This is a genomic window from Oryzomicrobium sp. (assembly GCF_036820405.1).
Taxonomy (GTDB): Bacteria; Pseudomonadota; Gammaproteobacteria; order Burkholderiales; family Rhodocyclaceae; genus Oryzomicrobium.
Genome location: NZ_DAISLS010000010.1, coordinates 1 through 55,590 on the forward strand (window position 1 = coordinate 1; position 55,590 = coordinate 55,590).

General features: G+C 66.9%; 58 protein-coding genes (1 of these 58 only partly in view). 36 read left to right on the plus strand and 22 right to left on the minus strand.

Going from position 1 to position 55,590, the window contains the following annotated elements:
* The first annotated feature begins 253 nt into the window (after window positions 1-253).
* The 4 genes from kdpF to kdpB all read left to right on the plus strand — a co-directional run bounded on the left by kdpF (window position 254) and on the right by kdpB (window position 5,056).
* Window positions 254-433 (plus strand): K(+)-transporting ATPase subunit F, encoded by a 180-nt coding sequence (gene kdpF, locus V7Z98_RS10635; RefSeq protein ID WP_293265964.1) that lies wholly within the window; start codon window positions 254-256, stop codon window positions 431-433.
* Between the two features lie 129 nt (window positions 434-562).
* Entirely contained in the window at window positions 563-2,266 is a 1,704-nt protein-coding gene (kdpA, locus tag V7Z98_RS10640; RefSeq protein ID WP_334157954.1) for a potassium-transporting ATPase subunit KdpA, read from the plus strand.
* 11 nt (window positions 2,267-2,277) lie between these two features.
* Window positions 2,278-2,955, plus strand: a complete 678-nt coding sequence (gene kdpC, locus V7Z98_RS10645; protein ID WP_334157955.1) for a potassium-transporting ATPase subunit KdpC — start codon at window positions 2,278-2,280, stop codon at window positions 2,953-2,955.
* A gap of 13 nt (window positions 2,956-2,968) precedes the next feature.
* Entirely contained in the window at window positions 2,969-5,056 is a 2,088-nt protein-coding gene (gene kdpB, locus V7Z98_RS10650; protein ID WP_334157957.1) for a potassium-transporting ATPase subunit KdpB, read from the plus strand.
* Between the two features lie 107 nt (window positions 5,057-5,163).
* Here the strand turns inward: kdpB and V7Z98_RS10655 are convergent, their stop codons facing one another.
* Together V7Z98_RS10655 and V7Z98_RS10660 are read right to left on the minus strand one after the other, a co-directional pair.
* A complete protein-coding gene (locus V7Z98_RS10655; protein ID WP_293265970.1) occupies window positions 5,164-6,636 on the minus strand; it encodes a TRAP transporter large permease in 1,473 nt (490 codons plus the stop codon).
* Window positions 6,633-7,223, minus strand: coding sequence for a TRAP transporter small permease subunit (locus V7Z98_RS10660; protein ID WP_293265956.1), 591 nt, complete (start codon window positions 7,221-7,223; stop codon window positions 6,633-6,635). Before V7Z98_RS10660 ends, V7Z98_RS10655 begins: the two co-directional genes overlap by 4 nt.
* Before the next feature lie 295 nt (window positions 7,224-7,518).
* On the opposite strand from V7Z98_RS10660, the gene V7Z98_RS10665 reads away from it, so the two are divergent.
* The 4 genes from V7Z98_RS10665 to ribD all read left to right on the plus strand — a co-directional run bounded on the left by V7Z98_RS10665 (window position 7,519) and on the right by ribD (window position 11,312).
* Window positions 7,519-8,184: a histidine phosphatase family protein gene (locus tag V7Z98_RS10665; protein WP_334157958.1), complete on the plus strand. Its 666-nt coding sequence runs from the start codon at window positions 7,519-7,521 to the stop codon at window positions 8,182-8,184.
* Window positions 8,185-8,250: 66 nt separating this feature from the next.
* Window positions 8,251-9,501, plus strand: a complete 1,251-nt coding sequence (gene glyA, locus V7Z98_RS10670) for a serine hydroxymethyltransferase (RefSeq protein WP_293265952.1) — start codon at window positions 8,251-8,253, stop codon at window positions 9,499-9,501.
* Window positions 9,502-9,547: 46 nt separating this feature from the next.
* Window positions 9,548-10,063, plus strand: a complete 516-nt coding sequence (nrdR, locus tag V7Z98_RS10675) for a transcriptional regulator NrdR (protein WP_293265950.1) — start codon at window positions 9,548-9,550, stop codon at window positions 10,061-10,063.
* Between the two features lie 130 nt (window positions 10,064-10,193).
* Window positions 10,194-11,312, plus strand: a complete 1,119-nt coding sequence (gene ribD, locus V7Z98_RS10680) for a bifunctional diaminohydroxyphosphoribosylaminopyrimidine deaminase/5-amino-6-(5-phosphoribosylamino)uracil reductase RibD (protein WP_334157960.1) — start codon at window positions 10,194-10,196, stop codon at window positions 11,310-11,312.
* Between the two features lie 266 nt (window positions 11,313-11,578).
* Here the strand turns inward: ribD and V7Z98_RS10685 are convergent, their stop codons facing one another.
* The 5 genes from V7Z98_RS10685 to gpmA all read right to left on the minus strand — a co-directional run bounded on the left by V7Z98_RS10685 (window position 11,579) and on the right by gpmA (window position 16,467).
* Window positions 11,579-12,334 carry a HesA/MoeB/ThiF family protein gene (locus V7Z98_RS10685; protein ID WP_293265945.1) on the minus strand — a complete coding sequence of 252 codons (756 nt, stop codon included), beginning with the start codon at window positions 12,332-12,334 and terminating at the stop codon, window positions 11,579-11,581.
* Between the two features lie 7 nt (window positions 12,335-12,341).
* Complete coding sequence (locus tag V7Z98_RS10690; protein WP_293265943.1) at window positions 12,342-12,752, minus strand: hypothetical protein; 411 nt, start codon at window positions 12,750-12,752, stop codon at window positions 12,342-12,344.
* A 73-nt stretch (window positions 12,753-12,825) separates the two neighbouring features.
* Entirely contained in the window at window positions 12,826-14,268 is a 1,443-nt protein-coding gene (locus tag V7Z98_RS10695; RefSeq protein WP_442951837.1) for a S41 family peptidase, read from the minus strand.
* Window positions 14,269-14,286: 18 nt separating this feature from the next.
* Window positions 14,287-15,696 carry a murein hydrolase activator EnvC family protein gene (locus V7Z98_RS10700; RefSeq protein WP_334157961.1) on the minus strand — a complete coding sequence of 470 codons (1,410 nt, stop codon included), beginning with the start codon at window positions 15,694-15,696 and terminating at the stop codon, window positions 14,287-14,289.
* Between the two features lie 9 nt (window positions 15,697-15,705).
* Window positions 15,706-16,467 (minus strand): 2,3-diphosphoglycerate-dependent phosphoglycerate mutase, encoded by a 762-nt coding sequence (gene gpmA, locus V7Z98_RS10705; protein WP_334157962.1) that lies wholly within the window; start codon window positions 16,465-16,467, stop codon window positions 15,706-15,708.
* Between the two features lie 186 nt (window positions 16,468-16,653).
* Between gpmA and V7Z98_RS10710 the strand changes: the two genes are divergently transcribed.
* The 6 genes from V7Z98_RS10710 (at window position 16,654) to V7Z98_RS10735 (ending at window position 19,921) form a co-directional block, all read left to right on the plus strand.
* A complete protein-coding gene (locus tag V7Z98_RS10710) occupies window positions 16,654-16,992 on the plus strand; it encodes an ArsR/SmtB family transcription factor (protein ID WP_442951833.1) in 339 nt (112 codons plus the stop codon).
* Window positions 16,993-17,063: 71 nt separating this feature from the next.
* Window positions 17,064-17,480, plus strand: coding sequence for a rhodanese-like domain-containing protein (locus V7Z98_RS10715; RefSeq protein WP_293265935.1), 417 nt, complete (start codon window positions 17,064-17,066; stop codon window positions 17,478-17,480).
* A 63-nt stretch (window positions 17,481-17,543) separates the two neighbouring features.
* Window positions 17,544-17,810 carry a glutaredoxin 3 gene (gene grxC, locus V7Z98_RS10720; protein WP_442951834.1) on the plus strand — a complete coding sequence of 89 codons (267 nt, stop codon included), beginning with the start codon at window positions 17,544-17,546 and terminating at the stop codon, window positions 17,808-17,810.
* Window positions 17,811-17,855: 45 nt separating this feature from the next.
* Window positions 17,856-18,311, plus strand: a complete 456-nt coding sequence (secB, locus tag V7Z98_RS10725) for a protein-export chaperone SecB (protein ID WP_293265933.1) — start codon at window positions 17,856-17,858, stop codon at window positions 18,309-18,311.
* Window positions 18,312-18,333: 22 nt separating this feature from the next.
* Complete coding sequence (locus V7Z98_RS10730) at window positions 18,334-18,846, plus strand: SH3 domain-containing protein (protein WP_293265931.1); 513 nt, start codon at window positions 18,334-18,336, stop codon at window positions 18,844-18,846.
* 64 nt (window positions 18,847-18,910) lie between these two features.
* Complete coding sequence (locus V7Z98_RS10735) at window positions 18,911-19,921, plus strand: NAD(P)H-dependent glycerol-3-phosphate dehydrogenase (RefSeq protein ID WP_293265929.1); 1,011 nt, start codon at window positions 18,911-18,913, stop codon at window positions 19,919-19,921.
* A 432-nt stretch (window positions 19,922-20,353) separates the two neighbouring features.
* Here the strand turns inward: V7Z98_RS10735 and V7Z98_RS10740 are convergent, their stop codons facing one another.
* Complete coding sequence (locus tag V7Z98_RS10740) at window positions 20,354-20,863, minus strand: tRNA (cytidine(34)-2'-O)-methyltransferase (protein WP_334157965.1); 510 nt, start codon at window positions 20,861-20,863, stop codon at window positions 20,354-20,356.
* Between the two features lie 78 nt (window positions 20,864-20,941).
* Here V7Z98_RS10740 and V7Z98_RS10745 point away from each other — a divergent pair, with 78 nt between their 5' ends.
* The 17 genes from V7Z98_RS10745 to V7Z98_RS10825 all read left to right on the plus strand — a co-directional run bounded on the left by V7Z98_RS10745 (window position 20,942) and on the right by V7Z98_RS10825 (window position 39,496).
* Window positions 20,942-22,669 (plus strand): GspE/PulE family protein, encoded by a 1,728-nt coding sequence (locus V7Z98_RS10745; RefSeq protein WP_293265925.1) that lies wholly within the window; start codon window positions 20,942-20,944, stop codon window positions 22,667-22,669.
* A gap of 14 nt (window positions 22,670-22,683) precedes the next feature.
* Window positions 22,684-23,907: a type II secretion system F family protein gene (locus V7Z98_RS10750; protein ID WP_334157966.1), complete on the plus strand. Its 1,224-nt coding sequence runs from the start codon at window positions 22,684-22,686 to the stop codon at window positions 23,905-23,907.
* Window positions 23,904-24,416: a prepilin-type N-terminal cleavage/methylation domain-containing protein gene (locus tag V7Z98_RS10755; protein ID WP_334157968.1), complete on the plus strand. Its 513-nt coding sequence runs from the start codon at window positions 23,904-23,906 to the stop codon at window positions 24,414-24,416. The genes V7Z98_RS10750 and V7Z98_RS10755 overlap by 4 nt, the downstream gene beginning before the upstream one ends.
* Window positions 24,417-24,570: 154 nt before the next feature.
* On the plus strand, window positions 24,571-25,110 hold the full coding sequence (locus V7Z98_RS10760; protein ID WP_334157969.1) for a prepilin-type N-terminal cleavage/methylation domain-containing protein: 540 nt from the start codon (window positions 24,571-24,573) through the stop codon (window positions 25,108-25,110).
* Window positions 25,111-25,137: 27 nt separating this feature from the next.
* On the plus strand, window positions 25,138-25,593 hold the full coding sequence (locus V7Z98_RS10765; protein ID WP_334157970.1) for a pilin: 456 nt from the start codon (window positions 25,138-25,140) through the stop codon (window positions 25,591-25,593).
* Window positions 25,594-25,606: 13 nt separating this feature from the next.
* Window positions 25,607-26,158 (plus strand): prepilin-type N-terminal cleavage/methylation domain-containing protein, encoded by a 552-nt coding sequence (locus V7Z98_RS10770; RefSeq protein ID WP_334158125.1) that lies wholly within the window; start codon window positions 25,607-25,609, stop codon window positions 26,156-26,158.
* On the plus strand, window positions 26,148-26,777 hold the full coding sequence (locus tag V7Z98_RS10775) for a prepilin-type N-terminal cleavage/methylation domain-containing protein (protein ID WP_334157971.1): 630 nt from the start codon (window positions 26,148-26,150) through the stop codon (window positions 26,775-26,777). The genes V7Z98_RS10770 and V7Z98_RS10775 overlap by 11 nt, the downstream gene beginning before the upstream one ends.
* Before the next feature lie 10 nt (window positions 26,778-26,787).
* Complete coding sequence (locus V7Z98_RS10780; RefSeq protein WP_334157972.1) at window positions 26,788-27,705, plus strand: prepilin-type N-terminal cleavage/methylation domain-containing protein; 918 nt, start codon at window positions 26,788-26,790, stop codon at window positions 27,703-27,705.
* Complete coding sequence (locus V7Z98_RS10785) at window positions 27,695-28,156, plus strand: pilus assembly PilX family protein (protein WP_334157973.1); 462 nt, start codon at window positions 27,695-27,697, stop codon at window positions 28,154-28,156. Before V7Z98_RS10780 ends, V7Z98_RS10785 begins: the two co-directional genes overlap by 11 nt.
* 178 nt (window positions 28,157-28,334) lie before the next feature.
* Window positions 28,335-32,597, plus strand: a complete 4,263-nt coding sequence (locus tag V7Z98_RS10790; protein ID WP_334157974.1) for a DUF6701 domain-containing protein — start codon at window positions 28,335-28,337, stop codon at window positions 32,595-32,597.
* A 48-nt stretch (window positions 32,598-32,645) separates the two neighbouring features.
* Window positions 32,646-33,602 (plus strand): type IV pilus biogenesis protein PilM, encoded by a 957-nt coding sequence (gene pilM / locus V7Z98_RS10795; protein ID WP_334157975.1) that lies wholly within the window; start codon window positions 32,646-32,648, stop codon window positions 33,600-33,602.
* A 39-nt stretch (window positions 33,603-33,641) separates the two neighbouring features.
* A complete protein-coding gene (locus V7Z98_RS10800) occupies window positions 33,642-34,400 on the plus strand; it encodes a hypothetical protein (protein ID WP_334157976.1) in 759 nt (252 codons plus the stop codon).
* Entirely contained in the window at window positions 34,397-35,107 is a 711-nt protein-coding gene (locus V7Z98_RS10805; RefSeq protein WP_293265902.1) for a hypothetical protein, read from the plus strand. Before V7Z98_RS10800 ends, V7Z98_RS10805 begins: the two co-directional genes overlap by 4 nt.
* Before the next feature lie 62 nt (window positions 35,108-35,169).
* Window positions 35,170-35,544: a hypothetical protein gene (locus V7Z98_RS10810; RefSeq protein WP_334157979.1), complete on the plus strand. Its 375-nt coding sequence runs from the start codon at window positions 35,170-35,172 to the stop codon at window positions 35,542-35,544.
* A 2-nt stretch (window positions 35,545-35,546) separates the two neighbouring features.
* Window positions 35,547-37,343: a pilus (MSHA type) biogenesis protein MshL gene (locus V7Z98_RS10815; protein WP_293265898.1), complete on the plus strand. Its 1,797-nt coding sequence runs from the start codon at window positions 35,547-35,549 to the stop codon at window positions 37,341-37,343.
* A complete protein-coding gene (locus V7Z98_RS10820; protein ID WP_293265896.1) occupies window positions 37,336-38,241 on the plus strand; it encodes an ExeA family protein in 906 nt (301 codons plus the stop codon). Before V7Z98_RS10815 ends, V7Z98_RS10820 begins: the two co-directional genes overlap by 8 nt.
* Before the next feature lie 685 nt (window positions 38,242-38,926).
* Entirely contained in the window at window positions 38,927-39,496 is a 570-nt protein-coding gene (locus V7Z98_RS10825) for a tetratricopeptide repeat protein (RefSeq protein ID WP_334157980.1), read from the plus strand.
* A gap of 173 nt (window positions 39,497-39,669) precedes the next feature.
* On the opposite strand, the gene V7Z98_RS10830 is transcribed toward V7Z98_RS10825, so the two are convergent.
* Window positions 39,670-40,431: a ComF family protein gene (locus V7Z98_RS10830; protein WP_334157981.1), complete on the minus strand. Its 762-nt coding sequence runs from the start codon at window positions 40,429-40,431 to the stop codon at window positions 39,670-39,672.
* A 277-nt stretch (window positions 40,432-40,708) separates the two neighbouring features.
* Between V7Z98_RS10830 and bioB the strand changes: the two genes are divergently transcribed.
* Together bioB and V7Z98_RS10840 are read left to right on the plus strand one after the other, a co-directional pair.
* Complete coding sequence (gene bioB, locus V7Z98_RS10835) at window positions 40,709-41,707, plus strand: biotin synthase BioB (protein WP_334157982.1); 999 nt, start codon at window positions 40,709-40,711, stop codon at window positions 41,705-41,707.
* A 4-nt stretch (window positions 41,708-41,711) separates the two neighbouring features.
* Window positions 41,712-42,680 carry a methyltransferase domain-containing protein gene (locus V7Z98_RS10840; protein WP_334157984.1) on the plus strand — a complete coding sequence of 323 codons (969 nt, stop codon included), beginning with the start codon at window positions 41,712-41,714 and terminating at the stop codon, window positions 42,678-42,680.
* A gap of 82 nt (window positions 42,681-42,762) precedes the next feature.
* On the opposite strand, the gene V7Z98_RS10845 is transcribed toward V7Z98_RS10840, so the two are convergent.
* Window positions 42,763-43,509: a sulfite oxidase heme-binding subunit YedZ gene (locus V7Z98_RS10845; protein WP_334157985.1), complete on the minus strand. Its 747-nt coding sequence runs from the start codon at window positions 43,507-43,509 to the stop codon at window positions 42,763-42,765.
* Between the two features lie 2 nt (window positions 43,510-43,511).
* On the minus strand, window positions 43,512-44,498 hold the full coding sequence (gene msrP / locus V7Z98_RS10850; protein ID WP_334157987.1) for a protein-methionine-sulfoxide reductase catalytic subunit MsrP: 987 nt from the start codon (window positions 44,496-44,498) through the stop codon (window positions 43,512-43,514).
* Between the two features lie 166 nt (window positions 44,499-44,664).
* On the opposite strand from msrP, the gene V7Z98_RS10855 reads away from it, so the two are divergent.
* Window positions 44,665-45,546, plus strand: a complete 882-nt coding sequence (locus V7Z98_RS10855; RefSeq protein ID WP_334157988.1) for a ferritin-like domain-containing protein — start codon at window positions 44,665-44,667, stop codon at window positions 45,544-45,546.
* A 67-nt stretch (window positions 45,547-45,613) separates the two neighbouring features.
* On the opposite strand, the gene V7Z98_RS10860 is transcribed toward V7Z98_RS10855, so the two are convergent.
* On the minus strand, window positions 45,614-46,045 hold the full coding sequence (locus tag V7Z98_RS10860; protein WP_293265881.1) for a CBS domain-containing protein: 432 nt from the start codon (window positions 46,043-46,045) through the stop codon (window positions 45,614-45,616).
* A gap of 229 nt (window positions 46,046-46,274) precedes the next feature.
* The gene (locus V7Z98_RS10865) at window positions 46,275-46,916 is read right to left on the minus strand and encodes a c-type cytochrome (RefSeq protein WP_293265879.1); all 642 of its coding nucleotides are present in this window, start codon (window positions 46,914-46,916) and stop codon (window positions 46,275-46,277) included.
* Window positions 46,917-47,087: 171 nt separating this feature from the next.
* On the opposite strand from V7Z98_RS10865, the gene yihA reads away from it, so the two are divergent.
* Window positions 47,088-47,816, plus strand: a complete 729-nt coding sequence (gene yihA, locus V7Z98_RS10870; protein WP_293265877.1) for a ribosome biogenesis GTP-binding protein YihA/YsxC — start codon at window positions 47,088-47,090, stop codon at window positions 47,814-47,816.
* A gap of 244 nt (window positions 47,817-48,060) precedes the next feature.
* Entirely contained in the window at window positions 48,061-49,080 is a 1,020-nt protein-coding gene (hemB, locus tag V7Z98_RS10875; RefSeq protein ID WP_334157989.1) for a porphobilinogen synthase, read from the plus strand.
* Window positions 49,081-49,248: 168 nt separating this feature from the next.
* On the opposite strand, the gene slmA is transcribed toward hemB, so the two are convergent.
* The 9 genes from slmA to aspS all read right to left on the minus strand — a co-directional run.
* Window positions 49,249-49,860, minus strand: coding sequence for a nucleoid occlusion factor SlmA (slmA, locus tag V7Z98_RS10880; RefSeq protein ID WP_334157990.1), 612 nt, complete (start codon window positions 49,858-49,860; stop codon window positions 49,249-49,251).
* 73 nt (window positions 49,861-49,933) lie between these two features.
* Entirely contained in the window at window positions 49,934-50,605 is a 672-nt protein-coding gene (locus V7Z98_RS10885) for a pyrimidine 5'-nucleotidase (protein ID WP_334157991.1), read from the minus strand.
* A 128-nt stretch (window positions 50,606-50,733) separates the two neighbouring features.
* Window positions 50,734-51,978, minus strand: a complete 1,245-nt coding sequence (locus tag V7Z98_RS10890) for a serine hydrolase domain-containing protein (protein ID WP_334157992.1) — start codon at window positions 51,976-51,978, stop codon at window positions 50,734-50,736.
* A gap of 287 nt (window positions 51,979-52,265) precedes the next feature.
* Window positions 52,266-53,159, minus strand: a complete 894-nt coding sequence (gene argB, locus V7Z98_RS10895) for an acetylglutamate kinase (RefSeq protein ID WP_293265867.1) — start codon at window positions 53,157-53,159, stop codon at window positions 52,266-52,268.
* A gap of 147 nt (window positions 53,160-53,306) precedes the next feature.
* Window positions 53,307-53,756, minus strand: a complete 450-nt coding sequence (locus V7Z98_RS10900; RefSeq protein WP_334157993.1) for an Hsp20/alpha crystallin family protein — start codon at window positions 53,754-53,756, stop codon at window positions 53,307-53,309.
* A 155-nt stretch (window positions 53,757-53,911) separates the two neighbouring features.
* Entirely contained in the window at window positions 53,912-54,367 is a 456-nt protein-coding gene (gene nudB / locus V7Z98_RS10905) for a dihydroneopterin triphosphate diphosphatase (protein ID WP_334157994.1), read from the minus strand.
* A 33-nt stretch (window positions 54,368-54,400) separates the two neighbouring features.
* Window positions 54,401-54,904: a barstar family protein gene (locus V7Z98_RS10910; protein ID WP_293265861.1), complete on the minus strand. Its 504-nt coding sequence runs from the start codon at window positions 54,902-54,904 to the stop codon at window positions 54,401-54,403.
* A gap of 9 nt (window positions 54,905-54,913) precedes the next feature.
* Window positions 54,914-55,363: a ribonuclease domain-containing protein gene (locus V7Z98_RS10915; RefSeq protein WP_334157995.1), complete on the minus strand. Its 450-nt coding sequence runs from the start codon at window positions 55,361-55,363 to the stop codon at window positions 54,914-54,916.
* Window positions 55,364-55,450: 87 nt separating this feature from the next.
* Window positions 55,451-55,590, minus strand: partial view of an aspartate--tRNA ligase gene (gene aspS / locus V7Z98_RS10920; protein WP_334157996.1) — the final stretch only. The gene runs 1,651 nt beyond the window's last position; the window shows 140 of its 1,791 coding nt (coding positions 1,652-1,791); the start codon falls outside the window, past its right edge; it ends in the stop codon at window positions 55,451-55,453.

Below are 55,590 nucleotides of genomic sequence, written 5' to 3' on the forward strand. Positions count from 1 at the left end.
CCTCCCGTTTCATCTTCCACCTTAACAAGGTGTCAGCGAAACCGGCTGCAGCCCATGTTCCGACCAGAACGCGTTTGCATGCGCCATGCAGTCACTCGATAGCGGCAATTGCGAGGGCCTCAGCAGAGGTAATACTTTTGAGGTTCGAATAGGTTTTATATTGCCTATACACCGCTCCACTGCAATTTGATGCTGATTTGATTCCCTTCTCCATACGATAACAGCCTCGCATAAACATGAGTTTGTGGGCTGCTTGAGCCTTGCCAAATGCGAGATTGCCACCTTGGCGGATGAGATGCCGGGGCCGGCGATTGTGCCCAGCTCGTCTAAAGGAAAAAGAATGGAAACAGCTATGTTCTGGCTGTCGGGAATCGCGTCTGCAGCGTTGTTTGCTTATCTCTTCTATGCCCTGATCAAGCCCGAGCGGTTTTGATCTTCGTCCCACAAAGAATATCCGGTGACCACCATGAGCGACCTGGTTTTCGTTTTGCTCACACTTGCCTTCTTCATGTCGACCGCGGGATTCGTTGTCGGTCTGACCAAGATTTGAGAGCGCCATCCTATGTTCAGCAACCTGATTCAATTCATCGTAATCCTGGCCGTCATGACGGCCTTGGTCGCGGTCGTGGGGAAATGGCTGGCCCACGTGTTCACGTCGCCGCACCATGCGCTGCCGGAGCGTTGGACGTACCGCCTGCTGGGGATCAGCCCGGACGAGGCCATGTCCTGGTCGCGCTACGGACTGGCACTGCTGTTGAGCAATGCGGCAATGATGCTGCTTGGCTACCTGATCCTGCGCGTCCAGGGCTTTTTGCCGTTCGATGCCTTGGGGCGTGACTCCCAGACCCCGGACCTAGCCTTCAACACGGCCGCATCCTTCATCACCAACACCAACTGGCAGGCCTATTCCGGCGAAAGCAGCTTGTCCAACTTCTCCCAGATGGCGGCGATCACTTTCCTGATGACCGTCGGCGCGGCGACTGGACTGGTGGCGGCCGGTGCATTCATGCGTGGCCTGGGCCGCAAGAGTGGCGGCGACATCGGCAATTTCTGGGTGGACATCACCCGGGTCATCTACCGTGTCCTGCTGCCCCTGTGCTTTTTCATGGCGCTCGTCTATGTCTGGCAGGGCATGCCTCAGACGCTCGGGGCCGATGCCTGGGTCACCACGCTTGAAGGCGCCCACCAGCAACTGATCCTCGGGCCGGTCGCAAGCTTCGAGACCATCAAGCACATCGGCACCAATGGCGGCGGCTTCTTCGGCATGAATGCGGCCCACCCGTTCGAGAACCCGACCCCGCTGACCAACACTCTGCACATGCTGAGCATGCTGCTGATCCCCTCGGCGCTGACGTACACCTTCGGGCTGATGATCGCCCGACGGCGGCAAGGCTGGGCCTTCTTCGCGGCCTTCCTGGTGATGTTCGTCGGCTTCCTGGCGCTGGTCTACAACGCCGAGCAGAGTGGCAACCCGTTCTTTGCCCAGGCCGGCGTGGATCAACGCGTCTCGGCGGATCATCCCGGCGGCAACATGGAGGGCAAGGAGATGCGCTTCGGCATCGCCCAGACCAGCATGTTCGCAACGGTGACCACGGCGGCGACCACGGGCTCGGTGGATTCGATGCACGATTCGTTCACGCCCCTTGGCGGCCTGGTGCCGATCGCCCAGATGATGCTCAACAACGTCTTCGGTGGAGAAGGGGTCGGCCTGATCAACCTGATCACCTACGCCATCCTCACGGTCTTCCTAGTGGGCATGATGATCGGGCGCACCCCCGAATTTCTCGGCAAGAAGATCGAAGCCCGGGAAATGAAGTACGTCATGCTCGCCGTGCTGGCCCATCCGTTCAGCATCCTGGGGTTCACCGCCCTGGCCGCGGTCGTCCCGGCCACGATGGAAAGCCTGGCTAACATGGGGCCACACGGCTTTAGCGAAGTGCTGTACGCCTACACCTCCGGCACCGCCAACAACGGTTCGGCCTTTGCCGGTTTCAACGCCAACACCCCGTTCCTCAACACGACCATCGGCTTTGCCATGCTGATCGGCCGTTTCCTGACACTGCTCCCCATGCTGGCGGTTGCGGGCTGCCTGGCGGCCAAGAAGAGCGTGCCGGAAAGCGCGGCGACGCTGTCGACCTCCAACCTCACCTTCGTTTGCCTGCTGGTTTTTGTGAACCTGGTGGTTGGCGGCCTGACCTTCCTCCCGGCGCTGGCGCTCGGCCCCATTGTCGAGCACCTGCACATGCTCGGCGGCACTCTGTTCTAGGAGCTGGTTTCATGAACGATATTTCTCACTCCACGCCCTCTCTGGCCCATGGCAAGGGGCTCCTCCGCCCTGCCATCGTGTCGGCCATCCTCTTCATGGCCGTCACCGGCCTTGGCTATCCGTTGGTCACCACCGGCGTGGCGGGCGTCCTGTTTCCGGCCCAGGCCAACGGCAGCCTGATCGAACGGGACGGCATCGCCGTCGGTTCGGCGCTGATCGGGCAGCACTTCGAACGGCCCGAGTACTTCCACCCGCGGCCGAGCGCCACCACCGGCGCCGATCCCGAAGACCCGAGCAAGACGGTCGATCAGCCGTATAACGCCGCGAACAGTGGCGCCAGCAACCAGGGCGTAACCAGCAAAAAGCTGCTGGATCAGGTCAATGAACGGGTTGCCGCCTACCGGAAGGAAAACCTCCTCTCCGCGGCCGATCCGGTACCGGTCGATGCGGTCACGGCCTCCGCGTCCGGCCTCGATCCGGACATCTCGCTCGCCAACGCCCGCCTCCAGGCCGGGCGCGTGGCCCAGGCCCGGGGCATCGCCAGGAAGGATGTGCTGGACCTGGTCGACCGGCTGGCCACGCCCCGCCAGCTCGGCCTCTTTGGCGAACCGCGCGTCAACGTCCTGAACCTGAACCTTGCCCTGGATGCCGCCCAGGTCGCCGCCGGGACAACTGGCGCAGCGCGGTAATCGGAGTCTATTCATGTCGAACACTCAAACCCTTACCCATTCCGGCCGGCTGCCCGCCGCCACGGCCAAGCCGATGCAGTGGCGCGCCATTCTGGCCGAGTCGTTCAAGAAACTCAGTCCGCGCATCCAGTGGAAGAACCCGGTGATGTTCGTGGTCTACCTGGGCAGCATCGTCACGACCATCCTCTGGTTCCAGGCCCTGGGCGGCGCAGGGGATGCGCCGGCGGGCTTCATCTGCGCCGTCGCCTGCTGGCTATGGTTCACCGTGCTGTTCGCCAACGCGGCCGAGGCCATGGCCGAAGGGCGGGGCAAGGCCCAGGCCGACGCCCTGCGGGCCGCCCGCCAGCAGGTGGTGGCGCGGATGCTCAAGGAGCCCAGCCTCTCCAGCCAGTCCTGGTCGGTGGGCAGCGATAAGCTGCGCATCGGGGACATCGTCCTCGTCAAGGCCGGCGAGGTCATTCCGGCCGATGGCGAGGTCCTCGACGGCGTGGCCTCGGTGGACGAATCCGCCATCACCGGCGAATCCGCCCCGGTGATCCGCGAATCGGGGGGCGATTTCTCGTCGGTGACGGGCGGCACCCGGGTGCTGTCCGACTGGATCATCGTCCGGGTGAGCGCCAATCCGGGTGAGGCCTTCCTGGATCGCATGATCGCCATGGTGGAAGGCGCCAAGCGCGGCAAGACCCCCAACGAGGTGGCCCTGTCGATCCTGCTGATCGCGCTGACCATCGTCTTCCTGCTGGTCTGCGTCACCCTGATGCCCTTCTCTTACATGAGCGTCCTGCTCAACGGTGGGGCGGGGTCGATGGTCAGCATCACGGTGCTGATCGCCCTGCTGGTCTGCCTGATTCCCACCACCATCGGCGCCTTGCTGTCGGCCATCGGCATTGCCGGCATGAGCCGCATGATCCGCGCCAACGTCCTGGCGACGTCGGGCCGGGCCATCGAGGCGGCTGGCGACGTGGACGTGCTGCTGCTGGACAAGACCGGCACCATCACCCTGGGCAACCGGGAGGCCACCGCATTCATCCCCGCCCCCGGCGTTGGCGCCCACGACCTGGCCCAGGCGGCGCAGTTGGCCTCGCTGGCGGACGAAACCCCGGAAGGCCGTTCCATCGTGGTGCTGGCCAAGAACATGTTCGGCATCCGCGCCCTTCCCCTGGCGGGAGCCGTGGCGGTTCCTTTCAGCGCCCGCACCCGGATGAGCGGTCTGGACATCGCCGGGCAGGTGATCCGCAAGGGCGCCGCCTCGGCGATCCGCGCCCACGTCGAGGGCCTGGGCGGTGTCTTTCCTCCGGAGGTGGAAACCCGCGTCAACGACGTGTCGCGCCGCGGGGCGACCCCCCTGGTGGTCTGCGACAACGACCGGGTGCTCGGCGTCGTCGAGCTCAAGGACATCGTCAAGGGCGGCATCAAGGAGCGCTTTGCCGAGCTGCGCAAGATGGGGGTCAAGACCGTCATGATCACTGGCGACAACCACCTGACCGCCGCAGCGATCGCTGCCGAGGCCGGGGTGGATGATTTCCTCGCCGAAGCAACGCCCGAGGACAAGCTGCGCCTGATCCGCGACTACCAGGCCAGCGGCCACTTGGTGGCCATGACCGGCGACGGCACCAACGACGCCCCGGCCCTGGCCCAGGCGGACGTGGCGGTGGCCATGAACAGCGGCACCCAGGCAGCCAAGGAAGCGGCCAACATGGTGGACCTGGACAGCAACCCGACCAAGCTGATGCAGGTGGTGGAGGTCGGCAAGCAGATGATCATGACCCGCGGCGCGTTGACCACCTTCAGCGTGGCCAACGATCTGGCCAAGTATTTCGCCATCATCCCCGCCGCCTTCGTGGCCACCTATCCCGCCCTGGGGGCGCTCAACGTGATGGGGCTCTACAGCCCGACCACGGCGATCCTGTCGGCGGTGATCTTCAACGCCCTGATCATCGTGTTCCTCATCCCCTTGGCCTTGAAGGGGGTGAAGTACCGGGCCGAGCGGGCTCAGGCTTTGCTGTCGCGCAACCTGCTGATCTACGGCCTCGGCGGCGTGATCGCGCCGTTCATCGGGATCAAGCTGATCGACATGGTGCTCGCCACGATGTTCGTCTGAGCGTTGGAACGCCCCGCATGACGTTAGCCCGGCGCCTTGGGGTGCCGGGCCAACGCCTAAGAAAAAGCCCGCGCAGTGCGCGGGCCCCAGGCAGGTTGTTGGCGTGGTTACTTGCTTTCGCCGCCCTGCAGTTGTTTGAGCAGGGCGTTGTCGTCCTGCTGGGTCGATTGCTCGTTGTGCTCCACGTCGTCCAGGTTCAGCTGAAGCTCGGTCGGGGCTTCCTGGCTCTGGTTGCTGTGGTAGACGTCATGACCCTCGCCGTAGCTGGCGATGTTGGGGAAGGTGATGATCAGGCCGACCATGATCACCTGGATCAGCACGAACGGTACGGCTCCCCAGTAGATGTCGGAAGTCTTCACCGACTTCGGCGCCACCGAACGCAGGTAGAACAGGGCGAAGCCGAAGGGCGGGTGCATGAACGAAGTCTGCATGTTCACCCCGAGCAGCACGCCAAACCAGATCAGGTCGATGCCCAGCTTTTCGGCCACCGGGCCGAGCAGCGGGACGACGATGAAGGCCAGTTCGAAGAAGTCGAGGAAGAAGGCCAGCAGGAAGACCAGCACGTTCACCACGATCAGGAAGCCGATCTGGCCGCCCGGCAGGTCGGTGAGCAGGTGCTCGACCCAGACGTGGCCGTCCACCCCGTAGAAGGTTAGGGAGAACACCCGGGCACCGACCAGGATGAACACCACGAAGGTGGTCAGGCGGGCCGTGGCTTCCATGGCCTGCTTGAGCAGCCCCAAGGACAGACGCTTGCGCAGCAGGGCCATGATCAGCGCGCCGGCCGCGCCCATGGCGCCACCTTCGGTGGGGGTGGCGATACCGAGGAAGATGGTGCCCAGGACCAGGAAGATCAGCAGCAGGGGCGGCACCATCACCAGCATGGCGTGCACGAACAAGGTCATGCCCCGCTTGGTGCGGGCTTCCGCCGGCAGGGCGGGGGCCGCGCCCGGTTTGACCAGGGTCACGATCAGCACATAGCCGACGTAAAGGCCGGTGAGTACCAGGCCCGGCAGCAGGGCGGCCTCGTACATGTCGCCCACCGAGCGGCCGAGGGCGTCGGCCATTACGATCAGCACCAGGGACGGCGGAATGATCTGGGCCAGGGTGCCCGAGGCGGCGATGACGCCGGAGGCCAGGCGCGTGTCGTAGCCGTAGCGCATCATGATCGGCAGTGAGATCAGGCCCATGGAGATCACCGACGCCGCCACCACGCCGGTGGTGGCCGCCAGCAGGGCGCCGACGAAGATCACCGCATAGGCCAGGCCGCCGCGGATCGGCCCGAACAGCTGGCCGATGGTGTCGAGCAGATCCTCTGCCATCCCCGAGCGCTCCAGGATGAGGCCCATGAAGGTGAAGAACGGGATGGCGAGCAACGTGTCGTTGTTCATGATGCCGAAGATGCGCTCCGGCATGGCCTGGAACAGGGCCGGGTGAAGCAGGCCAAGCTCGATGCCGATCCAGCCGAAGATGATGCCGTTGGCGGCCAGGGCGAAGGCCACCGGGTAGCCGAACAGCATGAACAGCACCAAGCAGCCGAACATGATCGGCGCCATGTTTTGAGCGATGAAGTCCATCAGGCGTCCCCCCCTTGCGTGGCTTTGATGTGGGCGGCCAACTGCTCCTCGGCGCTGGGGCCTTCATCCTTGGCGTAGGGATCGTCGGCCTTGCCCTGGAGGAAGGCGATACGCTTGATCAGCTCCGACACCCCTTGCAGGATCAGCAGGGCGAAGCCCAGGGGAACGAACAGTTTCACCGGCCAGCGGATCAGGCCGCCGGGGTTGGACGACATTTCGCCGGTGGTGAAGGCGAGAGTGAAGAACGGCCAGGACAGCCATAGGGTCATGACCGCCATGGGCATGAGAAACACGAGGGTGCCGAGAATGTCGATCCACGCCTGGGCGCGATGGGAAAAGCGGCCGGCGACCACGTCGATGCGCACGTGGGCGTTGTGCTTGAGCGCGTAGCCGGCGCAGAGCAGGAAAACGGCGGCGAACATGTACCACTGGACTTCCAACAGCCAGTTCGAGCTGTAGTTGAAGGCCTTGCGCACGACGGCGTTGCCGGCACTGATGATGACCGAGAGCAGAATCAGCCAGATCATGCTCCGGCCGACACGCTCGTTGAGCGCGTCGATCAGACGCGACAACTTGAGCAGTAAGTTCACAGACTCCTCCTGGATGGTGTGTGGATTTTAGTTATCCGGGCATCTTGGGCCCGGTGGAAAAGCCCGGCTTGTGGCCGGATTCAATACACATGGCATGCCGAAACGGCGGCCAGTGCGTGCTCTCGAAAAAGCCGGGCAATTATTGCATAAATTCCCCAGGGCATAATCGCCGTTCATTATGCGTAACTCCTTGTTCCGCCATGCCTTGTGGTAAGTTAGCGAGTCTTTATATGGCGTCTCGAAAAATCGACTTGTCCATGTTTGGCGACGCCCCTCCGTTTTCTGGAATCTCACCATGACCACCCCGCTTTCCACGGAGTTCTGCATCGTTCGCCACGGCGAAACCACCTGGAACGCCGAACGGCGCCTCCAGGGGCACCGGAACATCCCCTTGAACGACCTGGGCGAACGCCAGGCCGTGGCGGCGGGGCGCTATCTGGCCGGCCAGCACGCGGAGCGCCCCTTCACTCGCCTGGTGTCGAGCGACCTGGAGCGGGCCGCCCGCACCGCCGACCTGATTGCCGCTGCCTTGCCCGGGCTGGCGCCCACGCGGCAGACTGCCCTGCGCGAACGCTGCTACGGCGGCTTCGAGGGACTGACCTACGAAGAAGCCCAGGCGGCCTATCCGGAGGCCTACGAGGCGTTCGCCCGGCGCATCCCGGAGGTGCCGATGCCCGCCGGCGGCGAGAGCCTCAACGCCTTTCACGCCCGGGTGGTGGCCTGCCTGGAGACGCTGGCGGCGGCCCACCCGGGCGAACGGCTGATCCTGGTCAGCCACGGCGGGGTTCTCGACATCCTCAACCGCTTCGCCCGGGGGCTGGCCCTGTCCGCCCCCCGGGACTTCCTCATTCCCAACGCCGGCATCAACTGGCTGGTCCGGCGCGATGGGCAATGGACCATCGGCCCCTGGGCCCAGACCGCCCACCTGGCCGAGGTCAGCCTGGACGAGTTACCGGGCTGACGGGCCTTGCGGGGCGGGCCGGCATGGTACAATTCGCCCCTTTTTCAATGGTTTGAGGGCTATTCGATGTTCTCCTCGCACGACACCCTGGCGAAAGTGGATCCCGAACTCTGGCAAGCGATCGAAGCTGAAAATCGCCGCCAGCAGGACCACATCGAGCTGATCGCTTCTGAAAACTACGTGTCCCACGCGGTCATGGAAGCCCAGGGCTCCCAGCTCACCAATAAGTACGCCGAAGGCTATCCGGGCAAGCGCTACTACGGCGGCTGTGAGTACGTGGATGTGGCCGAGCAGCTCGCCATCGACCGCCTGAAGAAGCTGTTCGGCGCCGAAGCCGCCAACGTCCAGCCCAATTCCGGTTCCCAGGCCAACCAGGCCGTGCTGATGGCCTTCGCCAAGCCCGGCGATACCATCATGGGCATGAGCCTGGCCGAAGGCGGCCACCTCACCCACGGCATGGCCCTCAACATGTCCGGCAAGTGGTTCAACGTCGTCTCCTACGGTCTCAACGAGAAGGAAGAGATCGACTACGACAAGATGGAAGCCCTGGCCCGCGAGCACAAGCCCAAGATCATCGTCGCCGGCGCCTCTGCCTACGCCCTACGCATCGACTTCGAGCGCTTCGCCAAGATCGCCAAGGAAGTCGGCGCCATCTTCTGGGTGGACATGGCCCACTACGCCGGCCTGATCGCCGCTGGCTACTACCCGAACCCGGTGCCCCACGCCGACGTGGTGACTTCCACCACCCACAAGACCCTGCGCGGCCCCCGCGGTGGTGTGATCCTGATGAAGGCCGAGCACGAAAAGGCCCTCAACTCCGCCATCTTCCCCGGCCTGCAAGGCGGCCCGCTGATGCACGTCATCGCCGCCAAGGCCGTGGCCTTCAAGGAAGCGGCCTCGCCCGAGTTCAAGAAGTACCAGGAGCAGGTGATCAACAACGCCCGCGTCATGGCCAAGGTGCTGGGCGAAGAGCGTGGCCTGCGCATCGTCTCCGGCCGTACCGAGTCCCACGTCTTCCTGATCGACCTGCGCGCCAAGAAGATCACGGGTAAGGAAGCCGAAGCCGCTTTGGGCCGCGCCCACATCACGGTCAACAAGAACGGCATCCCCAACGACCCCGAGAAGCCCTTCGTCACCTCCGGCATCCGCATCGGTTCCCCGGCTATGACCACCCGCGGCTTCACCGAGATCGAGGCCGAGCAGATCGCCCACCTGGTGGCCGACGTGCTCGACGCGCCGAACGACGAGGCGGTGCTGGAGCGGGTGCGCGGCGACGTGGCCAAGCTCTGCGCCAAGTTTCCGGTCTACGGCGCCTGATAGGGCCCTGGGCGGGGAGCGGTGCTTCCCGCCCGGCTGAATCCCGATGAAGTGTCCCTTCTGCGGAGCGCCAGAAACGGCGGTGGTCGATACCCGTCTCAACGAGGACGGGGATCAGGTGCGCCGCCGCCGCCGCTGCCTGACCTGCGACAAGCGTTTCACCACCTTCGAGCGGGCCGACATCCGCATGCCCCAGGTGGTCAAGCGCAACGGCACCCGGGTCGACTACGACCGGGACAAGCTGGTGGCGAGCATGGCCCTGGCCCTGCGCAAGCGGCCGGTGACGGCTCAGTCGGTGGACGAGGCCATCGCCCGCATCGAAACCCGCCTGCTCGCCTTCGGCGACCGGGAGGTGACCGCCGAGCAACTAGGCGAGATGGTCATGCACGAGCTGAAGAAGCTCGACAAGGTGGCCTACATCCGCTTCGCCTCGGTGTACCGCAACTTCGAGGACGTGGGCGAGTTCTCCCGGGTTATCCGCGAGGTCTCCAAGGCCGATCCCAACAACGGCCAGACCGGCGCCAAGGAAGGCGCTGGCAAGCGTACGCGCGAACAAGGCTGAGCATTGCGGCGGCTTCTGTGCCGCCGCCAGGGGGCGAGCGTTTGGCGTGCCCCGTGATATGGGTTAGCCGCAAGGTCCAACGCCGCCCGCCCCGCTGTTCCCCTCTCTTTTTTCCGCATCCGCACCGCCCATGACGATGCCGACCCCCGCCTCCGTCTTTTCCGCCGCCGACCACGACTACATGGCCCGGGCCCTGCGCCTGGCCGAACGGGGGCTGTGGACCACCGCCCCCAATCCCCGGGTCGGTTGCGTGCTGGTGCGCGACGGCGCCATCGTCGGCGAAGGCTGGCACGAGCGGGCCGGCGAGCCCCATGCCGAGGTCCACGCCCTGCGCGCCGCCGGCGCGGCGGCCCGGGGCGCCACCGCCTACGTGACCCTGGAACCCTGCTCCCATCACGGTCGCACCCCGCCCTGTGCCGACGCCCTGGTGGCGGCTGGCGTGGCCCGGGTGGTGGCGGCCATGGCCGATCCCAATCCCCTGGTGGCCGGGCGCGGCCTGGCGCGGCTGGAAGCCGCCGGCATCGCCACCGCCTGCGGGCTGCTCGAAAGCGCAGCCCGGGAACTCAACGTCGGCTTCGTCGCCCGTATGGAGCGTGGCCGGCCCTGGGTGCGGGTCAAGCTGGCCTCCAGCCTGGACGGGCGTACTGCCCTGGCCAACGGCGTCAGCCAGTGGATCACCGGCCCCGACGCCCGGCGCGACGGCCACCGCTGGCGCGCCCGGGCCTGCGCGGTGCTGACTGGCATCGGCACAGTCAAGGACGACGACCCGCGCCTCTCGGTGCGGGACGTGGATACCTCCCGTCAGCCCTGGAAGGTGGTGGTGGACAGCCGTCTGGAGCTATCGCCTGCGGCGGCCCTGTTCGATGGCGCTGCGGTGCTGGTGGCCTGCGCCGTGGACCTGGCGGCCCATGCCGAGGCCGTGGCCGCGCTGCGGGCGGTGGGCGGCGAGGTGGTCAGCCTGCCCAACGCCAGGGGCAAGGTGGACCTGGCGGCCCTGATGGACGAACTGGGGCGGCGCGGCGTCAATGAATTGCACGTGGAGTCCGGCTTCAAGCTGGCCGGCTCCTTCGTGCGCGAGGGGCTGGCCGACGAACTGCTGCTCTACCAGGCCCCGACCCTGCTGGGGGACACCGCCAACGGCCTGCTGACCTTGCCCGAACTCGCCGACCTGACCGAGCAGCGCCGCCTGGCGGTGGTGGACCGACGCCAGCTGGGGGTCGATACCCGTATCGTCGCCCGCTTCGCCTGAGGGGCGAGGTTCCCGGGGCTTGGTTTGGCTGCCCCGTCGGAGCGATGCATCACTCGGGCATTGCCTAAGGGGAATGGGCAAAATGATGTTGCCCCGAACGCCGCGCCCAGAGCCAATCTCCGGGTATGTGTTCCGGAGATCGAGCATTGACGCCCTATCTCAGGCGGTCATTCTGAAGATCGGCTACTGGCGTGCCTTTGCGGGCAACGAGCCGAAAATCTACCGTGCTATCCGTCGGCCTAAGTAGGCCACGGGCACCACCGTTGTCAGCGGTCCCGCTGCCCGCATACCGGGCAATCCGGATCTCGGGGCACCCGCACCGTGCGCCATTGGCTGGTCAGGCCGTCGAACAGTTGCAGTTTGCCCACCAGGGGCTCGCCGCAGCCGGCCAGCAGCTTCAAGGCCTCGGCGGCTTGCAGGGTGCCGATGATGCCGGTCAGGGGGGCGAACACTCCCATCACCGCGCAACGCACTTCCTCCACATCCTCGCCTTCGGGGAACAGGCAGTGGTAGCAGGGGCTCGCCTCCTGGCGCGGGTCGAACACGCTCAACTGGCCGTCGAAGCGCACCGCCGCGCCGGATACCAGGGGCACGCCGGCGGCGACACAGGCCCGGTTCACGTCGTGGCGGGTGGCGAAGTTGTCGCAGCAGTCGAGCACCACGTCGGCCTGGGCCACTTCCGCGTCCAGGGCGTCGCCTTGCAAGCGCTGGACGATGGGGCGCAACCGCACGTCCGGGTTGAGGGCGGCCAGGGTCTGACGGCCGGATTCGGCCTTGGCCTGGCCGACCCGGTCCTCCCGGTGCAGGATCTGGCGTTGCAGGTTGGTCAGGTCCACCGTGTCGCCGTCGGCCAGGGTCAGGGTGCCCACCCCGGCGGCGGCCAGGTAGAGGGCGGCCGGGCTGCCCAGGCCGCCGGCACCGATGATCAGCACCCGCCCCTGGCGGATGCGTTCCTGGCCTTCGACCCCGATTTCGTTGAGAAGGATGTGGCGGCTGTAGCGGACGAGTTCGGCGTCGGTCATTGCGGGGTTATTTGTATTCCCGCCACTCCGGCGGGGTGTCGTCGTGGTCGCCGTGGGGGTGCTGCTCCCAGGCGTGCACGTAGGCTTCGTGGGCGCGCTTGAGGCGCTTTTCCGGCACCCCCAGGTTGTGCAGTTGGGTGTCCTCGACGTAATAGACGAGGGCGCGCACCAGCTTGCTGTAGAGGGTGTTGTCGAGATGGAAGCCCCGGTCGGTCAGATCCGCTTCGAGGCCCTTCAGGGTGTGGTCGGTGAGCTGGTAGCGCACCGCCACGCTGCGCTGCGGCAGCAGCGGGGTGGCGCTCAGGTTGGGCTGGCGGGCCAGGTGGTCCGCTGCCTCGGGCACCTGGCCCGGTGGGAATTTGGCGAAAAGGATTTCCCGTTTCTTGGTGAGATCCGGATGTGCATGTTCGCTGACCATCGTTCCCTCCTCGCCGTCGTTCCCGGCCCGGCCGGTGTGGCCGGGCTTCCGGGGCGCCGCCCGTTGCTGTTGCTTACTGGGTGCTGCTCACCGCCTTGGGCTGCATGATCGCCAGGCCCTTCAGCAGGTTGACCGCCTGGTTGAGCTGCCAGTCGTTCTTGCCGCCGAATTCGGAAGGCGCCAGGCTCGGCGCTTCCTTGCCGTTGTTGCCATTGTCCTTGGCGGCATCCTTGCCGTCCTTGGCCTTGGCAGCGTCCTTGGCCGCTTCCTTGTCCTTGTCGTTGGTCAGGTGGCGTTCCAGGTCGGCCTCGCGGATACGGTCGTGGGCTTCGCCGTTGGGGGTTTCCTCGACGACGATGTCCGGCACGATGCCCTTGGCCTGGATCGAGCGGCCCGACGGGGTGTAGTAGCGCGCCGTGGTGAGCTTGATGGCGGCGCCCTGGGGCAGAGGCAGCACGGTCTGCACCGAGCCCTTGCCGAAGGACTGGGTGCCCATCACCACCGCCCGCTTGTGGTCTTGCAGGGCGCCGGCGACGATTTCCGAGGCCGAGGCCGAGCCGCCGTTGACCAGCACCACCATGGGCACGGTCTTGGCGCTGGCGGGCAGGCCCTTCAGGGCGTCGTCCTTGGTGCCCCGGTTGTAGTCCTCGGGGGAGGCGAAGTACTTGTGCTTGGCGTCCTCGACCCGGCCGTCGGTGGACACCACCAGGGCCTTGGGCGGCAGGAAGGCGGCGGAAACGCCCACGGCGCTGTTGAGCAGGCCGCCCGGGTCGTTGCGCAGGTCGAGCACCAAGCCCTTCAGGTCGCCGGACTTGCTCAGTTCGGCCAGCTGCCTGGCCACCGACTGGGTGGTGTTTTCCTGGAACTGGGTGACGCGGATGTAGCCGTAGCCGTTTTCCAGGGCTTTGGCCTTGACGCTCTGCACCTTGATCACTTCCCGGGTCAGGGTGACGACGATAGGCTTCTGCTCGCCCTTGCGCACCACGGTCAGGGTGATGTTGGTCTTGGGCTTGCCGCGCATGCGCTTGACCGCCTCGTTGAGGGTCAGGCCCTTCACCGGGGTGTCGTCGAGCTTGACGATCAGGTCGCCGGCCTTGAGTCCGGCGCGGGCAGCGGGGGTGTCCTCGATCGGCGAGACGACCTTGACGAAGCCGTCCTCCATGCCGACCTCGATGCCCAGGCCGCCGAATTCGCCCTGGGTGCCCACCTGCAATTCCTTGAAGGCTTCGGGGTCCAGGTAGGTGGAGTGGGGGTCCAGGTTGGAGAGCATGCCGGAGATGGCGTTGGTGATGAGCTTCTTGTCCTCCACTGGCTCCACGTAGCCCTGCTTGATGGCCGAGTACACCTCGGCGAAGGTGCGCAGTTCCTCGACCGGCAGGCCTTCCTTGGCGCCTTTTTCGGCCAGGGCGGACAGGTTGAGGCTCAGCAGGGCGCCGGCGAGAAACCCGCCCGCCACCAGTCCCGCCGTTTTCCAGCGTTTGCCGCCGACGTGACGGTTGTCGTTTGCCTGGGGGATGCCGTTCACCTGCTTCTCCTAACGAAGATTGACCCAGCGCAGCGGGTCCTGGGGTTGCCCCTGATAACGGAGCTCAAAGTATAAACCGGTTTCCGGATTGCCCCCGCTGTTGCCCACGGTGGCGATCGGGTCGCCGCTCTTCACGGCGTCGCCCACCTTTTTCAGGAGGGCTTCGTTGTTGCCATAAATGGTCAGGTAAGTGCCGCCGTGATCCACGATCAGCAGGTTGCCGAAACCGCGCATCCAGTCGGCGAACACCACCCGGCCCTGGGCCACGGCCTTTACCTCGCTGCCGCCGCCGGCCCGGATGAACAGGCCCTTCCAGGTGCCGCCCTCGCCGCGGCTGGCGCCGAAACGGTTCAGCACGCTGCCCTTCACCGGCAGGCGCAGGCTGCCGCGCTGGCTGGCGAAACTGCCGCCGCCGCCGACCGCTTCAGGTTCCCGGGCATTGGCGAGTCCGCTGGGCTTGGCGGCGGGCTTTTCCTCCGCCGGGCGGGCCGTCTTGCCCTTGCCGGCGTTGGCTCGGGCGGCTGCCGCTGCCTTGGCCTGCTCGCGTTTGCGCGCTTCTTCCTCGGCCTTGCGCCGTGCCGCTTCCTGGGCGGCCTGCTGGGCGATCACCCGGTTCAGGCCGGTCACGAGGCGCGACAACTGCTGCTCGTCCCGGGTCAGGCTGCCCAACTCCTTGCGCCGGGCCGTGACCTTTTGCGCCAGGGCGTCGAGTTTGCTCTGGCGGGCCTGGCGTTCCTTGGCCAGCTTGGCTTGCTCTTCCCTTTGGCTGTCCTCGACCCGGGCAAGTTCCGCGGCCCGGTCCCGGGTTTCGTCAGCCAGGGACTGCTTGCGCCTGAGAGTGCCTTCCATCTGGGCCAGCCAGTCGCGCCGGGCCTGGGCCAGGGCGCCCAGGTAGTAGAAATCCCGGGACAGCTGGTTGGGGTCTTCGCCGCGCAGCAGCAGGCGCAGGGCGTCGTCGTCGGCCTGGAGCCGGCCGGCCTGGTATTCACGCTGCAACAGGGCGGCCAGGGCCGCCTGCTGGCGGGCGAGCAGCCCTTCCAGGTCCTTGGATTCCCGGGACAGGGCGGCCAGGTCGGCTTCGACCCGGCCCCGTTGCCCGGCCAGGTCGCGCAGCCGGGCCGAGAGCTTGGAGATTTCCTGCTCCGAGGCCTTCAGCTGGTCGGCCACGTCGGCTCGGGATTCCTCGGTTCTGGCCAGGTCCTTCTTCAGGCCGTCGATCTTGCCGCGCAGGTCGGAAAGGTCGGCCTGCTTGGCTTCGAGTTCTTTCTGGGGCGCCGCCGCCTTGGCCTTGGCGGCTGGGGCGGCGGGCGCGGCCCCGGCGCCCGGGGCGAGCCCCAGCCCGGCTGCCAGCAGGGCGGCGGCCAGGGGGGGCAGAAAAGCGGCCGCCCGCGGGCGCGGGCGGTGGGCGGCGGGGCTCACGGGGGGGGCTTACTTGGCCTTGGCCTGGTTGGCCACGGCGGCCGCCGCCGCGGCGGCGGCTTCGGCGTCGCCCAGGTAGTAGGAGCGGATCGGCTTCAGGGTCTCGTCGTCCAGCTCATAGACCAGGGGGATGCCGGTGGGGATGTTCAGCTCGACGATGTCGGCGTCGGAGATGTTGTCCAGGTACTTCACCAGGGCGCGGATGCTGTTGCCGTGGGCGGCGACGATGACGCTCTTGCCGCTCTTGACCACCGGGGCGATGGTGTCTTCCCAGTAGGGGACAAAGCGGGCCACGGTGTCCTTGAGGCACTCGGTCATGGGCAGGTGCTCCGGCGACATGCCCGAGTACTGGGGCGCGTAGCGGGCGTCGAAGCGGGGGTGGCGGGGGTCGTCGAATTCCAGCGCCGGGGGCGGGGTATCGTAGCTGCGGCGCCACACCAGCACCTGGTCGTCGCCGTACTTGGCGGCGGTTTCGGCCTTGTTGAGGCCCTGCAGGGCGCCATAGTGGCGCTCGTTGAGGCGCCAGGAGCGCTGTACCGGAATCCACAGCCGGTCCATCTCTTCCAGGGACAGCCATAGGGTGCGCATGGCGCGCTTGAGCACGGAGGAGAAGGCGATGTCGAAGGCGAAGCCGGCTTCCTTCATCAGGCGGCCGGCGTTCTTGGCTTCCTCGACGCCCTTTTCGGTGAGGTCCACGTCGGTCCAGCCGGTGAAGCGGTTTTCCTTGTTCCAGGCGGATTCGCCGTGGCGCAGCAGCACGATTTTCTTCATGGAAGTCCTAAGGGTGGTTCGGAAAACGGCGTGGGGAACCGGCGGGCCAGCGGTTTTGCAGCAAAAGACCGGGGGCGCAAATGGGGGTCACCAAATACGGAACGCCGCGAAAACGGTTATTTTATAATGCAACCCTAGTTCGCCGCATCCCGCGGCGACTTGGCAACTTTCCGGAGAGTGTCGCGAGTGGCCCCCGTGTTGAGCGTGATCGACAAGGAAGAGCATATCCAGCAGGCCGCCCGCGCCCTGAAGGCCATGTCCCACCCGCTGCGCCTGAAGATTCTGTGCGTGGTCGGCGACGGCGAGGTGTGCGTCCAGGATATCGTCGAGGCGGTGGGCACCTCCCAGAGCAACATCTCACAGCACCTGGCGATCCTGCGCGAGAAGGCGGTGCTGCTGACCCGCAAGGACGCCAACCGGGTGTATTACCGCATCGGCGACGCCCGCACCCTGCAACTCATCGATATGATGCGCGAGGTGTTCTGCGGCGAGCCGCCGGCCAAGGGCCGCGGCCGCGCCGCGTGACCGGGCCGGTTCGCCCGGTTTTGCCCCCCCCTGTTTTCTTTCCCCATCCCCCTGATTTTTCGGGAGCATTCGTGGATCCGTTCTTCAAAGACCCCTTCAATCTGGCCCTGATGGCCACCTCGGCGGTGGCCGGCGGCATGCTGCTGGCGAGCTTCGTGCGCAAGGGCGGTGCCGAGGTGTCGGCCACCGACGCCACCCTGCTGATCAACCGGGAAGACGCCATCGTGCTCGACGTGCGCGATCCGGCCGAATTCGCCCAGGGGCACATCCCCAACGCCCGCAACATCCCGGTGGCCAAGCTGGGCGAGCGCCTGGCCGAGCTGGACAAGTTCAAGGACCGTACCGTGGTGGCGGTGTGCGCCTCCGGAGTGCGTTCCGCCAAGGCCTGTGGCGAGCTGAAGAAGGCCGGCTTCGCCAAGGTGGTGAACCTGGCCGGCGGTATCGGCGCCTGGACCCAGGCTGGCCTGCCGGTAGCCCGCAAGAAATAACGACCGACCGCCGCGGGCACCTGCACCGCGGCGGCATCCCCGACCGAGAAAGGATTTGCCGTCATGGCTCAACCCCGCGTGCTGATGTATTCCACCGCCGTCTGCCCCTACTGCGTGCGCGCCGAGCAATTGCTCGCCCACAAGGGCGTGACCGAGATCGATAAGGTGCGGGTCGACCTGGACCCGGCGCGCCGCGAGGAAATGATGCAGCGCACCGGCCGTCGCACCGTGCCCCAGATTTACATCGGCGACTACCACGTGGGCGGCTGCGACGACCTCTACGCCCTCGACCGGGAAGGCCGCCTGGACCCGCTGCTGGCCGGGAACTGACGTCCGCATCCCCTCATCCCTCATTCTTCCCGTTTCAGGAAAATCATGTCCGAACAAGCGCAAGCGGCTTTCACCATCGAAAAGATTTACGTCAAGGACCTCTCCGTCGAAGTCCCGGGCGCCCCCGAAGTGTTCCTCGAAGAAGAGGCCCCCCAAGTCGAGATCCAGCTCCAGTCCGAAGGCCGGGGCCTGGGTAACAGCTTCTACGACGTGACCCTCACCGTCACCGTCACCGCCAAGCGCGGCGACAAGGGTGCCTTCCTGGTCGAAGTGGCCCAGGCCGGCATCTTCCGCATCGAAGGCGTGCCCGAAGAGCAGGTCGAGCCCCTCCTGGCCGTGGCCTGCCCGAACATCCTCTTCCCCTACGCCCGGGAAGTGATGTCCGACGCCACCACCCGCGCCGGCTTCGCCCCGGTGATCCTGGCCCCGGTCAACTTCGAGGCCCTCTACATGTCCCGCCTCCAGGAACAGGCCGAGCAGGCCGAAGGTTCCCTGCAATAACCCCCGCCGCGGAGTCCGCCCCATGACCGTACCGACCTCCTTCCGCTTCCCGGCGTCCGCCCGAGGGCGGCGCCTGCTCGTGACCGGTGCCGCCCTCGGGCTGGCGCTGGTCGCCGAACTCGGGTTCGGGGTCCCGGTCGTGCCGGCGGCCTCCGCCGCCGAATTCCGCTCGGTGAACGAAGCTGCGGTCCTCTACGACGCCCCGTCCACCAAGGGCAAGCGCCTGTTCGTCATCCGCCGCTATACCCCGGTGGAACCCGTGGTCAACCTCGAAGGCTGGTCCAAGGTACGGGACGCCGACGGTGGTCTGGCCTGGATCGAGCGCCGTGTCCTGAGCGACACCCGCACCGTGCAGGTCACCGCCGACCGCGCCGAGGTGCGCGCCGAGGCCGATGCCTCCGCCAGCGTGGTGTTCACCGCCGAAAAGAAGGTGGCCCTGGAGCTGATTTCGGTTGGCCCCGCCGGCTGGGCCAAAGTGCGCCACCGGGACGGACAGGAAGGCTTCATCCGCGCCAACCAGGTGTGGGGCCTGTAACGGCCGCCGTGCTGCCGGGCCAGGATTGCACTGCCTGGCCCGCCCCGCCGCCTACACGACAGAAATGACCGAACCGACCAAGATTGCCGTGCTCGGCGCCGGCGCCTGGGGCACCGCCCTGGCCGTCTCCTTCGCCGAGCGCCACCCGGTCGCCCTGTGGGGCCGGGAAACCGACCTGCTGGGCGAAATGGCCCAGTCCCGCGAGAACGCCCGCTTCCTGCCCGGGGTGACCCTGCCCGCGGGCGTCACCCCCCATGTCGCGCTGGAGGCCGCCCTGGCCGGCGCCGACATCGTGGTGGTGGCCACCCCGGTGGCCGGGCTGCGCCCCACCACCGCCCGGCTCGGCGAATATTTCGCCGCCCATGGGGCCCGCCCGGTGGTCTGGGTGTGCAAGGGCTTCGAGGCCGGCACCGGCCTGCTACCCCACCAGGTGGTGGGCGAAACCCTGGGGGCGAACGCCCCCTGTGCCGTGCTCTCCGGCCCCTCCTTCGCCGACGAGGTGGGCCGTGGCCTGCCCACGGCGGTGGCCCTGGCCAGCGCCGACGACGCCCTGTCGGCGCGGCTGGCCCGGGAACTGCACGGTTCCCGCTTCCGCATCTACGCCAACGGCGACATGGTTGGGGTGGAAGTGGGTGGCGCGGTGAAGAACGTACTGGCCATCGCCACCGGCATCAGCGACGGCCTGCGCCTTGGGCACAACGCCCGGGCTGCCCTGGTCACCCGCGGGCTGGCCGAGATCACCCGCCTGGGGCAGGCCCTGGGCGCCCAGCGCGACACTTTCATGGGCCTGGCCGGCATGGGCGACGTGCTGCTCACCTGCACCGGCGACCTGTCGCGCAACCGCCGGGTCGGCCTGGCCCTGGGGGCGGGCAAGTCCCTGGAGGCGATCCTGGCCGAACTGGGCCACGTGGCCGAAGGGGTGCTCACCGCCGCCGAGGTGGCGCGCACCGCCCGCCGCCTGGGCGTGGACATGCCGATCACCTTCGCCGTGGACGCGGTGCTGCGCGGCGAACTCTCGCCGGCTGCCGCCGCCGAGACCCTGCTGGCCCGGGACCCCAAACCCGAAACCCTCTGAGAGGTTCATCCTCGACCGCCCAGGGCCGCGCCACGCATTCCTGATGCGGCGGCGCCGAGGCAAGGCGCGCGGGGATTCCACGGTGCGCCGAGCGAGCCGGCCCCGCGCCGGTTGCGCCTTCGTCCCGGGCATGGCCTTCCTGCCTGGGCGGCGCGGGCCGAGTTGGTCGGATGATGTATTAATAAAATTAATATGTCCGGCCGGTGAGAAACCGAAGGTCCGCGCCAGTATTAGAGTTTGGCGCGCCGCCTTTAAGGAAGTATTAAAAAAATTAAAGTGTCGGGCTTTGGGGCTTGGGGCCTTGAAGCCTTTCTACGCGCGCCCTTTCTACGTACCCTTTTCCCTGCGCCCCCGGCCTCGCCGCGGCGAGGCCGGCGCGGTGTCGTACGGCTGGCAGCGGCGACGCGCTGTGTTGACGCGGCGCCCCCCGGCTCAGACCCCGGCGGGAAAACCGATCTGCCGCCAGGCCTCGAACAGCATCACCGCGGCGGTGTTGGCCAGGTTCATGCTGCGGCTGTCGGCGCGCATCGGCAGGCGCAGCCGGGTGTCCGGGGCGAACTCGGCGAGGATGTCGGCGGGCAGCCCCGCCGATTCCCGGCCGAACACGAAGGCGTCCCCCGGGGCGAAGTCCGGCGCGTCGTAGCGGCGGCTGCCCTTGGTGGTGAGGGCGAACAGGCGCCGCCCGGCCAGGGCCGCCTTGCAGGCCGCCCAGTCGGCGTGGCGCTGCACCCGGGCGTGTTCGTGGTAGTCGAGGCCGGCCCGTTGCAGGTCCTTGTCGGCCCAGCGGAAACCCAGGGGTTCCACCAGGTGCAGTTCGGCGCCGGTGTTGGCGCACAGACGGATGATGTTGCCCGTGTTGGGCGGGATTTCCGGATGCACCAGCACCAGCGCCAGGGGGGCAGTGGGGCAGGGCGGTTCCGGCGGGTCGGTTAAATTTTTCATAGGGGCTGGCGGGTACATCGGCAATAATGGCCGCTTAGGCGGCCGTCATGGTGCCGTCACGACCGGGAAAACGTACGCATGGTGGAAATCGCCGCAAGGCCCATGGCCCGGCCGGAAAAGGTCCGGCTCGGGGAACTGCTGGTGAGCCAGGGGCTCCTCACCGAAGAACAACTCAAGCTCGCCCTCGAAGAGCAGAAACGCACCGGCCGCCAACTCGGGCGGGTGGTGGTGGAAGCCGCCTACGTCACCGAAGAAGGCATTTCCCAGGCCCTGGCCAAGCAGCTGCGGGCCATTTACGTCGATCTCAAGCAATTCAGCCCGGACCCGGCGCTGGTGCGCCTGCTGCCCGAGGCCCAGGCGCGCCGCTATCGGGCCATCGTCCTGGCGGACCTGGGCGACCGGGTGCGGGTCGGCTTCGTCAATCCCACCGACCTGCAAGCCTACGACGAGCTGACCCGTATCCTCAAGCGCGACGTGGAACTGGCGGTGGTCACCGAGGGCGGCTTCCTCGCCGCCATCGACCGGCTCTACCGCCGCACCGAGGAAATCTCCGGCCTGGCCAAGGAGTTGCAGGCCGAGCTGTCCGACGGCCCCTCCGACTTCTCCGACCTGATCGGCGCCGGCACCGGCGCCGAGGATGCGCCGGTGGTCAAGCTGCTCAACACGGTGTTCGAAGAGGCCCTGCGCACCCGGGCCTCCGACATCCACATCGAGCCCCAGGCCGACAAGCTGCGCATCCGCTTCCGTATCGACGGCGTGCTGCACATCCAGACCGAGGCCGACCCCAAGATCGCCACCGCCGTGGCCCTGCGCCTCAAGCTCACCTCGGGCCTGGACATCTCGGAAAAGCGCCTGCCCCAGGACGGCCGCTTCGCCATCAAGGTACGCAACACCCAGGTGGACGTGCGTATCTCCACCATGCCGACCCAGTACGGCGAATCGGTGGTGATGCGTCTGCTCAACCAAAACACCGGCCTGCTCGGCCTGGACAACCTGGGCATGCCTCCGGGCGTGCTGCACAAGTTGCGCCGGGCCATCTCGCGCCCCTCCGGCATGATCCTGGTGACTGGCCCCACCGGCTCGGGCAAGACCACCACCCTGTACGCGGCGCTCAACGAGCTGAATACCTCGGACCGCAAGATCATCACCGTCGAGGACCCGGTGGAATACCGGCTCCCCGGCATCAACCAGGTGCAGGTGCACGACAAGATCGACCTGACCTTCGAGCGGGTGCTGCGCTCCGCCCTGCGCCAGGATCCGGACGTGGTGCTGGTGGGCGAAATGCGCGACCAGAACACCGCAGAGATCGGCATGCGCGCCGCCATGACCGGCCACCTGGTGCTCTCCACCCTGCATACCAACGACGCCATCTCCACCCCGGTGCGCCTGATGGACATGGGGGTGCCGCGCTACATGGTGGCCATGTCCCTCAACCTGGTGCTGGCCCAGCGGCTGGTGCGGGTGGTGTGCGAATCCTGCGCCACCCCCCACGACCCCACCCCGGGCGAGCGGGAATGGCTGCGCCTCGAAGAGGGGCGCGATTCCCACAACGGCTACATGAAGGGGCGCGGCTGTCCCCACTGCAACGGCACCGGCTATCAGGGGCGTACCGGCGTCTACGAGGTGCTGGAGATCACCCAGGAGCTGGTGGATGCCGCCAACTCCGACGATCCGGGCGCCTTCGTCCTGGCCGCGCGGCGGCAACTGGCCGGCGAGACCCTGCGCCACGACGCGCTGCGCATGGTCCACGCGGGCAAGACCACGCTGGAAGAGGCGATGCGCGTTTCCAACCAGTTCGAAGACTGAGCTAGGGCGACGTCATGGCCAAGTTTTCTTACAAGGCCCGCGCGCCGGGCGGCGAGTTGACCCAAGGGGTGCTGGAGGCGGCCAGTGCCGCCGCCGCCGCCGAGTCCATTGCCGCCGGCGGGCGGATACCCCTCGACATCCGCGAGGCCGCGGGGGGCGGGGGCGGGGGGCTGAGCCTGCCGCGCCTGTCCTTCGGGCCCAAGGTGCGCACGGTGGACCTGCTGCTGTTCTCGCGCCAGATGAACGCCCTGATGAAGGCCGGGGTGCCCATCATGCGCGCCCTGGCCGGCTTGCAGGAATCCTCCACCAATCCGGCGATGAAGCAGGTGCTCCAGGAAGTGCGCGAAAGCCTCGATTCCGGCCGCGAGCTGTCGGTGTCCCTGGCCCGCCATCCCAAGGCTTTTTCACCCTTCTACCTGTCCATGATCCGGGTCGGCGAGCTGACCGGCCTGCTCGAAGAGATCTTCCAGCGCCTCTACCACCACCTGGACTTCGAGCAGTTCATGCGCCAGCAGGTGAAGTCGGCGCTGCGCTACCCGATCTTCGTGGTCAGCGCCATGGCCGTGGCCATCGTCGTCATCAACCTGTTCGTGATCCCCGCCTTCGCCAAGGTGTTCAAGGGCTTCGGCGCCGAACTGCCGCTGATGACCCGGATTCTGATCGGCTTTTCCGATTTCATGGTGAACTGGTGGTGGTTGCTCGCCGCCGGTGCCGTCGGCGCCGCCTTCGCCTTCCGTAGCTGGGTCGGCACCGAGGCCGGGGGCTTCAAGTGGGATACCTGGAAGTTGCGCATTCCGATTGCTGGCAAGATCATCCTCAAGGCCACCCTGGCCCGCTTCGCCCGCAGCCTGGCCCTGGCCCTGCGCAGCGGCGTGCCGGTGGTCCAGGCCCTGGGCGTGACCGCGCAGACCGTGGAAAACCGCTTCGTCGCCCACTGCGCCGAGCGCATGCGCGAAGGGGTCGAGCGGGGCGAAAGCCTGTTGCGCACCGCTTCTGGCACCGGCGTGTTCACCCCGGTGGTGTTGCAGATGGTCGCCGTGGGCGAAGAGTCCGGCGCCCTGGACGACATGCTCCAGGACGTGGCCGAGATGTACCAGAAAGAGGTCGAGTACGAACTCAAGACCCTTTCCCAGCAGATCGAGCCGATCCTCATCGTCTTCCTCGGCGTGCTGGTGCTCATCCTCGCCCTGGGCGTCTTCCTGCCCATGTGGGACCTGGGCAAGGTGGCGATCAAATGACGCGGTTGATCCCCCGCCCGGCCCGGGGCTTCACCCTGTTCGAACTGCTGGTGGTGGTGGCCATCGTCGCCGTGCTTGGCACCTTCGGCCTGGACCGCTTCTGGCGGCTTCAGGAACAGGCCGAGCGGGCGGCCATGGAGCAGAGCCTGCTCGGCCTCAAGTTCGCCTTGCGCATCCAGGTGGCCGCCGCCACCGCCGCCCAGGACCCGGCCCGGCTGCGCCGGCTGGCGGACGGCAACCCCTTCGACTGGCTGGAGGAGCGCCCCGTCAACTATGCCGGCGAAACCGCCACGCCGCCCCCGGCCAGCTGGGCCTTCGACCGGGAGCGTCGCCAGGTGCTTTATCGCGCCCGTCACCAGGACAGCCTGGAAGGTGCCCCTGACGGCCTGCTCGCCTTCAACCTGCAGCCCAAGGACAGCGACGGCCGCCCCGTGGCCGCGGGCCAGCCCTTCGCCAGCTTGGTGCTGGCGCCCCAGGAGGATTACCGCTGGTTCGCGCGCGGACTTTGACGCCGGTTTCTGACCTGGATCAGTGAAATCCGTTTGGGCGGCATTCGGTCACAGTTTCCACCGTCATCTTGGGTCATAATCGAACCAAGTCTTACTTAAACTGTCGTCCGCTGCCTTGCTCGGGCGGTTGCTGGATATACAACAGGAGTCTCTCATGACGAAAATCAACCTTCCCCGACATTCCCGCCAGGCAGGTTTCACCCTGATCGAATTGATCGTGGTGATCATCATCCTGGGCATCCTGGCAGCAGTGGCCCTGCCCCGTTTCACCAATCTGCAGGTCCAGGCGCGGCAAGCCAAGCTCAATGGCGCGTTGGGGGCCGTCAGAGCCGCCGCCGCACTGGCGCATGCTTCGTGTCTGGCCCAGGCCGCCAATGGTGGAGCCGCCTGCCCGGTGGATGCCGCGAGCGCGGTGAACATGGAAGGGGCTCAGATTACCTTGATCAGTCAATACCCCACTGCCGATGCCAACGGTATTCTTGCTGCCGCGGGAATTTTGATAGGGGGGGCTACGCCGGATTACAACGTTGGCGCAGCAGCGGGCGGCGCAGGGGCTGGCGTCCAACTTACGATCGATGTGCCGGGAGTTACCGCAGGTACTTGCACCTTAAGTTATACCTCTGCAACGTTCAATGCCGGCACCAACGTGCTTACTCCCCCGGTTGTGGCAATTACCAACAACGCCTGCCTGTAATCATTGCTTCGTTTCGCGAGTGAATTCATGAAAACCAAATCTCAATCCGGCTTCACCTTGGTCGAACTGATCGTTGTCATCGTCATCCTGGGCATCTTGGCGGCAACGGCGTTGCCGCGGTTTATTAACGTCACGACAGATGCGCGTATGGCTGCCATGAATGGTATCGCCGGTGGCATGCGTTCTGCTGTTGCTCTGGCTCAATCCCGCTATGTCGCAACGGGGAATAACTTAGCGGATTCAGTGCCCATGACGGGGGCTCCTCAACCGATTACCGTTGCAGTTGGAAGCGGATTCCCGACCGCAGATGCTGCGGGGATTCAGGCTGCGCTGCAGTCTTCTGATGGTTTCAACTTCGCGTGCAATAACGGCGTGTGTACCGTTACGCAGGTTAATGGGCCCGCTGCATGCCTCGTGACTTATACCGGGGCTACGGGAGTTGTAAATACTGCGGCGGTGGTTGCGGCTAACTGTGGTGGCTAACAAGTAGCTGGTGATGCTACGCCCCAGAGTGCCTCACTTGTGCCGTAAAGCCGCCCCGGTGGTTCGCCCCGCGGGCGGCTTTACGCTTGTGGAACTGGTGGTCACCCTGGTGCTGGTGGGCATTCTTGCCGCCGTGGCGATTCCGCGCTTTGTCGGTACGGGGGCATTCGAGTCCCGTAGCGTTTTCGAGCAGACGCGCATGGCCTTGAGGATGGCGCAGAAGCTGGCGATAGCGCGGCGGGCTGGTGCACCTGGGGCAGGGGGGGCAGTGTTCGTTTGCCTTTCTGCGCCTGGAGTGGTGTATTCCCTGACCGTGGCCAGCGATGCGGCCTGCGCAGCACCATTGGCCGATCCCGTCACCGGGCAGCCAATGGTCTTTGCCGGCCAGGCGGGACGAAGCATCGTGACCTACCAGACGGCGCCCCAGGTCAATGGCTTCGCTTTCAATGCCCTGGGACAACCCGTGGGCCTGGCCGCACCCGTGACCATCACGGTGAGCGGCGGCGAAGCCGGGGATGTGGCGCGGACCATCACGATCGTCAATGAAACCGGGTATGTGTTCTGACCGCCACTCCGTGCTCCGGACAGCCAATGTCGCTATCGGGCGGCGCCAGGAGGGGCTGACCCTGATCGAACTGATCGTCGCCATGGTCATCATCGCCGTGGCGGTGGCCGGGGTGTTGCTGGCGATCAACCAGTCCAGCGTGGCCAGCACCGACCCCTTGATCCGCAAGCAGGCGGTGGCGATCGCCGAATCCCTGCTCGAAGAGATCGAGTTGATGCCCTACACCTTCTGCGATCCCACCGACCCGGATGCCGCCACGGCAACGGGGGCGTTCATCGGCGCCAATGGCTGCGCCAATCTGGTGGAGGCCATCGGGCCGGAGCCGGGTGAGTCACGGGGCGGGGTAATCCCGGGAACCCGGCCGTTCAACAATGTGAACGACTACAACAACTATGCAATGGGACCGGGCTTTGCCATCGGGCAGGTCGTCGATATTGCTGGGGTTCCCATTCCCGGTCTCGGGGCATACACCGCGCAGGTGGCAATCGGGCAAGATCCCCTGCTCGGGGCTGGCGTTCCAGCTGGTGATTCCCTGCTGATCACCGTCACGGTGACCGGCCCTGCCAATACCACTGTGGCGCTTTCCGGCATTCGGACACGCTATGCGCCCAATCCGTAATCCCCTTCTCATGATCCAGCCTGGAACCACGCTTGGCGGGCGGGCCTGCGGCCATTGGCGCAGTGCTGGCTTCACGCTGGTTGAAATGGTGGTGGTGATCGCCATCGCCGGGATCGTGGCCGCCGCAGTGGCCCTGTTCATCCGCGTGCCAGTCCAGAATGCCCTGGAGTCCATGCAGCGCACCGAGTTCAGCGATACCGCCGACGGGGCCTTGCGCCGCGTGGCTCGGGACATCCGCCGGGCGGTGCCCAACAGCGTGCGGGTGACGGCCAACGGCGCAACGATCTTTCTCGAACTCCTCAATGCCCGCAGCGGCGGGCGCTATCGCCGGGCGCCAGACCCTAATGTGGCTTGTGGCGGGGCCTGGGCGCTCGGCTGCGATTTCCTCGATTTCTCCGCCAATGACACCAGTTTCGAGGTACTCGGGCCTGCGGTGGAAGTCGCGGCAGGGGACCAGGTAGTGATCTACAGCTTGGGCATTCCCGGGGCCAATCCCTATGCCAATGCTGCCAACATCAGTCGCGTGGTCAATTGTGGTGCTACGACTGGCTGTCCCGGCGCGGTGAGTCGTATCTCTATTACCTCGGCCAACCCCTTTGCCCTGGATGCGCCGGATGCCCGCTTTTTCGTGACGGATACACCAGTGACCTACATCTGCGCACCGAATCCGGCGGGTGGCGGCACCTTGACCCGGGTGTGGGGGTATGCGGCCACAGCCGCCCAACCTGTGGCCGTTCCGGCCGGGGCGCAAACGGCTTTTCTCGCCACCAACGTGCTGGCCTGCAACTTTACCTATGCACCCAACGCCGTGGCTCAGCGCAACGCGCTGGTGACCATGTCCCTGACCCTCGGGACGCCGGGCAATGCCGCCCAGGGGCCGGTAACGGTCAGCCTTTACCATGCGATCCACATCAGCAATGTGCCCTGACCGTACCTGCCTTGTCGTTCCGGTGCCGAACCCAGGCGTCCGCAGCCGGGGCTTTGCCCTGCCGTCGGCCATCTTCCTTATGGTGGTGCTGGCGCTGCTGGGCACGTTTGCGGTGCGCACAATCACCATGCAGCAGCGCGCCTCCCTGCTCGACGTTCAGGGGACCCAGGCCTACCAGGCCGCCCGGGCCGGGGTGGAGTGGGGGCTTGTCACGGTGCTGCGCCCCGCTGCGGGGCCGTGTTTTGGGCCCCAGCCTCTAGTGGTGAACGGCTACACCGTGACTGTGACATGCGCCCGCCTGACTTATACGGAAGGTGCCAGCCCAGTGAATACCTACCAGGTGGTAGCCACGGCCTGCAACCAACCGGCAAACGGTGCTTGTCCGAATCCGGCACCGGCCGGGGCCAACTACGTGGAGCGACAGATCGACGTGAGGGCTGAACATGGCTGATATGCGGACATTGGGTCGCTCTCTGGGGCTTTGGGTCCTGCTTTGCCTGATTCTGATCGCCAGCGAAGCTGGCGCCGCGACATGTACATCGCGGCGGGATGGCAACTGGAGTTCTTCCAATACCTGGAATTGTGGGAGTGGCAGTAGCAACGGCCCTCCTGCGAGTGGCGACATTGCTGTGATAGGCAACAACGTCACGCTGAACGCCAGCCCGACCCTGAGCGGCTTGACCGTCAACGGCTCCCTGACCGGGGCGGGAAACTACACCCTCACGCTCAGCGGCAACCTAGCCAATAACGGCACCATCACGTTGGCAGGCACCACCGTCGTGCTTGGCAGCGATTCAGTCTGGTCTGGCTCTGCCACCAATACCTTTTCCCTGTCCGCCCTCAACGTGAACTGGCAGAACCTGACGTTCACCTCGGGTGCGGCCTACACCTTGCAACTGTCCAGCAGCACTCCGCTGTTCAACGTCGGCTCGTTCAATAACGATGGTGCCAACTCGTCCCTGACCCTGTACATCAACGGTTCCGGCGGCCAGTCGTTCACGACCTACGGCAATGCCAAATACCCGAACCTGCGCCTGGGTGGCGGCGGCACCAAGACCTTCAGCGGTTCATCCATCGCCATCCTCGGCAGCTTGACCATCGATTCCGGCACTACCTTCGATGTTTCCGCAGTGACCGGCGGCGGCAGCCTGGCGGGCAACCTGACCATCAATGGTTCGTCTTCGGGGTTGGCGGCCGGTGGTTCCGGCTGGACCCTGAATGGAACCGCCACCCAGACCATCACCGGGGCGGTGGGGTTCTACAACCTGACCGTGAACAACCCGCAGGGTATCGTGCTGGCCAGCGGCAACCTGACGGTGGGCAACGGCAGTTCGGGCACCCTGGCGTTTGTCGCCGGGATCATCACCACCGGGAGCAATCTCGTCATCCTACCGACCAAATGCGACCAGTCGGGGACGCTGACCGGCGGCGGTACCGGCTGGGTCAACGGCAATCTGCGCATGTTGTTCCCCAACTATGGGACCACCTGCACCTACCCCGTGGGCAGTGCAACGGTCTATGCGCCGATCACCGTCACCTTCCCTTGGTACAACGGAATCACCGGCGGCACCCTGACCGGCAGCACCACCACCGGCCAGCACCCCCAGATCGGTACCTCGGGCATCGACTACACCCAGGACGTGAACCGCTACTGGACCCTGGGGGCCAGCGGCGACACCCTGACGTCGGTGGGCAGCGGCGGCAGCTATACGGCCCAGTTCAATTTCGCCGCGAGCGACGTGCTCGGCAACGGCAACGTCTCGACCTTCCAGGTCGGGCTCTATTCGAGCGGCTGGGCCAACCTGGCCGGTTCGGCCAGCGGCACCCAGGCGACCCTGCCTGGCCAGACCGGCTTCGGCAGCTTTGCCGTGGGGCCGTCGGGCAGTTGTTTGCCTCCACTGGGCAGCCCTTCGGGCATGACCTGCTTTTGCGACAGCTTCGACCGTAGCACCGGCCTGGGCACCGACTGGACCAGCTACTGCGTCAATGGCTGCTCGTCCACCACCTTCCCGGGACCGTCGATCGTCAGCAACCGGCTGCGCCTGACCGACCACCTGAACAACCTTTCGACCGCCGTCACCCTGCAACGTTACTTTCCGGCGGCGGGTAACTACATCTCCCTGGAGTTCAATTACTTCGCCTGGGATACGTCGAGCGGCCAGGGGGCGGACGGCATCGCCTTCATCCTGTCCGATTCCAGCATCACACCCCAGCCTGGCGCCTTCGGCGGCTCCCTGGGTTATGCGCAAAAGACCGGTATATCCGGCTTTGCCGGCGGCTGGCTGGGGGTGGGGCTGGACGAGTACGGCAACTACGCCAACAACAGCGAAGGGCGGGTCGGCTACCTGAGCGGTTGCTCGGGCAGTACTTTGTGCTCCAACCGGATATCCCTGCGCGGTTCCGGCTCCGGTTCCGGCACGGCCAGCAGCAACTATGCGTTCCTGCGCGGGTCGTCCACCCTCAGCCCGAACCTGGACACCCGGCCGACGACCACCGCGGGCCGAGGTTATCGTTACCAGGTGGTGGTCGACGCCCGGACCTCGGGAAAGGCCCTGGTCTCGGTCAACCAGGACACCACGGGCACCGGCGGCTCCTACGGTAGCGTGATTTCCAGCTTCGATGCCTTGTCCTCTTCGACCCAGGCGGCACTGCCCAACAAGTGGCTGGTGTCGATGACCGGCTCCACCGGCGGCAGCGTGAACTACCACGAGGTGGACAATCTGAAGATCTGCGCCACCAACATGCAGAGCATCACCAACCAGATCGACCATTTCGAGTTCATTTGGGACGGCAGCCAGTGTCCGCCCACCGGCAATATCCGGGTCCGGGCCTGTCTCGATGCGGCTTGCTCCAGCACCTATACCGGCAGTCTGCCGGTGACTTTCAATTCCAGCTCTTCCAGCGGTTGGGTGGGAGGGGCTACCCAGACCCTGGCCAGCGGCGATGTCACCCTGGGTTACAACGGAGCGGCGGGGGATACGTTGGCGGTGATTTCGTCCAACCCCTCGCTTAAGCCGTATTCGGCGGCGATCTGTAAGACCTCCAGCGGCGCGACACGGCCTTGCTCCTTGTCCTGCTCGTCGCGCTTCAATGCCTGCCATAGCGACTCCACCTGCTCGGTGGCCTCCGGCCATCTTTATACCCGTCTGGCCAAGCAGCCTTTCGCCGTCAATATTTCGGCCTTGACCAGTGCCGACGTGGTGGACACTTCGTTCAATAACAAGACGGTGTCCGTTTCCCTGGTGGGAACGATCAACGGCGGCGGTGCCAACGACGCCAACAACTGCCCGACCGGCACCGTGGACCTTAACCAGTCCATCGGTTCGGTCACCCTGTCGGCTGGCAAGGGCAGCATTGGCTCCAACAGTGCCGGTTCCTCCACCATCGTCGTGCCGAATGCCTACCGGGATGTGCGGGTGAAGATCGTCTGCGACAAGAACACCTGCTCGCCCAATGGCATCACGTCGTGCAGCAGCGATAATTTTGCGGTTCGTCCGGATAACCTGGATTTGACGGTGCCGACGGGAGGTGGGGTCCTGGTAGCGGGGGATGGGTCGGTCAACGGCGCTTTCGCCATGACGGCCACGGCAACGGCCGCCGCCTCCAGCGCCAAGGCCACCATGACCAACTACAACGGCACCCCGGCAATCGATCCGAGCAAGGTGGTGGCGAATCAATCCGGCCCCAACGTGGCCGGTGCCATCGGTGGAACCTTCCCCACTGCTACCAGCGGGGTCAGTCAGGGCACCGGCTTCACCTATTCCGAGGCCGGGTATTTCTACCTCGATACCCAGGCCGTCTTTGACGGCAACTTCACTGCGGTGGATAGCGGGAACAGCGATTGCACTGCTGACTTCTCCAACACCTTGGTCAACACCAGCGACAAGGTCGGCTGCTATTTCGGTACCGGGGCGAAATCCAGCAATGTGGGGCGCTTCCGTCCGGCCCGCTTCCTGGTGGATAGCGATGGCTTGGCACCGGCCTGCGCCGCCGGGACCTTCACCTATATGGGTCAGTCTTTCGCCACGCCGGCCGGCAATGCCCCTTTCTTCCGGCTGCGCGCCGTCAATGCGACGGGGGCCACGACCCAGAACTACGACAACAGCTATGCCAACGGGAGAGGCGTGGTGAACTACCTGGCCTGCAATACGGTGGGCGGGGTATGCGGGGCTGACCTGGGAACACGCCTGGCCCCGGCGCCGGCGAGTGCTTGGGCCCTGGGGTTGTATACGGTCAACGCTGCGCCGACGTTCTCCAAGCTGGCGGCTCCAGACGGTCCTTATGACGCCTTGTCCCTGGGCGTGTGGGTCAACGATGGCGACGGCGTTCTCATCAACCCTCAAACCATTACGACCAGTGGTGCCCCCGTCCGCACGGGTGCTGCCCTGGCGGGTGGCAATGCGCAGCGGGTGCGCTATGGCCGGCTCAAGTTTGCCAATGCCTATGGTTCCGAGCTGCTCCCCCTGCCGGTGGCGGCGACCACCGAATATTGGATCACCATTCCCGGGGGCGGTTATTGGCGTACCAACACGGACGATAGCTGCACCACCCTCACGGCCTCGGCCATTCCCTTCTCCAATTTCACCGGCAACCTGAGTGCCTGCGAAACCACGACCTGCCTGCGCCCTGCAGGCCAGGCTGCATGTACTGCGCAGCAAACGGCAACGGGGGGGAGTTTTTCCCTGTCCCTTACCGCACCCGGCGCCGGCAATATCGGTACGGTGCTGTTGGGGTACAACACCGCTGCGGCTGGCGGCATCGCGTGTACGAATGCAGCGGGCGTGCCCGGCACCAACGGCAATCTTCCCTGGCTTGCTCCGGTGCAGTCCGGTCAGGCAGCGTTTGGCGCTTTCCGCCAGCGAGGGGTGATATACCAACGGGAAGTCTATTGATGACGTATTTCCTGGCCTTAACAGGCATCCCCCCCCTACAATCGCCCCATGGACATGACCCTGTTTAACCTGCGTAAGAAAAAGGAGGCCGGCTGGCTGGCCGTGGGGCTCCATTCCGGGCGGGTGGAGGCGGTGCGCATCGAGCGCGGCGCCGACCCGGACGAGTGCCACCGCGTGTTACGCCTGGATGTGGCGGATTTGCGCACCGGTGCCGGGCATGACGACGAATTTGGCCAGGTGGTCCGCCGTGAGGGCTGGGGGCGTTTTCGTTGCACCACGGTGCTCAACCCTGGCGAGTACCAATTGCTCCAGACGCCGGTGCCCGATGTGGCCGAGGCCGAGGTCAAGCAGGCGGTGCGCTGGCAGATGGGCGATGCCCTGGAGTTTCCGGCGGAGAGCGCCACCTTCGACGTACTGAATATTCCAGTACCCGGCAGTGGCGGCGCCCGGGGGCGCAGCCTGTGGGTGGCTGCGGCACCCAACGCTGCGGTGCAACGGGTCATGAACGCTTTCGATGCCGCTGGCCTGGACCTGCAGGCCATCGACCTGCCCGAGCTGGCGCACCGCAACCTGGCCCATCTGTTCGCCGAGCCTGGGCGTGGTGTGGCCATGCTGCACGTAGGCGAGGACGGTGCCTTGCTGACCTTCACCTACGAGGGCGAGCTGTACGGGGCCCGCCGCATCGACGTCACCGAAACCCAGTTGCGGGATGCCGATGTGGAGCGGCGCGCCGCCCTGGTGGAGCGGATCGGGTTGGAACTGCAGCGTTCCCTGGACAACTTCGAGCGCCTCTACACCTTCGTCGGCATCACCCGCCTGTTGTTGGCGCCGTGCGCGCTGGCGGTGGAACTGGCGGACGAACTGCGCAGCTTTCTGTACATCCCCCTCGACCTGGCGGACCTGGCCCAGGTCCTGGACCTGTCGGCGGTACCGGCCCTCGCCGATCCGGCGCAGCAGGGGCGCTATTTCGTCACCCTCGGCGCGGCGCTGCGGACCGGCGCCTGATCTTCATCCCACATCGTCCGACGCGGAATCCGACCTTCGATGCAGCAGCTCAACCTACTCAACCCGGCACTACGCCCCGACAAGCACCGGCTCACCCTGAGCGTGCTGGCGGCAGTGCTGGCCGTGGCAGCCGTCGGCCTGGCCTTGTCGGCGACCCTGACCGTCCGCAAGGCGGAGCAGTTGCGCCAGCAGGTCCAGGATGCCGAAACCCTGCAGCGCACCTTGCAGGCGCGGGCCGACCAATTGACGGCCTTGGCGAAGCGGGGGCCGGATCAGGGGCTGATCGATGCCCTGAGCCGCGTCCAGGGCCGCCTGGAGGCCACCCGGGAGGTGGTGCATGCCCTCGACGCCGGGGCCGCGGGTGAAAGCGAAGGTTTCTCCCGAGTCTTGTCCGGCCTTTCCCGCCAGACCATGCATGGCGTTTGGCTGACCGGCGTCAACGCTGCCGGCGCTTCCCTGGATATCAAGGGCCGCCTACTCGATGCTAAGTTGCTGCCGGACTATCTGGGCCGGCTCAAGGGCGACGGCGCCTTCCTTGGCCGCCGCTTCGGCGACTTTGTGCTGAATGATCACCCGGAACCGCCCAAGGGCGCCAAGGGAGGACAGGGCGGGGCGGCGGCGGATGCTGCTTCCGGTGATGCGGAACCGGGTCCCGCGCGCTATGTGGAATTTGAATTGAAAGCCTATGCCGAGCCGGCCAAGGCCGGGCAGCCCCAGCCATCCGTTCAGCCGCTGCCCGCAGCGTCCGTACCGGCCAGCGCGCCGATTGAGGCCCAAGCCGAGGGAGGTCGCTCATGAACCTCCATGCCTTGATTCCATCGGTGGTACGCAATCACTGGTCGGCCTTGTCCGAGCGTTTCGCGGCCTTCTCCCGCCGGGAGCGGGTGCTGATGGCTCTGGCGGTGCTGGCCGTGTTCGTGCTGGTGGGGGATTCCCTGTTCCTGTCGGCGGCCCGGCAGCGGGCCGCCAACCAGACGGCCCGGCTGGCCGAGCACGGCACCGCCCTGGGCCGCTTGCAGGAACAGATCGCCCAGTTGCAGACGCAGAAATTAGACCCGGATGCTGCCAACCGGGAGGCGCTGGCGGCAGGGCAGCGCGAGCTGGCCGAACTGCAGGCCCGCTTGCGCGACCTGGACGGCAGCCTGGTGCCGCCGAACCGGGCGGCAGCCCTGCTGGAAAATCTGGTGCGGACCCAGCGCGGGGTGACCCTGGTCAGCCTTAAGACCCTGGTACCCACGCCGCTGGTCGAGCGCCCGGCGGCAAAGGGCGGCGCGGACAAGCCGGCCCCCATTGTGGATGGAGTGCCGGGTATTTACCGCCACGGCCTGGAAATCAAGATCGCCGGTTCCTACGCCGACCTGCAGGGCTATCTGGCCAGTCTTGAAGCCGCACCCCAGAAATTGCTGTGGGGCCGGCTCGACCTGAAAGTCGAACGTTACCCGCGCAGCATCATGACCCTGACCGTCTACACCCTAAGCCTGGACCCCGCATGGCTCGCCTTCTGACCCGCCCGCTGCCTCCCTCAGCCATGGCCGCTGCATTCGCGTTGATTGCAGCGTTTGCGGGGATGCCTGCCCGGGCCGACGACCCGACCCGGCCTCCTAGCGTCGACCTGGCGGGCGATGCCGCTCCCGCCGAGACGGGGCCGCAACTGCAATCGGTATTTCTGCCGGCCCCTGGCAGTGCCAAGACCCGAGCCGCGGCGTTGATCAACGGCCAGCGGTTCGAGGTCGGCCAGCACGTGGGCAATGCCCGGCTGGTGGCCGTGAATGAGTCTAGCGTTACCCTGGCCGGTCCGGAAGGCCGCCAGACCCTCTACCTGACCCCGGGGGTGGCCAAGACCCGTGCCGCCCCCGTTTCCGAACGACGTTCCGCCAGCCAGGCTGGTCACGCCAGCCGCCATAAACCGGCACCCGCCCTTCCTTCGACCGGGAACCGATAACGATGACCTCTCCCGCCCGCTCCCTTTCCCTGCTGGCCGCCGCCTTGGCCGTGGCCCTGACTGTTTCCGGCTGCGCCTCGTCCTTTCGCCAGCCCCGTGCAACCTCCGACCGCATCAACAGCGAACTCGACCAAGCACGCGCCTCCCTGTCCAACGGCAGCGAGCGCAGCGCTTCCGCCGGGGCTGCTTCGTCTGCCCTGCTGCCGCCTCTGGACCTGAGCCTGCCCAAGGCCGCCGAGGTGGAGCCCCGTTTCGACCTGTCGGTGAGCAACGCCCCCGCCCAGAGCGTCTTCGTCGCCCTGGTTTCGGGGACGCGCTACAGCATGCTGGTGTCCCCGGAGGTGAGTGGTTCCCTGACGGTGAACCTCAAGGACGTGACGGTGCGTGAGGCCCTGGAGGCGATCCGGGAAGTCTATGGTTACGACTTCCGCATCCAGGGTTCGCGCATTTACGTGCACCCCAACACCATGCAGACCCGCATCTTCAAGGTGAACTACCTGGTGGGGCGGCGAGTGACCACCTCGAACCTGCGGGTCAACTCGACCACGATCACGACAACGCCTACCTCCGGCACCGGCGGCACGCCGGGCACGGGCTACCCGGGGGCCACTGGGGTTCCGGGGAGCACGGGCGTTCCTGGTCAGCCGGGCGCTCCCGGATCGACCCAGCAGGTCCAGACCGATGCGGCCCGGGTACTCACCACCTCCGACAACGATTTCTGGAAGGAGCTGAAGTCGGCCCTCGAAGCCATCGTCGGCGACGACAACGGCCGCAGCGTGGTGACCAACGGCGTGTCCGGCGTGGTACTGGTGCGCGGCATGCCCCAGGACATCCGCAACGTGGAGCAATACCTGCGTGCCACCCAGCTGATCATCGAGCGCCAAGTGATGCTCGAAGCCAAGATCATCGACGTGACCCTGTCCGACCAATTCTCGGCCGGCATCAACTGGTCGATCTTTAGCGGTACCGGTTCGCGCCTGAGTTCGATCGGCGCCGTCAATCCGGGCAACAGCCTGTCGCCGGCGGGCAAGGCCCTCTCGGCGGTGGGCCTGGACAATCTGGCCACCGGCATGACCAACGGGGTGATCAATCCGACCTCCAGCGGCAACGGTTTCTTCGGCCTGGCCTTCCAGACCAAGTCCTTTGCCGCCCTACTCAGCTTCCTGGAAAGCCAGGGCGACGTGCAGGTGCTGTCCAGCCCCCGCATCGCCGCGGTGAACAACCAGAAGGCGGTGCTCAAGGTGGGGACCGACGATTTTTACGTGACCAACGTGTCGTCCACGGTGACCACCTCGGGGACCGGTAACATCGTCACCCCGACCATCACCCTGCAGGCCTTCTTCTCCGGGGTGGCGCTGGACGTGATGCCCCAGATCGACGAGGACAACAACATCCTGCTGCACGTCCACCCCTCGGTGTCCAACGTGACCGAGAAGGAAAAGGTGGTGGACCTGGGGACTCAGCTCGGCACTTTCAAGCTGCCGCTGGCGTCGTCGGCCATCAACGAGACCGATTCCATCGTCCGCGTTCAGGACGGCAACATCGTTGCCATCGGCGGCCTGATGAGCCAGGCCCAGGCACAAACCCAGACCGGCCTGCCGGGCACCACTGGCTCCATCTGGGGCACCCTGCTCGGTGGTAACCGCAACAACAGCATGAACAAGCGGGAACTGGTGATCCTGATCAAGCCGACCATCATCCAGGATCCGAACGACTGGGCGAAGGACCTGGACGATACCCGGGAGCGGCTGCGCAACAACGGTTCCCGGCGTCCTGTCGAAGGGCGCAACGGTGGCTGACCAGGAACCTGCTGCCGCCACGCCGCCGGGAGGCGGCATGTGGCGGGGCGGTCCGCTCTATCTGGGCCATTTCGGCCTGCGCGAGGCGCCGTTCTCGATCACGCCCGACACCGAGTTCGCCTTTTCCAGCGCCGGCCACCAGGAAGCCCTCAATACCCTGCTGGTGGCCCTCTCCAGCGGCGAAGGCTTCGTCAAGATCACCGGCGACGTCGGCACCGGCAAGACCTTGCTGTGCCGCCGCCTGCTCGCCACCCTGGACCGGCAGCGCTTCGTTACCGCCTATCTGCCCAATCCGGCCCTGCAACCCCGTACCTTGCTCCTGGCCCTGGCCGAGGAGTTGGGTTTGGAGCCGGGCGAGGCCGCCCAGGCCGACGAGTACCACCTGCTGAAATTCCTCCGCCAGGCCCTGCTCGGCGTGGCCCGGGAAGGGCGCACCACCGTGGTCTGCCTGGACGAGGCCCAGGCCATGCCCCTGGAAAGCCTGGAGGCCCTGCGCCTAGTATCCAACCTGGAAACCGAAAAGCGCAAGCTGCTGCACTTGGTCATGTTCGGCCAGCCGGAACTGGACGTTCGCTTGTCCGAGCCGGGCATCCGCCAGCTGAAGCAGCGGATTTCCTTTCATTACCGGCTCGCCGGCCTGTCCCGGCCCGAGCTGACCAATTACCTGGCCCACCGCCTGCGCATCGCCGGCCAGCGCGAGCGGGGCAGCGCCGTCTTTTCTCCCCGGGCGATCGCCGGCTTGCACAAGGCCAGCGGCGGCGTGCCGCGCCTGGTCAACATCCTGGCCCACAAGTCGCTCCTGGCCGCCTTCGGCGAGGGGCGGGATAGCGTGGAATGGCGCCACGTGCGCCGCGCCGCCCGGGATACCGAGGGCGCCCGGCGCCTGGCCTGGTGGTGAATACCGATACCCGAGCAATGAGTCTGCAATGAGCCTGATCAACCAAATGCTCCAGGACCTGGACAGCCGCCGGGCTGCCGACCAGGATCGCCAGGGCCTGCACAAGGAAGTGCGCCCCGTGACGGCGGCCGTTCCCCGGCGCGGCCCTGGTGGCCTCTTGGCATGGGGCGGCGGCGCCCTGCTGGTTGGGGCCGGCGCGGCGGCGGCCTGGCTGGTGTTGGCGCCATCGGCGCCACAGGCTCCAGCCCCTGTCCCCGTTCCGGCTGCTGCTGCTGCTGCTGCCCCCGTCGCTGCACCGGTTGCAGCGACCCCGCCTTCCGCCCCGGTGGCCGTGGCGCCGGAGCCGGAATCGGAACCTGCTCTGCAGTTGGCGCCGGTCCTGGCGCCGGCCAATCCGTCCTCCCCAAGGCAGCCAGCGTCGACGCCTCCCGCGCCCCCGGCGCAGCCCGCGGCATCCAGTCCGGCGTCTGCCGAGAAAAAGGCACCGGCCGGGAAGGGGGTGACGAGCGTATCGGTGGCCAAGTCTGAGGACGCGGCCAAAACGGCTTCGAGTGCGCCTGGAGGGGGCGAGTCTGTTTCCCGGCCCGCCAAGGCTGAACCTTCGTCTTCCGCCAATGTGCCGGCCGCCCCCAAGGGGGCGCCTCAAACGGCGAGCGGGCCGGAGAAGATCGAGAAGAATCTGCGCTTGGCGACCCCGCGGGACCGGGCCGAGCAGGAATATCGGCTGGCGGTGCAATCCCTGAATAGTGGCCGGGTGGCCGAGGCCCAGGAAAGGCTGCGCGCCGCCCTGCGCCAGGACCAGACCCATGCCAACGCGCGGCAACTGTTGGTGCGCCTGCTGCTCGAACAGCGGGCCGGCGACGAGGCTCGCCAGGTGCTGGCCGAAGGTCTGGAGGCCAATCCCGGCCAGGTGACCTGGGCAGTGGCGCTGGCGCGCTTGCAGGCCGAGCGGGGCGAAGTGGCCACGGCCCTGGCGACCTTGCAGAAGTCGGCCCCGGCAGGGCAGGACTATGCCGATTTCCAGGGCCTCTACGGCAACCTGCTGGCCCGGCAGAGCCGCCATAAGGACGCGGCCGAGCACTACCTGGCGGCGGCCCGGCTCAATCCGGGCGAGGGGCGCTGGTGGTTGGGGCTGGCCCTGGCGCTGGAGGCCGATGGGCGCGGCGGCGACGCCAAGGAGGCTTTCGCCCGGGCCCGCGCCGCCGGCAATCTGCCGCCTGAGCTGGCGGCCATGGCGGAGCAGCGTTCCCGCTGAACGCGGAAGCCCCGGTCCTGGCCGGGGCTTTTCTCGCCTTGGTGTGTGATTTGCGTGATTCGGTGAGCGGTGCTGAGGGGCTGCGTCGGGATTAGGTGGATCGGCACCGACGCCGCATCGTGACGCCTTGGCCACCGGGCCGGCTTTTGTCGTGCAGTCTTCGCAGTCCTGCTTCAACTACGCAGCGTGCGGGCCACCACCGCCACGCCCACCGCCGTTGCGCCGGCCACCTTGAGGGCGTGGGCGCAGGCGTCCGCCGTGGCGCCGGTGGTCATCACGTCATCCACCAATAGCACCCGCTGCTCGGCCACTTTTTCCGCCGCGACGAAGGCGGCGCGCACCCCCTTGAGCCGTTCTTCGCGGCTTTCGCCGGCCTGGGACGGGGTTGCCCGGACCCGGTGCAAGGCATCGTCCCACAGGGGGCGGCAGAGCAGCCGGGCGAGAGGGCGGGCCAGTTCTTGGGCCTGGTTGTAGCCCCGTTCCCGTAGCCGTTCGTCGTGCAGGGGCACGGGAATCACCGCGTCCCATCCTGTTACCGGCCAGTAGCGGGCTTGGGCCGAGTCCGGGTGCTCCAGCTCGGCGAGCAGGGCCTGGGCCAGGGGGGCGGCCAGATCGAGACGGCTGCCGTACTTGAGGGCCTGGATCAGTCCATTGACTGGGTAGGCGTAGGGCCAGACGGAAAAGGTGGCGTCGAAGCGGGGCGAATGGCGCAGGCAGGCACCGCAGGGCTGGTTCCCGGCGCTGGGGCTGGCACACACCGGGCAGCGGGCGTCGGGGAGTTGCGGCAGGTCGGCGCGGCAGCCGGCGCACAGCAGGTCGAGTACCGCGTCGCTGCTGGGGGCGAGGCGGCCGCCGCATAGGGGACACTCCCGCGGCAGCAGGGTGTCGAGCAGCAGTCCGAGGGCGGCACGAGGGCCGGCGAGGCGTAGGTGCATGGGGGCTCCGGCGGGCGGGCGATACTACCTATGCTACCGTCAAATCCTTATTGCGAAAGGGGTTTTTGGCGAGCGGGGCGTCATCGGGGCTGGGGTTTTGCCCGGCTTTGGGTAAAATTGACACCCTTCGGGAAATCACCGATTATTCATAATTACAGACGCCCCGCTCCCCGGTTTCATGAACCGGGTCCGACCTTGCGGGGCTTTCGTTTTTTCGGGCACATGGATGCGACCTCGCTGCGCATGGTTGTGCCCCGCTTCTCTGGATAGACCGCCCATGCACACCTCCGTTGCCGAACGCTCCGCCCCGGCTTCTTCTGCCGCCCCCGCCGCGACGCCCTGGACGGTGGATGCCGTGCTGGCCTTGTTCGACCTGCCCTTCATGGACCTGGTGTACCGGGCCGCCCAGGTGCACCGCGAGCACTTCGACCCCAACGCCATCCAGCGTTCCACCCTGCTTTCGGTGAAGACCGGCGGCTGTTCCGAGGATTGCGGCTACTGCTCCCAGTCGGCCCGTTACGAGACCCACGTGGACGCCAAGACCGGCCCGGACCGCATGATGCCCCTGGACGAGGTGGTGGCCGCCGCCAAGGCCGCCAAGGACGCCGGCGCTTCCCGCTTCTGCATGGGCGCCGCCTGGCGCGGCCCCAAGGACAAGGACCTGGATTCGGTGGTGGAGATGGTCAAGGCGGTCAAATCCCTGGGCCTGCAGACCTGCGTCACCCTGGGCATGCTCAAGGAAGGCCAGGCCGCCAAGCTGGCCGAGGCCGGCCTCGACTACTACAACCATAACCTGGACACCGACAAGGAGTTCTACGGCCAGGTGATCAAGTCCCACACCCATGGCGACCGCCTCGACACCCTGGACAAGGTGCGCGACGCCGGCATCCACGTCTGCTCCGGCGGCATCGTGGGCATGGGCGAGACCCGGCGCAACCGGGCCGGCCTGATCGCCCAGCTGGCCAACCTGTCGCCGGCCCCGGAGTCGGTGCCCATCAACAACCTGGTGGCGGTTCCCGGCACCCCCATGGCCGGCGCCAAGGCGGTGGATGGCATCGAGTTCGTGCGCACCATCGCCGCCGCCCGCATCTCCATGCCCACCTCCTTCGTTCGCCTGTCCGCCGGCCGGCGCGAGATGAGCGAAGAGTTGCAGGCCCTGTGCTACCTGGCCGGCGCCAACTCCATCTTTTACGGCGACCAGTTGCTCACCACCGGCAACCCGGACACCGGCCGGGATGACGCGCTGTTCGCCAAGCTGGGCCTGAAGGGCGTCTGATACCTTGCCCGCAGGTCACGAGCCCCACGCGCCGAAAGCCGCCAGCACTGCTGGCGGCTTTCCCGTTTTCGACAGAGCCCGCCAGCGCCGCGCCCAGGCCCGGGCGGCGGCGGGCTATGACACCCACGCCTTCCTGCCCCGGGAGATCGCCGGGCGCATGGCCGAGCGCCTCGACTATGTGACCATCAGCCCCAGCCGGGTTCTGGACCTGGGCTGCGGCAGTGGCGCCGACCTGGCCATGCTCCAGGCCCGCTACCCGGCGGCGACGGTGATCGGCATCGATGCCTGCCCGGAAATGCTCATGGCTGGCCGATCTCCACAGGATGCCTCGCTAACCACACGACTGGCGCGGTTCTCCAAGGGGCTGCTCGGCAAATCAAGCACTGGCGCGGCGTTTCGGGCAGCAGCCTCCGCCGAGGCCCTGCCGCTGCCGTCCCGCTCCCTGGGGCTGGTGTGGTCCAATCTGATGCTGGCCGACCTGGCCGACCCGCGCCCGGCCATCGCCGAGACTGCCCGGGTGCTGGAGGTGGGTGGCCTGTGGATGTTCGCCACCCTGGGGCCGGACACCCTGCGCGAGCTGCGCGCCGCCGGCGTGGCGGCAGGGGCGCCCGCCCTGACCCATCCCTTCATCGACATGCACGACCTGGGGGACCTGCTGGTCCACGCTGGCTTTGCCGACCCGGTGATGGACATGGAAGCCCTGACCCTCACCTACGCCGACCTGGGCGCCCTGCTGGCCGAGCTGAAGGGCCTGGGCAGCACCTGCGCCCTGGCCGGCCGGCGCCGCGGCCTGACCACCGCCAGCCATTGGCGTGAGCTGGAGGCCGCCTACCGGCACCTGCCCGACGGCCGTCTGCCGGCCACGGTAGAGGTGGTCTACGGCCATGCCTGGAAAGCCGAGCGCAAGACGGCCGACGACGGCCGCGCCATCGTCCGTTTCATGGAGCGTCCGGCGGGAGGCTCGCTCAAGTAGGCCGGCGGCACACTGCCAAAAGCACAAGGGCGCCCGGCTTGGCCGCGGCGCCCTTGTCGTTTACGGGGCGAGAGTCGCCAGCCTACTTGGGCCGCTCCATGAAGCGCACCGGCTGCACCGTCACCGTCGGTACCACCCGGGGCATGCCGCCCGGCGGCTCGCCTCGGCCGGCCGGGGTGAAGCGCCGCGCCCGGTCCCAGGCCCGGTAGCCGAGCAGCACCGCCAGCAGGGCGGCAAAGATCAGCGGCGTGGTCAGGGCGATCTTCTTCACTCCCCACAGGTAATGGACCATGCCCAGGATCGCCACCGCGTACACCGAGCGGTGCAGGGCCTGCCAGCGCTTGCCGCCGAGCCACTTGATCGCCCGGTTGCTGGAGGTGGCCGCCAGGGGAACCATCAGCAGCAGGGTGGCGAAGCCGAGGATGGCGAAGGGGCGCTTGGTCAGGTCGTCCACGATCAGCTCGCCGTCGAAGCCCATGTCCAGCCCCAGCCAGTTGGCGAAATGCAGGCAGCCGTAGAAGAAGGCGAACAGACCGAGCATGCGGCGCAGCCGCACCAGCCAGTGCTGGCCGGTGAGCTGGCGCAGCGGCGTCACCGCCAGGGTGATCCACAGGAAGGTCAGGGTCCAGAAGCCCAGGTCCTTCTGCAATTCCTCGATCGGGTTGGGGCCCAGGTTGTCGCCGAGCAAAGCCGTGGCCAACCGCACCGCCGGGATCAGGCAGACGGCAAACAGCACGATCTTGATGGTGGCGAGCATGCCCCGCCCGGGGGTGTAGGGGGGCAGGGGGATCGGCGCGCTGCGGCGCGGGGTGGCGGGAGATTGGTGCATGTTCAGAAATTCTTTTTCAGGTCCATGCCGGCATACAGGCCGGCCACCTGGTCGGCATAGCCGTTGAAGGGCAGAGTGGGGCGGCGGCGCCATTCGCCCAGGCGCCGTTCGGTCTTCTGGCTCCAGCGCGGGTGGTCCACCGCCGGATTGACGTTGGAGTAGAAACCATACTCGGAGGGAGCGGCCCGGGTCCAGGTGGAGGTGGGCTGTTCGCGCAGGAAGCGGATCTTGACGATCGACTTGGCGCTCTTGAAGCCGTACTTCCAGGGCACCACGATGCGCACCGGGGCGCCGTTCTGGGCCGGCAGGGCCTCGCCGTAGAGGCCCAGGCCGAGCAGGGTCAGGGGGTGGCGGGCCTCGTCCAGGCGCAGACCTTCGACGTAGGGCCAGTCGAGCAGGGGCGAGCGTACCCCGGGCATCTGGGCCGGGTCGGCCAGAGTGACGAATTCAATGAATTTGGCGTTGCCGGTGGGCTCCACCTTGTTGATCAGCGCGGACAGGGAATAGCCCACCCAGGGCACCACCATGCTCCAGCCTTCGACGCAGCGCAGCCGGTAGATGCGCTCTTCCAGGGGGGCGAGCTTGAGCAGGTCGTCGATGGCGAAGGTGCGCGGCTTGAGCACCTCGCCTTCCACCGCCACAGTCCAGGGGCGGGTCTTGAGCAGGCCCGGTGCGTACTTGCCCGGGGCGGCCTTGTCTACGCCGTATTCGTAGAAATTACCGTAACTGGTGATGGCACTCTTCGGCGTCTGGGACTCGTCGCTGAACCAGGGACTGCCCGGGGCGGCCCGGGCCACCGGGGGAAAGCCGGTGGGGGGCGATACGCCGGCCGGCGCCGGGGCGGCCAGGGCGTGGCGGGGGAGAGCGAGGCCGGCGGCGCCTAGGCCCAGGCCCAGGGCGGCGATCAGCTCGCGGCGGCGGCTGAAGTGTTCCGGGGAGGTGATTTCCGACGGCCGGATGTCGGAGGGGCGGCGGATCAGAAGGGGCATGGCAGCCTCGCGGGAAATCTCGAAATGGCGCGGCGCACCGGGATCGGTCACTGCTGTCCGTGAGTCGATGCAGGGCCTTAATTCCTGACAGCGGAGCCGCTTAAAATATCCCGCCATGACCGACCGACTTGTAACGGTGCGTGATGCCAGTACGCCGGCATCGCCCGTGCCTTCCCCTCTCCCTTCTTCCCGCCTGGGCCTGTTCGCCCGCATCCTGGCCGCCCTGCGCGAAACCGACCCGGACGCCAAGTGCGCCGCCGCCACCGCCCTGTGGGGCGACTGGCAGGCAGGCGGCTGGTCCGCGTTGGGAGACGATTGCGCGGCCGTGCCGGCGATCCCCCTGCCCGTGCCGGGGCGGCCGGCCCGGCCGGAACTGGTGCCCCCGGCCCAGGTGCCGCTGCGCGGGGTCGGCACCCGGGAAGGGCGGGGCGCCATGCTCCACGCCGTAGCCCATATCGAGTTCAACGCTATCAACCTGGCCCTGGATGCGGCCTTCCGCTTCCGCGGTCTGCCCGCCGACTACTATGGCGGCTGGTTGCAGGTGGCGGCGGAGGAGGCCCTGCACTTCGGCCTGATCCGGGCGCGGTTACGCGGGCTCGATTACGACTACGGGGATTTCCCAGCCCACAACGGCCTGTGGGAGTTGGCGCTGAAGACCGCCGACGACCCCCTGGCGCGCATGGCCTTGGTGCCGCGCTTGATGGAGGCCCGGGGGCTGGACGCCACGCCGCCGATCCTGGCGCGCTTCCGCCAGGCCGGGGATGCGGAGACGGTGGCCGCCCTGGAGGTGATCCTGCGTGACGAAGTGGGCCACGTGGCCCTGGGCGACCGTTGGTTCCGCCACCTGTGTGCCGAACGCGGCCTGCCCGCCGAGGCTACCTATCGGCGTCTGCTCGACGATTACCGGGCGCCCCGGGTCAAGCCGCCGTTCAATACCGAGGCACGCCTTGCCGCCGGCTTCAGTGCCGCCGAACTGGCGGACTTGGCCGCCCATGCCGCCGAAAACAATGCCGGGGCGGCCGTGGGCAAGCCCGAGGAGCCGGCATAGACCCAGGCCGGGCGGATGTGGGCGGGGTGGGAACGGTTGGCGGCTGCGGCCGCCGGGCGCAAGCAGGTCAGCGCGTGATGTAGCGCTCCAGTTGGTCGATGATGAATTCCTGTTCGGAAATCTTGGCTTTGACCAGGTCGCCGATGGACACCAGGCCGATCAGTCGCTCGCCTTCCATCACCGGCAGGTGGCGGATGCGCTTGTCGGTCATCAGGGCCAGCCCCTCTTCCACGGTCAGGCTCGGCGGAATGTAGATCACCCGGCTGGTCATGATTTCGCGCACCGGGATTTCCCGGGAACTCTTGCCGTGCAGGATCACCTTGCGGGCGTAGTCCCGCTCGGAAAAGATGCCGACCAGTCGTTCCCCTTCCATGACAGGCAGGGCGCCGATCTCGAACTCGGCCAGCTTGGCCAGGGCGTCGAACACTGTTTCGTCCGGGGTGGTGCTGATGATCCGTTGGTGCGGCTTCTGGTGCAGCAGACGGGCGATGGTTTTCATCGTGCCTCCTCCTGAGGGCTGCCAGGCCGCATCGTGCCTGGCTGAACAGCAGACGCCGGCAGGTGCCGGAAAGTCCCTGTTAGACCAGGGGGCTTACGGATAATTCCAGGGGCAAGGCGACTGTGCGGGGCGGGCCCGGCGCAGAGTCTCATCCGCCGGCGCCAAAAGCAAAACGGGCAGCCCTAGGGCTGCCCGTTTTGCTGAGTGCGACTGGCGCGAGCGGTGCGGCTTAGCGCAGGCCGGCAGCGTACTCGGCAACGGCGGCGATCTCCTTGTCGGAGAGCTTGCCGGCGATGGTGCGCATCACGGCTTCGGCGTCGTTGGCCCGCTCTTCGCCGCGGAAGGCCTTCAGCTGGGTGGCGGTGTAGTCGGCGTACTGGCCGCTCAGGCGCGGGTACTGGGCAGGCAGACCGGCACCGGCGGGGCCGTGGCAGCCGGCGCAGGCGGGAATGCCGCGGTTCAGGTCGCCGGCGCGCCACAGCTTCTTGCCCAGGGCGAGCTTGGCGGGGTCGTCCTTGGCTACCTGGGGCTTGAGCTTCTGCTCGCCGAAGTAGGCGGCCAGGTTGCGCATGTCTTCGTCGGACAGGGCGGCGACCATGCCGCCCATGATCGGGTTGTTGCGCAGGGCGGGCTTGCCCTCGGCAGCCTTGAAGTTGCTCAGCTGCTTGTAGATGTAGTCCGGGTGCTGGCCGGCCAGGTTCGGGTTGGCGGAAGCCGGGCTGTTGCCGTCGGCACCGTGGCAGGCGACGCAGACGCCGTCGACGATGGCCTTGGCCTTGGCCGGGTCGGCCTTGGGGGCGGCGGCTTCGGTGGCCACGGCGGAGGAAATGCTGGCGACGAGCAGAAGCACCAGCGCCGAGAGACGCGTCATGTCCGGACTCCTATTTTTTCAAACTGGCGAAATTGGCGGGATGAATCGTGTGAGGCCAGACCGCTGCGATGCAGACCAGCGCGACCGGGTCTGGGCCTTGAAACAGGCTGCAAATCGAGGATTTTGCAAACCTGATATTCTATAGCACTTTGCTTTTTCTGGGCGAGCATCATGCCTTTGTTCCAAAAGGCGGTTTTCCTCACCACCGTGGCCAGCCTGGCCGATCTGCCCACCGACGCCGAGCGCGAAGTGGCGTTCGCCGGGCGTTCCAACGCGGGAAAATCGTCGGCCATCAATACCCTGGCCAACCATACGCGCCTGGCTTACGTCTCCAAGACGCCGGGCCGCACCCAGCACCTCAATTATTTCACCCTGGCTCCGGGCAAGTACCTGGTGGACCTGCCGGGCTACGGCTTCGCCAAGGCGCCGGAAGAAATCCGCGCCCAGTGGGACCGGCTGATGGGGCCTTACCTGGCGCGCCGCGAGCAGTTGGCCGGGCTGGTCATCATCATGGACAGCCGCCACCCGTTCACCGAGCTCGACCGGCACATGCTCGATTGGTTTGCCCCCACCGGCAAGCCGGTGCACATCATGCTGTCGAAGGCTGACAAGCTGACCCGGGCCGAGCAGTCCAAATCCCTGCGGGTCACCCGGGAGGCGGCCAAGGACTGGGGCGACCGGGTCACGGTGCAGTTGTTCTCCAGCCTGAAGAAGACCGGCATCGAAGAGGCGGAAGCGGTGCTGGCCCCCTGGCTGGGCATCGATCCCGAGGACGTGCGCGCCGCCGCCGAGGCCAAGAAAGAGGCGGCTGCGGCCGCCGAAAAGCGCCGCCTGGACAAGATCAACAAGGTCAAGCGCAACCCCCGGCCGGTAGCGGATAAAGCGTCGCCGGCCAAATGAGCGGGGCCGGCGCCGTGCCTTGCGGGCAGGGCGTCCGGCAGCGGGACGGGTGAGTCTGCCCCCGGCAAAAAAAAACCCCCGGATAAGGGGGAACCGGGGGTGAAATGCCTTAATGTGATTAAGGCACCCGCTCAGGGAGGTAAAGCGGGAGACGGTGAGAACCATCTGCATGGGTAGAGTTCGCGCCGTTCCGTTTAGTTCCCGGGGCTCGTTAATTTTTTCGAAATAGTTTCCAGGAGCCGTTATGAGCCGTCTGCCAGGGCGTTATCCCACCACCCGGATGCGCCGCATGCGCCGCGACGATTTTTCCCGCCGCCTGATGCGCGAATCGGTGCTCACCGCCGATGACCTGATCTACCCGGTGTTCGTCCTTGAAGGCAGTAACCGCCGCGAAGCCGTGGCCTCCATGCCCGGGGTCGAGCGCGAGACCCTGGACCTGTTGCTGAAGACCGCCGAGAAGGCCCTCGGCCTGGGGGTGCCCGCCCTGGCCCTGTTTCCGGTGATCGGCCAGGCGGGCAAGAGCGAACTGGCCGAGGAGGCCTACAACCCGGAGGGCCTGGTGCCCACCGTGGTGCGGACCTTGAAGAAGGAATTCCCCGAACTGGGTGTCATCACCGACGTGGCCCTGGACCCCTACACCAGCCACGGCCAGGACGGCCTGATCGCCCCGAACGATCCGCGCGGCTACGTGATGAACGACGAGACGGTGGAGGTGCTGGTCAAGCAGGCCCTCTGCCACGCCGAGGCCGGCGCCGACGTGGTGGCCCCCTCGGACATGATGGACGGCCGCATCGGGGCCATCCGCGCCGCCCTGGACGACAAGAAGCTGATCCACACCCGCATCCTGGCCTATTCGGCCAAGTATGCCTCCAGCTTCTACGGCCCGTTCCGCGACGCCGTGGGCTCTGCCGCCAACCTGGGCAAGGGCAACAAGTACACCTACCAGATGGACCCGGGCAATTCCGACGAGGCCCTGCGCGAGGTGGCCCAGGATCTGGACGAGGGCGCCGACATGGTCATGGTCAAGCCCGGCATGCCCTACCTGGACATCGTGCGCCGGGTGAAGGACGAATTCGGCGTGCCCACCTACGCCTACCAGGTGAGCGGTGAATACGCCATGCTGCGTGCCGCCATCCAGAACGGCTGGCTGAACGAGCGCGCCTGCGTTCTGGAGGCTTTGCTGTCGTTCAAGCGGGCCGGCGCCGACGGCATCCTCACCTATTTCGCCCTGGACGCCGCCGCCTGGCTGAAGGAGCGGGGCTAACACGCCAGTGGGGTTCGCCGCCCAGGGGGGAATCCCGGGGGGCGCAAACCCCGCATGGATAAAGGGCCTTGGCGATACCGTCGCCAAGGCCCTTTGTTTTTGCGCCTCTTCAAGCAGGGGGCGCGAAGGTCCGCGCCTGGCGCGGGGTTTGGCGATGCGTCTTTTGGCTCAGGCCGGTTCGGCCTCGCCGGCGGTGGCTAGGCAGGCCATGGCCAGGAGCGGCCACTGCTGGGGCCACTGGGCCAGGGGCTCCCGGGAAAAGCCGCTCTTGGCGTACTGCTGCCAGCGGCCCACGACAAAGCACAGCAGCAGGCTGGCCAGGGCCGCCATATCGGCGCCGGCGCCCACCTGGCCCTGGGTGGCGGCCACCCGCAGGGACTGCTTGAGGGCCGCCTCGACCTTGTCGTGCAGGGCGTTGATGCGGGCTTGCAGGCGCTCGTTCTCGTTGACCAGGGCGTCGCCCACCAGCACCCGGGTCATGCCCCGGTTCTTCTGGGCGAAGCGCAGCAGCAGGGCCAGGATCTGCTCCACCTGGGCCAGGCCCCGGGGCTCTTCGGCGCCGATCTGGTTGATGACGCCGAACAGGCTGGATTCGATGAATTCGATCAGCCCCTCGAACATCTGGGCCTTGCTGGCGAAGTGCCGGTACAGGGCCGCCTCGGAACACTCCAGCCGGGCCGCCAGGGCGGCGGTGGTGATCTTTTCGCCCTTGGGCGCCTCCAGCATTTCCGCCAGGGTCTGCAGGATCTGCAGCCGGCGCTCCCCCGGTTTGCTTGCCATGTATGGAATCCCTGAGTGATTTTGGTCCGTCCGGCGCGGTGGCGGTGGGGCAGGTGGCCGGCGGTTAGGGCGATTATAGCCGGCCGCAGGCCAGGGGCATGAGCCGGGGCAGGTCGCAGGCCGAGCGCACGGTGGCATCCACGTAGGGCGGCTGGCGCGAGCCGGTGCTCACCCACACCGTGGTCATGCCCAGGCGCTTGGCGGTGCGCAGGTTGGCCAAGCTGTCCTCGACCATGATGCAGCGGCGCGGGTCGAGGCGCTCGTTGCGCAGCAGGCGGACAAAGCCGGCCATCAGTGGCTTGGGTTGGAAGCGCAGGCGCTCCACGGTGTAGACCGCGTCGAAGTGGGGGCCGATGCCGGTGATGTCGAGGATGGCCTCGGTGTAGTGCTGGGGGGCGTTGGAGAACAGCACCTTGCGTCCGGGCAGGCGCTCCAGGGCATGGCCGAGCCGCTTTTCCGCCACCACCATGCGCGGCAGGTCGGGAAACTGGTGGGTGTGCCAGAGGAAGTGGCGCGGGTCGGTGCCGTGGTGGCGCATCAGCCCGAGCAGGGTGGCGCCGTAGCGGGTCCAGTAGTGTTGGCGCAGACGGTTGGCCTCGGCCTCGTCCAGCCCCAGGTGCTGCTGGATGTAGGACGTCATCGAGGCGTTGATGTGGGGGAAGATGTGGGGGCTGGCGTTGTGCAGGGTGTTGTCCAGATCGAACAGCCAGACCCGGTCGCGGCGGTGGGGGGCGGGGGAAACCATGGGGCGATTCTACTCCCGGGGTCTGGGCCCGGAGGCCGGGCCGGACGTGACCGCGCCCCCGGCAGTGACGGCGGGGGCGCGGTGCAAAGGGGGCTGCCGGCGCGAGGCCGCGCCGGCAGCGTCCCGGGTCAGCGCACGGCCTGGCTGACGGCGGCGAAGAAGTCGTTGTCGCCGACGGTGGCCTTGCCGGTGGGCTTGGGCAGGGCGCTCCACACCACGACCACCACGTTTTCCTTGGGGTTCATGTAGATGTGCTGGCCGAAGATGCCGCGGGCTTCGAAGGCGCCTTCGTTGATGGTGCCGGCAGCGTTCGGGATCGGCCACAGCATGTAGCCGTAGTTGACCTGCTTGCCGTCCACCATCTTCGGGCTGCCCGCTTCCTGGACCCAGCCGTCGGGCAGGACCTGCTCGCCGCCGGCCTTGCCGCCGCCCATCAGGAACAGGCCGAAACGGCCGTAGTCGCGCAGGGTGGCGGACAGGCCGCTACCGCCCACTTCCAGGCCGTCCGGGGATTCGAGCCACCAGGTGGCGTCGGATTCCATGCCGAACTTGCTCCAGATCTTTTCAGACAGGTACTGGGCCACCGGTTTGCCGACGGCGGCGCGCACCAGGGCGCCGGCCACGTGGGTCTCGCCGGTGCTGTAGTTCCAGCGGGTGCCGGGCTCGGCGGCGCGGGGCAGCTTGGCCATCAGCTCAAGCACGCCGCCGGGCTTCTGGCTGTTCTGCACTTCGAGCATGTGGCGACGGTCGGAGTTGGGGTCGGTGTAGGTCTCGTTCCACTTCACCCCGGAGGCCATCTGCAGTAGGTTGCGCACGCTCACGCCGTCGTAGGCGCTGCCGGCCAGCTGGGGCAGGTAGCGGGTGACGGGATCGTCGATGCTCTTGATGTAGCCGTCCTTGATGGCGGCGCCGATCAGGGTGGCGGTGATCGACTTGACCACCGACATGGACATCCAGCGGGTCTTGTCGCTGTTGCCCAGTTGGTAGTTCTCGAAGGCCACCTTGCCGTTCTTGATCACCAGCAGGCCGCTCACCCGGTTGAGGGAGACGTAGTCGTAGAGGTCGTAGTCTTTGCCGTTGGAGGTGAACTTGAAGTTGCCCAGGGTCTTGTCGGCGGCGGGCAGGGGATAGACCTTGGTGCCGTGCTTGACGGTGCGGGTGGAGAACAGGCGGTCGATGTTGCGGAAGGTGTTGACCTGGACATCCGGGAACAGGGCGCCGTCGTAGACCTGCTGGACGGTGCCGATCTTCTCCTTGCCGTGCACGTTGACCGGGCCCTGGGCCAGGGCGCTGGCGCTGAGGAGGGCCAGGGGGACGAGGAAGCCCAGTTGCTTGAGGCGGGACGGACGGCGCGGGGACGTGGTACGGGACATGAAGTCTCCTCTCTGGATTCGTTTGCTCTTGGGGTTGGGGGGCGGCATGGCAGCGACCGGGCTCTGCGGCCCATGCTCGACTGCGGCGCCAACCTTACGTGCCCTGCTTTGGTGCAGATATTGTGGAAATTACTTAGTGAGCTATCGGTTACGGTAAGTTGAATTTCGAGGTTGTCAGATTCCGGCGACGGACAAAAGAAAGCCCGGCGTAAGCCGGGCTTGGGCCGCACCGCGCCGGTATTGCGGCGCGGTGCGGGGTTACCGCCCCGAGGCGGGGCGACGGTGGGTCAGTGGCTCTTGATCATGGTGCCGACGCCGTGGTCGGTGAGGATTTCCAGCAGCAGGGCGTGCTCCACCCGGCCGTCGATGATGTGCACGCTCTTCACCCCGTTGCGGGCGGCGTCCAGGGCCGAGCCGATCTTGGGCAGCATGCCGCCGGAGAGGGTGCCGTCTTCCACCAGGTCGTCGATCTGCTTGGGGGTCAGGCCGGTGAGCAGGTTGCCGGCCTTGTCCAGCACCCCGGGGGTGTTGGTCAGCAGCACCAGCTTTTCCGCCTTGAGAATCTCGGCCAGCTTGCCGGCCACCACGTCGGCGTTGATGTTGTAGGACTCGCCGTCCTCGCCCACGCCGATGGGCGCGATCACCGGGATGAACTGGCCCTGGTCGAGGAAGCTGATCAGGGACGGGTCGATCTGGGTGATATCTCCCACCTGGCCCACGTCGATGGGGGCGTCCGGATTGTCCTTGTTGGGCAGCATCAGCTTCTTGGCGCGGATGAAGCCGCCGTCCTTGCCGGTCAGGCCCACGGCCTTGCCGCCGGCCTGGTTGATCAGGTTCACCACGTCCTTGTTGACCTGGCCGCCCAGCACCATCTCGACGATCTCCATGGTCTCGGCGTCGGTGACGCGCATGCCCTGGATGAATTCGCCCTTCTTGCCGACCCGGCCGAGCAGGTTCTCGATCTGGGGGCCGCCGCCGTGGACGACGATCACGTTCAGGCCCACCAGCTTGAGCAGCACCACGTCCCGGGCGAAGCACTGCTTGAGCTTTTCGTCGGTCATGGCGTTGCCGCCGTACTTGACCACGATGGTCTTGCCGTGGAACTTGCGGATGTAGGGCAGGGCCTCGGCCAGGATGGCGGCCTTGAAGGCAGGGAGCGACGGTTGGGCGGTGCTGGTCATGGCGGGTTCCGGTAATCGAAGCCCGCGAATTCTACCCGCCGCGTCAGCGAAAGAAAAAGCCGGCCCCCGCGGTGCGGGAGGGCCGGTTTCGGCGACGGCGCTAGATGAACTGCCACCGCCTAGACCCACTCGGTGGTCCGGATGTGCTCAGGAAATGGTCAGGCGCTTGCTGCTGGTGCCCTGGCGCTTGGGCAGGGTCAGTTCCAGCACGCCGTCGGCGAAGCGGGCCGCGGCAGCGGCCTCGTCGATCTCGTGGGGCAACTGCACGCTGCGCGAGACCTTGCCGAAGTAGCGTTCGGCACGCAGCACCTGGTCGCCTTCCTTCTCTTCATTCTCCTGCCGCACTTCGGCGGAGATGGACAGGGTGCCGCCGTCGATAGTGACCTGGATGTCTTCCTTCTTGACCCCGGGCAGTTCGGCGTGGACTTGGTAGCCTTCCTCGTTTTCCTTCACGTCCATGCGCATGGTGGGCGCTGCGGGCTGGTTGGGAAATTCCACCGGCCGGACGAAGAAGCCCTTGAACAGCTCGTCGAAGGGGTCGGGCAGACCGGAAGCGATGGAACGGGGGGCGGCGAATCGGCTGAGTAAGTTGGCCATGGTAGTCCTCCTCGAAACGAAGTCGGAAACGGACGATGGCGGCGGCGCCATGATGGGGCGTCCGACGCTGGACATTACCGATATAGAAGCGGAATCGCCGTTTTCAAGAGGGCCGTGGCGAGTGTTTGATCCGGCGCAGCTTGTGGCGTGCCGGATCAGGGCCGGGAGGAGCGGGCGGCGAGGTCCGGGAGCATCAGGATGGCGTCCCGGTTGGTCCAGGAGAAGCAACGGGCGGCGGCGTCGCGCCAGGGCAGCCAGCAGGCGTCCCGGTGCTCGTCGGGAGCCAGGCGGGGGGCGAAGGGGGCCGGCACCGCCAGGGAAAATACGTGCTCGATGTTGTGGCTGACACCCGGGGCGTAGCGGTGGCGCCACTCGGCGAAGATGGCGAAGCGGTTGGTCAGCTGCCAGTCGCAAAAACGCTCGGGGGGCAGTGCGAGGCCGGTTTCCTCACCGACCTCGCGGCAGGCGGTCTGCCGTGGCGATTCACCGGATTCCAGGCTGCCGGTGACCGACTGCCAGTAGCCGGGGTGGGCGGCGCGCTCGATCAGCAGCACCTCCAGGTCCGGGGTGTGGATCACCACCAGGACCGATTCCGGGACCTTGTAAGGCACGGCAGGGAAGAGGGTAAGGGCGGGGCGGCTGCGTCAGGCCGGCAGGATGGGCAGGTCCGCCAGGCCGTCTGCGGGCAGGTCGAAAAACACCCAGAACGGCACGCCGGCTTCACGCCAGTAGTCGGCGGCGGCGGCAAAAACGGCGCACAGGGTGTCGAAGCCTTCCGGATCGGCGTTCTTGAGGGCGGCACTGCCGCCGATCACCAGCACCTGACCTGGGACGTCGCCGCCGGCGGGGGCGGCCCAGGCGTCGTCGCACAGGCAGTCGGCCAGGGCGTCGTAGTTGGCGCCGTAGTAGTCCGGCAGTTGCAGGTCGCGGCCGAGCAGGGCCAGGACGATGCCCACATCCTCGCTGTCTTCGCCGTCGGCGCTATGCAGGCGGTGGCCGCACAGGGTGCAGGCCCGTTCCACCTCGCCGCGGCCGGAAAAAGGCAGGGCATAGACGCCGCCCAGGTCGGAGCGGCGCAGGATGGCGGCCAGGTCGGGTTCCTGCACGTCCGGCAGGTCGGCAGCGGGGTCGTGGGGCGTGGGGCTCATGGCGGGGTGTCAGGGGTGGATCTGGCGGAAGCTGCGGTAGTGGTCGTCCGAATAGTAATACTCGCCGGAGCGGCGCACATCCCGGGCCGGGCCTTCGCCGGCGACGATGCGCCGGGCGCCCCGGTTGCGGGCTCCCGGGGTGTCCACCGTGTATTCCCGGTAGTAGCCACGGTAGCGCTGCGGCAGACGCTTTTCGAAATTGCCGAAGACGACGCCGTCCCGGGCGTAGGGGAAGGGGCCACCGGCCTGGATGGCCGCCAGGGTGCGACGGGCTTCGGCGGGAAGCTCGGCGGCGGCGATGGTGCCACCGGTGAAGGCGGTTGTAGCGGCCGTGTCGGCTCGATCGGCGCTGTCCCGGTGGCCGCGGGCGGCGGCGCCGGTGGCCAGGCCGGCCAGCAGCAGGGCCGTCAGGCCGGTGGTGCCGGCGCGGCGCAGGACGGTGCGGAGGAAGTGGGCCATGGGGGCGTCCTCATCCGGCGCGGCAGGGGCCGCGCCGGTGGTCCGATTTCAATGCGTCCGGCCAATCCGGCCGGCGCCGGGCGGTGCTCAGGCGGCGCCTTCGGCCTTGACCACGTTGCGCAGGCGGATGTGCAGCTCGCGCAGCTGCTTCTCGTCCACTGCCGAGGGGGCGTTGGTGAGCAGGCACTGGGCGCGCTGGGTCTTGGGGAAGGCGATCACGTCGCGGA

Coding starts and splice junctions, on each gene's coding strand:
- V7Z98_RS10775 (WP_334157971.1), top strand. CDS start 26,148: ATGTGTTCTGACCGCCACTCCGTGCTCCGGACAGCCAATGTCGCTATC.
- V7Z98_RS10885 (WP_334157991.1), bottom strand. CDS start 50,605: ATGGTTTCCCCCGCCCCCCACCGCCGCGACCGGGTCTGGCTGTTCGAT.
- V7Z98_RS10865 (WP_293265879.1), bottom strand. CDS start 46,916: ATGACGCGTCTCTCGGCGCTGGTGCTTCTGCTCGTCGCCAGCATTTCC.
- V7Z98_RS10750 (WP_334157966.1), top strand. CDS start 22,684: ATGGCCAAGTTTTCTTACAAGGCCCGCGCGCCGGGCGGCGAGTTGACC.
- V7Z98_RS10735 (WP_293265929.1), top strand. CDS start 18,911: ATGACCGAACCGACCAAGATTGCCGTGCTCGGCGCCGGCGCCTGGGGC.
- V7Z98_RS10815 (WP_293265898.1), top strand. CDS start 35,547: ATGACCTCTCCCGCCCGCTCCCTTTCCCTGCTGGCCGCCGCCTTGGCC.
- kdpA (WP_334157954.1), top strand. CDS start 563: ATGTTCAGCAACCTGATTCAATTCATCGTAATCCTGGCCGTCATGACG.
- V7Z98_RS10900 (WP_334157993.1), bottom strand. CDS start 53,756: ATGGCCAACTTACTCAGCCGATTCGCCGCCCCCCGTTCCATCGCTTCC.
- pilM (WP_334157975.1), top strand. CDS start 32,646: ATGGACATGACCCTGTTTAACCTGCGTAAGAAAAAGGAGGCCGGCTGG.
- V7Z98_RS10740 (WP_334157965.1), bottom strand. CDS start 20,863: ATGAAAAATTTAACCGACCCGCCGGAACCGCCCTGCCCCACTGCCCCC.
- V7Z98_RS10810 (WP_334157979.1), top strand. CDS start 35,170: ATGCCTGCCCGGGCCGACGACCCGACCCGGCCTCCTAGCGTCGACCTG.
- V7Z98_RS10665 (WP_334157958.1), top strand. CDS start 7,519: ATGACCACCCCGCTTTCCACGGAGTTCTGCATCGTTCGCCACGGCGAA.
- argB (WP_293265867.1), bottom strand. CDS start 53,159: ATGACCAGCACCGCCCAACCGTCGCTCCCTGCCTTCAAGGCCGCCATC.
- grxC (WP_442951834.1), top strand. CDS start 17,544: ATGGCTCAACCCCGCGTGCTGATGTATTCCACCGCCGTCTGCCCCTAC.
- glyA (WP_293265952.1), top strand. CDS start 8,251: ATGTTCTCCTCGCACGACACCCTGGCGAAAGTGGATCCCGAACTCTGG.
- gpmA (WP_334157962.1), bottom strand. CDS start 16,467: ATGAAGAAAATCGTGCTGCTGCGCCACGGCGAATCCGCCTGGAACAAG.
- kdpB (WP_334157957.1), top strand. CDS start 2,969: ATGTCGAACACTCAAACCCTTACCCATTCCGGCCGGCTGCCCGCCGCC.
- kdpC (WP_334157955.1), top strand. CDS start 2,278: ATGAACGATATTTCTCACTCCACGCCCTCTCTGGCCCATGGCAAGGGG.
- V7Z98_RS10760 (WP_334157969.1), top strand. CDS start 24,571: ATGACGAAAATCAACCTTCCCCGACATTCCCGCCAGGCAGGTTTCACC.
- V7Z98_RS10785 (WP_334157973.1), top strand. CDS start 27,695: ATGTGCCCTGACCGTACCTGCCTTGTCGTTCCGGTGCCGAACCCAGGC.
- V7Z98_RS10805 (WP_293265902.1), top strand. CDS start 34,397: ATGAACCTCCATGCCTTGATTCCATCGGTGGTACGCAATCACTGGTCG.
- hemB (WP_334157989.1), top strand. CDS start 48,061: ATGAGCCGTCTGCCAGGGCGTTATCCCACCACCCGGATGCGCCGCATG.
- secB (WP_293265933.1), top strand. CDS start 17,856: ATGTCCGAACAAGCGCAAGCGGCTTTCACCATCGAAAAGATTTACGTC.
- V7Z98_RS10830 (WP_334157981.1), bottom strand. CDS start 40,431: ATGCACCTACGCCTCGCCGGCCCTCGTGCCGCCCTCGGACTGCTGCTC.
- V7Z98_RS10915 (WP_334157995.1), bottom strand. CDS start 55,363: ATGGCCCACTTCCTCCGCACCGTCCTGCGCCGCGCCGGCACCACCGGC.
- V7Z98_RS10770 (WP_334158125.1), top strand. CDS start 25,607: ATGCTACGCCCCAGAGTGCCTCACTTGTGCCGTAAAGCCGCCCCGGTG.
- V7Z98_RS10685 (WP_293265945.1), bottom strand. CDS start 12,334: ATGACCGACGCCGAACTCGTCCGCTACAGCCGCCACATCCTTCTCAAC.
- slmA (WP_334157990.1), bottom strand. CDS start 49,860: ATGGCAAGCAAACCGGGGGAGCGCCGGCTGCAGATCCTGCAGACCCTG.
- V7Z98_RS10765 (WP_334157970.1), top strand. CDS start 25,138: ATGAAAACCAAATCTCAATCCGGCTTCACCTTGGTCGAACTGATCGTT.
- nrdR (WP_293265950.1), top strand. CDS start 9,548: ATGAAGTGTCCCTTCTGCGGAGCGCCAGAAACGGCGGTGGTCGATACC.
- ribD (WP_334157960.1), top strand. CDS start 10,194: ATGACGATGCCGACCCCCGCCTCCGTCTTTTCCGCCGCCGACCACGAC.
- V7Z98_RS10730 (WP_293265931.1), top strand. CDS start 18,334: ATGACCGTACCGACCTCCTTCCGCTTCCCGGCGTCCGCCCGAGGGCGG.
- V7Z98_RS10800 (WP_334157976.1), top strand. CDS start 33,642: ATGCAGCAGCTCAACCTACTCAACCCGGCACTACGCCCCGACAAGCAC.
- yihA (WP_293265877.1), top strand. CDS start 47,088: ATGCCTTTGTTCCAAAAGGCGGTTTTCCTCACCACCGTGGCCAGCCTG.
- V7Z98_RS10755 (WP_334157968.1), top strand. CDS start 23,904: ATGACGCGGTTGATCCCCCGCCCGGCCCGGGGCTTCACCCTGTTCGAA.
- V7Z98_RS10780 (WP_334157972.1), top strand. CDS start 26,788: ATGATCCAGCCTGGAACCACGCTTGGCGGGCGGGCCTGCGGCCATTGG.
- V7Z98_RS10910 (WP_293265861.1), bottom strand. CDS start 54,904: ATGAGCCCCACGCCCCACGACCCCGCTGCCGACCTGCCGGACGTGCAG.
- V7Z98_RS10890 (WP_334157992.1), bottom strand. CDS start 51,978: ATGTCCCGTACCACGTCCCCGCGCCGTCCGTCCCGCCTCAAGCAACTG.
- V7Z98_RS10860 (WP_293265881.1), bottom strand. CDS start 46,045: ATGAAAACCATCGCCCGTCTGCTGCACCAGAAGCCGCACCAACGGATC.
- V7Z98_RS10845 (WP_334157985.1), bottom strand. CDS start 43,509: ATGCACCAATCTCCCGCCACCCCGCGCCGCAGCGCGCCGATCCCCCTG.
- V7Z98_RS10745 (WP_293265925.1), top strand. CDS start 20,942: ATGGTGGAAATCGCCGCAAGGCCCATGGCCCGGCCGGAAAAGGTCCGG.
- V7Z98_RS10690 (WP_293265943.1), bottom strand. CDS start 12,752: ATGGTCAGCGAACATGCACATCCGGATCTCACCAAGAAACGGGAAATC.
- bioB (WP_334157982.1), top strand. CDS start 40,709: ATGCACACCTCCGTTGCCGAACGCTCCGCCCCGGCTTCTTCTGCCGCC.
- msrP (WP_334157987.1), bottom strand. CDS start 44,498: ATGCCCCTTCTGATCCGCCGCCCCTCCGACATCCGGCCGTCGGAAATC.